The 53286-nt window shown below is 60.8% G+C and carries 72 protein-coding genes and 3 tRNA genes (1 of these 75 only partly in view); 56 read left to right on the top strand and 19 right to left on the bottom strand.

Annotated features, from left to right (window positions below; translation table 11 throughout):
* The 5 genes from VI26_RS17940 to VI26_RS25195 form a co-directional block, all read right to left on the bottom strand.
* The coding region (locus VI26_RS17940; RefSeq protein ID WP_048411130.1) for a YqaJ viral recombinase family protein at window positions 1–921 on the bottom strand (921 nt) is incomplete at its 3' end.
* Window positions 922–957: 36 nt separating this feature from the next.
* Window positions 958–1155, bottom strand: a complete 198-nt coding sequence (locus VI26_RS17945; RefSeq protein WP_048411131.1) for a hypothetical protein — start codon at window positions 1153–1155, stop codon at window positions 958–960.
* A complete protein-coding gene (locus tag VI26_RS17950; protein ID WP_048411132.1) occupies window positions 1152–1403 on the bottom strand; it encodes a hypothetical protein in 252 nt (83 codons plus the stop codon). Before VI26_RS17950 ends, VI26_RS17945 begins: the two co-directional genes overlap by 4 nt.
* On the bottom strand, window positions 1403–1765 hold the full coding sequence (locus VI26_RS17955) for a hypothetical protein (RefSeq protein WP_156183940.1): 363 nt from the start codon (window positions 1763–1765) through the stop codon (window positions 1403–1405). The genes VI26_RS17950 and VI26_RS17955 overlap by 1 nt, the downstream gene beginning before the upstream one ends.
* A gap of 79 nt (window positions 1766–1844) precedes the next feature.
* A complete protein-coding gene (locus VI26_RS25195) occupies window positions 1845–1976 on the bottom strand; it encodes a hypothetical protein (protein ID WP_254894529.1) in 132 nt (43 codons plus the stop codon).
* Window positions 1977–2843: 867 nt separating this feature from the next.
* Here VI26_RS25195 and VI26_RS17960 point away from each other — a divergent pair.
* From VI26_RS17960 to VI26_RS23975, 4 genes are all read left to right on the top strand, one after another.
* On the top strand, window positions 2844–3248 hold the full coding sequence (locus VI26_RS17960) for a DUF4431 domain-containing protein (protein ID WP_082151142.1): 405 nt from the start codon (window positions 2844–2846) through the stop codon (window positions 3246–3248).
* 252 nt (window positions 3249–3500) lie between these two features.
* On the top strand, window positions 3501–3974 hold the full coding sequence (locus VI26_RS23355; protein WP_156183941.1) for a hypothetical protein: 474 nt from the start codon (window positions 3501–3503) through the stop codon (window positions 3972–3974).
* 101 nt (window positions 3975–4075) lie between these two features.
* Window positions 4076–4420 (top strand): helix-turn-helix domain-containing protein, encoded by a 345-nt coding sequence (locus VI26_RS25340; protein ID WP_043632719.1) that lies wholly within the window; start codon window positions 4076–4078, stop codon window positions 4418–4420.
* 122 nt (window positions 4421–4542) lie between these two features.
* Window positions 4543–4866 carry a helix-turn-helix domain-containing protein gene (locus VI26_RS23975; RefSeq protein WP_082151143.1) on the top strand — a complete coding sequence of 108 codons (324 nt, stop codon included), beginning with the start codon at window positions 4543–4545 and terminating at the stop codon, window positions 4864–4866.
* A gap of 341 nt (window positions 4867–5207) precedes the next feature.
* Here VI26_RS23975 and VI26_RS23360 read toward each other — a convergent pair whose 3' ends face one another.
* Window positions 5208–5666, bottom strand: coding sequence for a helix-turn-helix domain-containing protein (locus tag VI26_RS23360; protein WP_053074493.1), 459 nt, complete (start codon window positions 5664–5666; stop codon window positions 5208–5210).
* On the opposite strand from VI26_RS23360, the gene VI26_RS25345 reads away from it, so the two are divergent.
* The 3 genes from VI26_RS25345 to VI26_RS17985 all read left to right on the top strand — a co-directional run bounded on the left by VI26_RS25345 (window position 5653) and on the right by VI26_RS17985 (window position 6898).
* On the top strand, window positions 5653–5871 hold the full coding sequence (locus VI26_RS25345; RefSeq protein ID WP_082151152.1) for a Cro/CI family transcriptional regulator: 219 nt from the start codon (window positions 5653–5655) through the stop codon (window positions 5869–5871). The genes VI26_RS23360 and VI26_RS25345 overlap by 14 nt on opposite strands.
* 66 nt (window positions 5872–5937) lie before the next feature.
* Window positions 5938–6372 carry a phage regulatory CII family protein gene (locus VI26_RS17980; protein ID WP_048411136.1) on the top strand — a complete coding sequence of 145 codons (435 nt, stop codon included), beginning with the start codon at window positions 5938–5940 and terminating at the stop codon, window positions 6370–6372.
* Window positions 6365–6898, top strand: coding sequence for a DNA N-6-adenine-methyltransferase (locus VI26_RS17985; protein ID WP_082151144.1), 534 nt, complete (start codon window positions 6365–6367; stop codon window positions 6896–6898). Before VI26_RS17980 ends, VI26_RS17985 begins: the two co-directional genes overlap by 8 nt.
* Window positions 6899–7200: 302 nt before the next feature.
* On the opposite strand, the gene VI26_RS17990 is transcribed toward VI26_RS17985, so the two are convergent.
* Window positions 7201–7701, bottom strand: a complete 501-nt coding sequence (locus VI26_RS17990) for a hypothetical protein (RefSeq protein WP_048411216.1) — start codon at window positions 7699–7701, stop codon at window positions 7201–7203.
* A gap of 92 nt (window positions 7702–7793) precedes the next feature.
* Between VI26_RS17990 and VI26_RS24680 the strand changes: the two genes are divergently transcribed.
* From VI26_RS24680 to VI26_RS18100, 24 genes are all read left to right on the top strand, one after another.
* Window positions 7794–8642 (top strand): hypothetical protein, encoded by an 849-nt coding sequence (locus tag VI26_RS24680; protein WP_156183942.1) that lies wholly within the window; start codon window positions 7794–7796, stop codon window positions 8640–8642.
* The gene (locus tag VI26_RS18000; RefSeq protein WP_048411138.1) at window positions 8623–9204 is read left to right on the top strand and encodes a hypothetical protein; all 582 of its coding nucleotides are present in this window, start codon (window positions 8623–8625) and stop codon (window positions 9202–9204) included. The genes VI26_RS24680 and VI26_RS18000 overlap by 20 nt, the downstream gene beginning before the upstream one ends.
* Window positions 9201–9665 (top strand): RusA family crossover junction endodeoxyribonuclease, encoded by a 465-nt coding sequence (locus VI26_RS18005; protein ID WP_048411139.1) that lies wholly within the window; start codon window positions 9201–9203, stop codon window positions 9663–9665. The genes VI26_RS18000 and VI26_RS18005 overlap by 4 nt, the downstream gene beginning before the upstream one ends.
* A gap of 74 nt (window positions 9666–9739) precedes the next feature.
* Complete coding sequence (locus tag VI26_RS18010) at window positions 9740–10222, top strand: hypothetical protein (RefSeq protein WP_156183943.1); 483 nt, start codon at window positions 9740–9742, stop codon at window positions 10220–10222.
* Window positions 10223–10331: 109 nt separating this feature from the next.
* The gene (locus VI26_RS25200; RefSeq protein ID WP_255360822.1) at window positions 10332–10463 is read left to right on the top strand and encodes a hypothetical protein; all 132 of its coding nucleotides are present in this window, start codon (window positions 10332–10334) and stop codon (window positions 10461–10463) included.
* Window positions 10464–10465: 2 nt separating this feature from the next.
* Window positions 10466–10666, top strand: a complete 201-nt coding sequence (locus VI26_RS18015; RefSeq protein ID WP_048411141.1) for a hypothetical protein — start codon at window positions 10466–10468, stop codon at window positions 10664–10666.
* 2 nt (window positions 10667–10668) lie between these two features.
* The gene (locus tag VI26_RS24685; protein ID WP_156183944.1) at window positions 10669–10971 is read left to right on the top strand and encodes a hypothetical protein; all 303 of its coding nucleotides are present in this window, start codon (window positions 10669–10671) and stop codon (window positions 10969–10971) included.
* 19 nt (window positions 10972–10990) lie between these two features.
* Window positions 10991–11677 (top strand): hypothetical protein, encoded by a 687-nt coding sequence (locus VI26_RS18020; protein WP_048411142.1) that lies wholly within the window; start codon window positions 10991–10993, stop codon window positions 11675–11677.
* 92 nt (window positions 11678–11769) lie between these two features.
* Entirely contained in the window at window positions 11770–12360 is a 591-nt protein-coding gene (locus VI26_RS18025; protein ID WP_048411143.1) for a hypothetical protein, read from the top strand.
* Window positions 12299–14368 carry a phage terminase large subunit family protein gene (locus VI26_RS18030; protein ID WP_082151145.1) on the top strand — a complete coding sequence of 690 codons (2070 nt, stop codon included), beginning with the start codon at window positions 12299–12301 and terminating at the stop codon, window positions 14366–14368. Before VI26_RS18025 ends, VI26_RS18030 begins: the two co-directional genes overlap by 62 nt.
* Window positions 14369–14376: 8 nt before the next feature.
* On the top strand, window positions 14377–14631 hold the full coding sequence (gene gpW / locus VI26_RS25350; RefSeq protein ID WP_197081525.1) for a gpW family head-tail joining protein: 255 nt from the start codon (window positions 14377–14379) through the stop codon (window positions 14629–14631).
* A gap of 152 nt (window positions 14632–14783) precedes the next feature.
* Window positions 14784–16292, top strand: coding sequence for a phage portal protein (locus tag VI26_RS18040; protein WP_197081526.1), 1509 nt, complete (start codon window positions 14784–14786; stop codon window positions 16290–16292).
* A complete protein-coding gene (locus tag VI26_RS18045) occupies window positions 16289–17152 on the top strand; it encodes a S49 family peptidase (protein WP_048411147.1) in 864 nt (287 codons plus the stop codon). Before VI26_RS18040 ends, VI26_RS18045 begins: the two co-directional genes overlap by 4 nt.
* A 16-nt stretch (window positions 17153–17168) precedes the next feature.
* Window positions 17169–17843, top strand: coding sequence for a hypothetical protein (locus VI26_RS18050; protein ID WP_053074495.1), 675 nt, complete (start codon window positions 17169–17171; stop codon window positions 17841–17843).
* Between the two features lie 27 nt (window positions 17844–17870).
* Window positions 17871–18542 carry a head decoration protein gene (locus tag VI26_RS23365; RefSeq protein ID WP_053074496.1) on the top strand — a complete coding sequence of 224 codons (672 nt, stop codon included), beginning with the start codon at window positions 17871–17873 and terminating at the stop codon, window positions 18540–18542.
* 66 nt (window positions 18543–18608) lie between these two features.
* On the top strand, window positions 18609–19655 hold the full coding sequence (locus VI26_RS18060) for a major capsid protein (RefSeq protein ID WP_048411148.1): 1047 nt from the start codon (window positions 18609–18611) through the stop codon (window positions 19653–19655).
* A gap of 20 nt (window positions 19656–19675) precedes the next feature.
* Window positions 19676–19984, top strand: coding sequence for a hypothetical protein (locus VI26_RS18065; protein WP_156183945.1), 309 nt, complete (start codon window positions 19676–19678; stop codon window positions 19982–19984).
* A 1-nt stretch (window position 19985) separates the two neighbouring features.
* On the top strand, window positions 19986–20522 hold the full coding sequence (locus tag VI26_RS23370) for a hypothetical protein (protein WP_053074498.1): 537 nt from the start codon (window positions 19986–19988) through the stop codon (window positions 20520–20522).
* Between the two features lie 3 nt (window positions 20523–20525).
* On the top strand, window positions 20526–20717 hold the full coding sequence (locus VI26_RS18075; protein WP_048411150.1) for a DUF2635 domain-containing protein: 192 nt from the start codon (window positions 20526–20528) through the stop codon (window positions 20715–20717).
* Window positions 20714–22210: a phage tail sheath subtilisin-like domain-containing protein gene (locus VI26_RS18080; protein ID WP_048411151.1), complete on the top strand. Its 1497-nt coding sequence runs from the start codon at window positions 20714–20716 to the stop codon at window positions 22208–22210. The genes VI26_RS18075 and VI26_RS18080 overlap by 4 nt, the downstream gene beginning before the upstream one ends.
* Window positions 22211–22267: 57 nt before the next feature.
* Complete coding sequence (locus tag VI26_RS18085; RefSeq protein WP_048411152.1) at window positions 22268–22639, top strand: phage tail tube protein; 372 nt, start codon at window positions 22268–22270, stop codon at window positions 22637–22639.
* Window positions 22636–22914 (top strand): phage tail assembly protein, encoded by a 279-nt coding sequence (locus tag VI26_RS18090; RefSeq protein ID WP_197081527.1) that lies wholly within the window; start codon window positions 22636–22638, stop codon window positions 22912–22914. Before VI26_RS18085 ends, VI26_RS18090 begins: the two co-directional genes overlap by 4 nt.
* 144 nt (window positions 22915–23058) lie before the next feature.
* A complete protein-coding gene (locus VI26_RS23375) occupies window positions 23059–25203 on the top strand; it encodes a hypothetical protein (RefSeq protein ID WP_053074499.1) in 2145 nt (714 codons plus the stop codon).
* Window positions 25200–26642 carry a DNA circularization protein gene (locus VI26_RS18100; protein WP_048411154.1) on the top strand — a complete coding sequence of 481 codons (1443 nt, stop codon included), beginning with the start codon at window positions 25200–25202 and terminating at the stop codon, window positions 26640–26642. The genes VI26_RS23375 and VI26_RS18100 overlap by 4 nt, the downstream gene beginning before the upstream one ends.
* Here the strand turns inward: VI26_RS18100 and VI26_RS18105 are convergent.
* Entirely contained in the window at window positions 26623–26928 is a 306-nt protein-coding gene (locus tag VI26_RS18105) for a hypothetical protein (protein ID WP_156183946.1), read from the bottom strand. The two genes, VI26_RS18100 and VI26_RS18105, sit on opposite strands and share 20 nt — an antisense overlap.
* Before the next feature lie 32 nt (window positions 26929–26960).
* Here VI26_RS18105 and VI26_RS18110 point away from each other — a divergent pair, with 32 nt between their 5' ends.
* From VI26_RS18110 to VI26_RS23380, 12 genes are all read left to right on the top strand, one after another.
* Window positions 26961–28046 (top strand): phage baseplate assembly protein, encoded by a 1086-nt coding sequence (locus tag VI26_RS18110; protein WP_048411156.1) that lies wholly within the window; start codon window positions 26961–26963, stop codon window positions 28044–28046.
* Window positions 28043–28651 (top strand): phage baseplate assembly protein V, encoded by a 609-nt coding sequence (locus VI26_RS18115; protein WP_048411157.1) that lies wholly within the window; start codon window positions 28043–28045, stop codon window positions 28649–28651. The genes VI26_RS18110 and VI26_RS18115 overlap by 4 nt, the downstream gene beginning before the upstream one ends.
* A 2-nt stretch (window positions 28652–28653) precedes the next feature.
* Window positions 28654–29088, top strand: a complete 435-nt coding sequence (locus VI26_RS18120; RefSeq protein ID WP_048411158.1) for a phage GP46 family protein — start codon at window positions 28654–28656, stop codon at window positions 29086–29088.
* A complete protein-coding gene (locus tag VI26_RS18125) occupies window positions 29088–30224 on the top strand; it encodes a baseplate J/gp47 family protein (protein WP_048411159.1) in 1137 nt (378 codons plus the stop codon). Before VI26_RS18120 ends, VI26_RS18125 begins: the two co-directional genes overlap by 1 nt.
* 6 nt (window positions 30225–30230) lie before the next feature.
* On the top strand, window positions 30231–30830 hold the full coding sequence (locus tag VI26_RS18130) for a YmfQ family protein (protein WP_048411160.1): 600 nt from the start codon (window positions 30231–30233) through the stop codon (window positions 30828–30830).
* Window positions 30831–30837: 7 nt separating this feature from the next.
* Window positions 30838–32121, top strand: a complete 1284-nt coding sequence (locus VI26_RS24690; RefSeq protein WP_156183947.1) for a hypothetical protein — start codon at window positions 30838–30840, stop codon at window positions 32119–32121.
* A gap of 10 nt (window positions 32122–32131) precedes the next feature.
* Window positions 32132–32722, top strand: coding sequence for a hypothetical protein (locus tag VI26_RS24695; RefSeq protein WP_156183948.1), 591 nt, complete (start codon window positions 32132–32134; stop codon window positions 32720–32722).
* Between the two features lie 66 nt (window positions 32723–32788).
* The gene (locus tag VI26_RS18140) at window positions 32789–33037 is read left to right on the top strand and encodes a hypothetical protein (RefSeq protein WP_048411161.1); all 249 of its coding nucleotides are present in this window, start codon (window positions 32789–32791) and stop codon (window positions 33035–33037) included.
* Entirely contained in the window at window positions 33034–33648 is a 615-nt protein-coding gene (locus VI26_RS18145) for a glycoside hydrolase family 19 protein (protein WP_048411162.1), read from the top strand. Before VI26_RS18140 ends, VI26_RS18145 begins: the two co-directional genes overlap by 4 nt.
* Window positions 33649–33705: 57 nt before the next feature.
* Window positions 33706–34428: a hypothetical protein gene (locus VI26_RS18150; protein WP_197081528.1), complete on the top strand. Its 723-nt coding sequence runs from the start codon at window positions 33706–33708 to the stop codon at window positions 34426–34428.
* On the top strand, window positions 34400–34618 hold the full coding sequence (locus VI26_RS18155; RefSeq protein WP_048411163.1) for a hypothetical protein: 219 nt from the start codon (window positions 34400–34402) through the stop codon (window positions 34616–34618). Before VI26_RS18150 ends, VI26_RS18155 begins: the two co-directional genes overlap by 29 nt.
* A 2-nt stretch (window positions 34619–34620) precedes the next feature.
* Window positions 34621–35142, top strand: a complete 522-nt coding sequence (locus VI26_RS23380; RefSeq protein WP_053074502.1) for a hypothetical protein — start codon at window positions 34621–34623, stop codon at window positions 35140–35142.
* On the opposite strand, the gene VI26_RS24700 is transcribed toward VI26_RS23380, so the two are convergent.
* From VI26_RS24700 to VI26_RS18165, 3 genes are all read right to left on the bottom strand, one after another.
* Window positions 35120–36121, bottom strand: coding sequence for a hypothetical protein (locus tag VI26_RS24700; RefSeq protein WP_156183949.1), 1002 nt, complete (start codon window positions 36119–36121; stop codon window positions 35120–35122). The two genes, VI26_RS23380 and VI26_RS24700, sit on opposite strands and share 23 nt — an antisense overlap.
* A complete protein-coding gene (locus tag VI26_RS25205) occupies window positions 36118–36246 on the bottom strand; it encodes a hypothetical protein (protein ID WP_255360823.1) in 129 nt (42 codons plus the stop codon). Before VI26_RS25205 ends, VI26_RS24700 begins: the two co-directional genes overlap by 4 nt.
* Window positions 36247–36344: 98 nt before the next feature.
* Complete coding sequence (locus VI26_RS18165; protein WP_048411164.1) at window positions 36345–36809, bottom strand: hypothetical protein; 465 nt, start codon at window positions 36807–36809, stop codon at window positions 36345–36347.
* Window positions 36810–36945: 136 nt separating this feature from the next.
* On the opposite strand from VI26_RS18165, the gene VI26_RS18170 reads away from it, so the two are divergent.
* From VI26_RS18170 to VI26_RS18205, 8 genes are all read left to right on the top strand, one after another.
* Window positions 36946–37278, top strand: coding sequence for a hypothetical protein (locus VI26_RS18170; RefSeq protein ID WP_048411165.1), 333 nt, complete (start codon window positions 36946–36948; stop codon window positions 37276–37278).
* A 343-nt stretch (window positions 37279–37621) separates the two neighbouring features.
* Window positions 37622–38401 (top strand): TetR/AcrR family transcriptional regulator, encoded by a 780-nt coding sequence (locus tag VI26_RS18175; RefSeq protein WP_053074503.1) that lies wholly within the window; start codon window positions 37622–37624, stop codon window positions 38399–38401.
* Window positions 38398–39336, top strand: a complete 939-nt coding sequence (locus VI26_RS18180; RefSeq protein WP_048411166.1) for an NADP-dependent oxidoreductase — start codon at window positions 38398–38400, stop codon at window positions 39334–39336. Before VI26_RS18175 ends, VI26_RS18180 begins: the two co-directional genes overlap by 4 nt.
* Window positions 39329–40849, top strand: coding sequence for an MFS transporter (locus VI26_RS18185; protein WP_082151147.1), 1521 nt, complete (start codon window positions 39329–39331; stop codon window positions 40847–40849). The genes VI26_RS18180 and VI26_RS18185 overlap by 8 nt, the downstream gene beginning before the upstream one ends.
* Window positions 40850–41070: 221 nt before the next feature.
* Window positions 41071–42381, top strand: coding sequence for an MFS transporter (locus VI26_RS18190; protein WP_048411168.1), 1311 nt, complete (start codon window positions 41071–41073; stop codon window positions 42379–42381).
* A 137-nt stretch (window positions 42382–42518) separates the two neighbouring features.
* On the top strand, window positions 42519–42836 hold the full coding sequence (locus VI26_RS18195; RefSeq protein WP_019103538.1) for a YqjD family protein: 318 nt from the start codon (window positions 42519–42521) through the stop codon (window positions 42834–42836).
* A 3-nt stretch (window positions 42837–42839) separates the two neighbouring features.
* A complete protein-coding gene (locus tag VI26_RS18200) occupies window positions 42840–43229 on the top strand; it encodes a phage holin family protein (protein WP_048411169.1) in 390 nt (129 codons plus the stop codon).
* Entirely contained in the window at window positions 43226–43507 is a 282-nt protein-coding gene (locus VI26_RS18205; protein WP_048411170.1) for a hypothetical protein, read from the top strand. The genes VI26_RS18200 and VI26_RS18205 overlap by 4 nt, the downstream gene beginning before the upstream one ends.
* On the opposite strand, the gene VI26_RS18210 is transcribed toward VI26_RS18205, so the two are convergent.
* The gene (locus VI26_RS18210) at window positions 43508–44488 is read right to left on the bottom strand and encodes a hypothetical protein (RefSeq protein ID WP_048411171.1); all 981 of its coding nucleotides are present in this window, start codon (window positions 44486–44488) and stop codon (window positions 43508–43510) included.
* Window positions 44489–44606: 118 nt separating this feature from the next.
* Here VI26_RS18210 and tadA point away from each other — a divergent pair, with 118 nt between their 5' ends.
* Genes tadA through VI26_RS18225 form a run of 3 tightly spaced genes read left to right on the top strand, consistent with a single transcriptional unit; the run spans window position 44607 to window position 46409 of the window.
* A complete protein-coding gene (gene tadA, locus VI26_RS23985; RefSeq protein WP_082151148.1) occupies window positions 44607–45332 on the top strand; it encodes a tRNA adenosine(34) deaminase TadA in 726 nt (241 codons plus the stop codon).
* Window positions 45333–45336: 4 nt separating this feature from the next.
* Window positions 45337–45996, top strand: a complete 660-nt coding sequence (locus tag VI26_RS18220; protein WP_048411172.1) for a L,D-transpeptidase — start codon at window positions 45337–45339, stop codon at window positions 45994–45996.
* Window positions 45996–46409, top strand: coding sequence for a DUF2721 domain-containing protein (locus tag VI26_RS18225; protein WP_048411173.1), 414 nt, complete (start codon window positions 45996–45998; stop codon window positions 46407–46409). Before VI26_RS18220 ends, VI26_RS18225 begins: the two co-directional genes overlap by 1 nt.
* Window positions 46410–46462: 53 nt before the next feature.
* On the opposite strand, the gene VI26_RS18230 is transcribed toward VI26_RS18225, so the two are convergent.
* The 4 genes from VI26_RS18230 to VI26_RS18245 all read right to left on the bottom strand — a co-directional run bounded on the left by VI26_RS18230 (window position 46463) and on the right by VI26_RS18245 (window position 47994).
* Complete coding sequence (locus VI26_RS18230) at window positions 46463–47212, bottom strand: class I SAM-dependent methyltransferase (RefSeq protein ID WP_048411174.1); 750 nt, start codon at window positions 47210–47212, stop codon at window positions 46463–46465.
* 316 nt (window positions 47213–47528) lie between these two features.
* Window positions 47529–47604: transfer RNA gene (locus VI26_RS18235), tRNA-Thr, on the bottom strand.
* Window positions 47605–47758: 154 nt separating this feature from the next.
* Window positions 47759–47835, bottom strand: a tRNA-Pro gene (locus tag VI26_RS18240).
* An 82-nt stretch (window positions 47836–47917) separates the two neighbouring features.
* Window positions 47918–47994, bottom strand: a tRNA-Pro gene (locus VI26_RS18245).
* 94 nt (window positions 47995–48088) lie between these two features.
* Between VI26_RS18245 and VI26_RS18250 the strand changes: the two genes are divergently transcribed.
* Both VI26_RS18250 and VI26_RS18255 read left to right on the top strand, forming a co-directional pair.
* Window positions 48089–49075: a recombination-associated protein RdgC gene (locus VI26_RS18250; protein WP_048411175.1), complete on the top strand. Its 987-nt coding sequence runs from the start codon at window positions 48089–48091 to the stop codon at window positions 49073–49075.
* Window positions 49076–49668: 593 nt separating this feature from the next.
* A complete protein-coding gene (locus VI26_RS18255; protein WP_048411176.1) occupies window positions 49669–50448 on the top strand; it encodes a class III extradiol ring-cleavage dioxygenase in 780 nt (259 codons plus the stop codon).
* Here the strand turns inward: VI26_RS18255 and VI26_RS18260 are convergent.
* From VI26_RS18260 to VI26_RS18270, 3 genes are all read right to left on the bottom strand, one after another.
* Window positions 50445–50630, bottom strand: a complete 186-nt coding sequence (locus VI26_RS18260) for a hypothetical protein (protein WP_048411177.1) — start codon at window positions 50628–50630, stop codon at window positions 50445–50447. The two genes, VI26_RS18255 and VI26_RS18260, sit on opposite strands and share 4 nt — an antisense overlap.
* Before the next feature lie 61 nt (window positions 50631–50691).
* Window positions 50692–51696 (bottom strand): porphobilinogen synthase, encoded by a 1005-nt coding sequence (gene hemB / locus VI26_RS18265; protein WP_048411178.1) that lies wholly within the window; start codon window positions 51694–51696, stop codon window positions 50692–50694.
* Window positions 51697–51848: 152 nt separating this feature from the next.
* On the bottom strand, window positions 51849–53286 hold the 3' portion of the coding sequence (locus tag VI26_RS18270; protein WP_048411179.1) for a sodium:alanine symporter family protein. Its footprint extends 62 nt past the window's final position; 1438 of the gene's 1500 nt are visible here — the last part of the coding sequence; its start codon lies beyond the right edge, outside the window — the gene reads right to left on this strand; the stop codon is at window positions 51849–51851.

Raw genomic sequence — 53286 nt, forward strand, 5'->3', positions numbered from 1 at the left:
CTTCTTGTGGCGGAAATCGATATAGGTCACGGCGTCAACTGTGTAAGAACCGCGGGAGATGGCCTTGCGGGTGAACTGCGAGCCGTCCGGCAGCTTGCCGACGGCAGCCTCTCCCATCTGAGCCAATAAGTGGTTCTTGGCGCCGGTGGCCACGGCCTCGTACAGTTTTTTCTGCTCGTTCGCCTCGTCCATGACTGCTTTCCAGTGAGCGGCGCTGTCCGGCAGGACTATTTCCTCACCGTTCGTCCCCGGGTAGAGCTTGGCCAGCAGGTCGGGCGTGGTCGCGTGATCACAATCCAGTTCCGGCGCCTTGCCTGTTTGGACGCGGTCCCAGAAAGCCGCCTCGTGTTCAACCATGTTGGCGATCAGGTCGTCATCGCGCTTGATCTGGTAAATCCGAAAATCCGGGCCCGACATCAGCACCGCCAGGTCGCACAGCTCGGCGCCGGTCACTGCCATGTAGTGCTGGCACTGCGCCAGATAATGGATGGGAACTTGGTCGGTCCCTGATGGCCCCCAAGCTTCGGAATCGATGAAGCGGCTCAGCGTGGTTTTGCACTCCAGAATGTGGCGCGTGCGGATCTGGCCCTTGTGCTGTGGCCGCTTATCCCCTTCCCATACCAGACGGTCCAGATTACCGAGCATCCACGGATGTTCCGGATGGCGAAGCATCGTCGAGCAGCGCTCAACCCTGCGCCCGGTTTCCTCGCTGTAGAGCTGGGCGACATAGTCTTCCAGTCCGTTGCCGATCCGGACGGCCAGCTTGTCGCTCAGGTCGTCAGCCTCGATCTCACCGCGCTTCTCCTTGTAGAGCTGCAGCGGCTGCTTGTAGCGGTTCACACCCAGCACCGTGCCGGCGTCGCTGCCGCCGATGCCGGTGTTGCGCAGTGCGAGCCATTCTTCGCGCGAGATTGCAGTCATGGTTACTCCTCGCCCTGTGGGCGTGAAAAAGGCCGCTTAGGCGGCCTTGTCGTTGTCGTTGATTGGGTCTTCGCCGGCGAGCTCACGCTCCAGCTGGCGCTGCCAGTAGTCGTCGCGCCTGCGGCGGTGTTCCGGGGTTTCTGGCTTGCTGCGCACCTTGGGGACAAGCTCGCTGGCTCTGGCGCCCTGGGCGATCTTGATGAAGTCGCGCAGCTCGGTGTTGTGTCCGATCATTCAGAACCACCTTCGGTCACGAGTGGCTGGGCCCTGATGTGTTCCCATTTATTGACTACCGGCCAACAGTTTTTGTGGCGGTATACAACAAAGAGCTCGTCCTTCCAGAGAACTTCGACCTCCAAGTAGGTGTAGCCTTTTTCGTTGTCGCAGTTCGGGCCAGAGATCAAGCAGACCTCACCAGCATTTGGCCGGTAGGTGCAGCCATCGCCCTTGCGATGGGATAGCATTTTGACTAAGTCGACCATCACGCAGCCTCCCGTTCATCGTCTGCCCGGCTGTCAAGCTGGTCGCGCGCCGCAGCGGTGTTGAAAGTGCGCACCGCAGCGACCAGCGGCTGCAGCTGCTCACCCATTGGGCAGCAGTCAAACACTTTGCGCAGCAGGTCTTGCCCCAGGAACAGGTACAAGGCTTCCAGCGCTTCCGGGCGGCCGCTCTCATACATCTCTTGGAAAAACCGCTCGCCCATCGCACGGCAGCAATCGGGATCGGCAAGCATTAGGTCGGTTTCGTGCTCGACGGCCAGGTGGTCCATCTCTTCCGCCGCCATCGCGGCGCCGTGCCGGTTCAGGTCGGCAAGCACTTTGCAAGACAGGTTTTGCAGGCTCATGGTGATCAACTCCAAAAAGGTTGCAGCGCCAGCAGCAGCACGATGGCCACGCTGATGGCGATGGTTTGAAGGGCATAGCTCATCGCGCCCTCACGACTTGGTGAACCGGTGTACCGCGGCGGCTGAACCACATGAAGCGCAAACACTCGCCGTTGGCGCGCAACTGCTGCGCCTGGGCGTCGCTGAGCCAGCCGATCATGAAGTGAGGCATGCTGTGACCTCCAAAAAGAAGCCGCCCGGCTGGGGTGAGTGCGGGCGGCCAAGGTACTGCGGGGGAAACTGGTGGGGCCACACTGGCCCCGGAAGCCGTTCTTGTGCAGGCCGCTCTCACCTGTTTGCTGCATCACACATTGAAGCGGGCCGGGCGCTACTCCGGCGATCCTCAAAGGCCGACATCGCCTTTCTCTCTGCGGGCAGTCGTGGCGCTGCGTTTCCCGCCGATTATCTTTACAACGCCCCTATGCGGGGCGAAAACCACGTCTCCGGTTTTTCAGGTCAGCTCGGAGCGCTGTTGCTGTGCGTGTCTGCTTTCCACGCCGCCGCTTCAATGTGCCGCCTCGTTTAGAAGCGGCGATTCACTCCACACCACCCTCACCTCATCTGCGATTTAAGGCCCTTGCCATCGTCCGGGTTTAGCCTCTGCCTCCCGGATCGCGCATTGGTTTGAGTGGTACTTTGTGTTTGGCGATGCGCCACCATGAATGCTCGTTGTGATGGGTTTGCGCTTTTGCTCGTGCTGACGCCCTCGCCGGGCGCTATCCCCACATCCACGTCAGCATGTTGAAACTGGATCGTTGTGCCGTTAGGAGCGCTCACGCGCTTGCACCCGGTCTGATGACTCTCCACACACACTGGCCTTACTGTCGTCTTGCAGGCACCGTTTCGGGATTGCTCCCGGTGGGCGGTTGAACTGGGTTGTTAAGGATCGGTGCCCGGTGTGCTGGGCTGGTGAGACAAATGTAAACCATAGTTTCCACAAACGTCAACTTGAGTTTCATTTTTTGTTAACTCCAGTTTGCATTTATGACACACAGCCTGCAGGGTAAAATGCCAACGTCACAGCGCATTGGTGCCGCACATGAAAGTCGCTTTAGTAGGCCTCACACTTGCTTTGTCCGTTACCTCGGCCATGGCTTTTGACGTTCAATACGGGAAGATGACAGGTCTAGTTGGAACGCTCGTAGATCAGAAGGGGATGGACTGCTGCACGAATGGGAAAGAGAAGATGATTACCTTTCCAGCACTTAAGCTTGATATGCCGATCAATGTGTCCCCTGCGAATAATCAAGATCCAGACATGGATGAAATGCCAGAACAAGGGATAAAACTCATGCAACTGGTTCTGAAAGACAGGGATCAATGGCAAGCATTTAAGCGGTGGAAAGGTAAAAGGGCCAGGGTACAGTGCGCTCTATTTCACGCAACCACCGGGCATCATCTGACCCCTGTTCTATGCGACGTGTCCGATATCAGAGCGCCTTGAGCAAGAGACACTAAATGCCAAAAGAGAAAATTAGTTGTCCGCACTGCGACAGCGAACTTGTAGTTACCAAAAACGCAAATGGACTACCGGCGATATGGGCCGCCCCTAGCGCAACCATCAGCACTTTCCAAGCCGAGGGACAAGCGACGATCACGGTTGTAAATGCGAGCTTTTCACCAAGCTACACCTATCACATTTACAAGTGCTCCAGCTGCAGCTACATGGAGATGCGAGACTATCTGGAAGCCAAAAATGCCAGTTCATGATATTGGTGAGGCCCGTGGCAAACGAGAACAAGCCCCTCAAACCCTTGAAGGCGGCGGCGGGCCGCCTCATAATGACCACATGAGCACCGCACCTACACGTGAAGAGTTCGAAGCCAAACTGGAGACCATCGAGACCAAGATGGATGCCAGGGTGCAGCGCATCGAGGACAAGATGGATGGGTTCTTGTCGGCAAGCAAAGAGACCCAAGACTCCATCAAGAGCCTAAAAACGACGATCATTGTTACCGCCCTCTCGACGGTGCTTGCAATTGTTCTTGGGGTTGCTGCCTTCAATTCAACAGTATTGAGCAACATGGTTACCTCATTCGAGTCCGGAAAGAACACCGCGCAGGCCATCGACAAGGCCCAGAACGACCTACAGAAACGGGAGGAGCGCCTGGACGTGATCGACAAGAAGCTGGATAAGTTGATAGCGGCGCCACCGCAGCCCCAGAAGTAACCCAGCAAGCCCGCTGCGCGCGGGCTTTTTCACGAGCAATACGATAGCCTGCAATCGAACTTCGAAAGCATTGTATCGCCCCGGTCGTCGAAAATGCCTTGATGAACGGACGAGGCAAACGCATCAGGGAAGAGCGCATCGCGCGAGGCTGGTCTCAAGAGGTGCTCAGCAGGAAAGCCGGCGTGACCCGCGGCACTGTATCAGCACTTGAGAATGGCATGAGCAAAGGCACCACTCACTTGCTACCCCTATCAAAGGCCCTGAACGTGAGCCCTCAATGGCTTGAAACTGGGAAAGAGCCCAAGCGGCCCATACCAGAACCTGGCGCCGCTTACATCTCTGCGGACAGCCTTGAAGATCTTGCAGATCAACTTCTTGCCCGCGGCCCAGAAGAAGCCGGTCGCCTCCTGACCCTACTCCTGCAGAAACAAGCGGATCGTCGCTGATCCTGGCCGCGACGACCTGGACTGTTGCGCATACGCGTCACTCGTTCTGCAACAAAAGTGTGCGCTAGCACTACCTGGCACTGCTATTGTTAAAACTAAGTAAAAACGCTTAACATGCGCACGTGCCAGAAGAGACGTTCCACACCCGACTACGAGCTGCAATAGAGGCTCGTGGCACAACAGTCACAGCCGTAGCCGCTCATCTCAGCATCAGCAGGTTTACTGTAAATCGCTGGTTAAAATCCCAAATGCCTGATGCTGAACAGATATCCAGACTCGCCGCATACCTGAACGTCAGCGTGGATCACTTGCTGCGCGGCTCAGAAATCGACCACGACCACATGATGCGTTGTCAGATTTTGTTTGCAATGTCTACTGACCTACAGACCAGCCAGGTCAACGCCATGATCACTCTTGCCGAAGGTCTTCTTGCTACAAAAATGTAGCAAATATATACAGAGCAAAATCTGTTCACATTTCGCGTTTTGCATTCTCTCGTCGCACACTACTCCCACAGCCCAGTTCATGGGCGGCCGATAACGAATAACGAACGGAGTGGAAATGACTTGTGGAAGCGCGGCAGCACCTTGTATTCATGCTCAGAATTGCCATCACTACAGGGCAACCCCCCTATACAGCAACACAGATCGGGCGTTCGTAAGCCTCAGGATTGACAAGGCAGGAAAGCTAAAACTCAAGTATGGAGGTGAGGCAAAGGCACTTCTTAGCAAACTGAACGAACTTTTCAGGGCAATGGAATAAAAAAAGGCGACCACATGGTCGCCTTTTAGTTTGGCAATTTCTGGCTGTTTTCGGCAAGCAACCTGATCGCTTGCAACACTTCATCAGGCCCCTTCTCCTTCACCTGGCGCACCAACTCTTCCAGCGAGTTTGCTACCACGTACCCTCCACTACCAGCTTCCGGCTGCATCTCACCTTTTCCGGATGCAAGCCAATCCGCGCTGACTTGAAGTGCCTTAGCGACTTTGTAGAGGTTTTCACCATCAATCCCAGCCGTCGGGTTGTTCATCCACTTGTAAGCAGCGGGCCGTGACACTCCAACCTGGTTAGCAAGCCAGTTTGGTGTTTTTTTACTCCCAGTCTTCTCGCTTAGGACGTCTAACGCCTTGCGAATCCGGGTTCCAAGATTGTTTTCCATGATAACCAAGGTTAGCGGATATTTTGCAAACCCAGGATTGCATTGACTGTAAACCATAGTTATCATCACCAGTATGAGAACCGCCATTGTTGTTTCGTACTTTGGACCTGGCCGCGGCACAAAGTCCCGAATCGCCAGATCACTAGGCGTCTCCACTGCTGCAGTTGCCAAGTGGGGCGAGACCGTTCCCGATGGCAGCGCATACCAGTTAATCAGACGCTTCCCTGAGCTGGACCAGATTGATAAGGAAGACTGGGCAAAGTCGAACTCGCCCGCGCCAGCTGTTGAGTGAAGTATGTCAATGATCTTTTCTCTAGAAAATGATCATTTTTTTCGAATTAACTTTTGGAGACGATAGATGAGCGATCGCCTCAACTGGGCCATCCGCGACACGGTCGACGCGTACAAGGGCACTCAGGAAGAGCTGGCCATGATCTGCAACGTCAATCCGAACACGTTCCGCAACAAGATCAAGCCGGACAAGGCTCAGCCAGGATCGGGGCAGTTCAATGCAGAAGAGTTGGAGCGGCTGATAAGCGTCACCCGCGACGCCCGAACCCTGCAAGTGCTGGCCGACCAGATTGACCACGACGTGGTGCCCAAGAAGTGTGATGGCAGCACCCCAGAAGAGATGGTGATCCAGCAGCTGTACTGCATGGTGAAAGGCAGCAATGCCGAGCATGACTTGCGCCGCTGGTGGCGTCGTGTTGAGCACAAACCCCAGGAGCTGCGCAAAACGATCTCAGCCATGGCCTGCATGCTGCTGAAGCTGTCCGAGATGTGTGATGACTGACACCTCGATCCACTTCCGCAGCGCGCGTGACGACTGGGAAACGCCACAGGACCTGTTCGACGCCCTGCACGCCGAGTTCCAGTTCACCGTGGATGTGTGCGCCACAGCGGAAACGGCGAAGTGCGCCCAGTACTACACGAAGGCCGACAACGGCCTCGAAAAAGACTGGAGCGATGAGGTGGTCTGGATGAATCCGCCGTTTGGCCACGTCACCAAACGCTGGATGGACAAGGCCCGACTGAGCAGCCTTCGCGGCGCCACGGTCGTCTGCCTGGTTCCGGCTCGTTTGTCGGTGCTGTGGTGGCACAGAAACGTGTTTCTGGCTTCCGAGGTGCGCTGCCTGCGCCCTCGCCTGCAGTTCGTAGGCGCAGCACAGAAGGCACCGTTTGACGCGGTGCTGGTGATCTTCAGGCCTGGGGACACCCAAGCCAAGTTTATTGGTTATGACCTGCCTGGCGCGCGAAAGCTGAAGCCGGCAACGGTGGAGGCAGTAGCCGGCCGGCGCCGGAAGAAATTGGGGAAGTAAGTCGCCCGCGGCGTCGCGGGAAAAACAAAACCCCCGGTCATTGCGGTTGCAGCCGCTCACGGGGGTTATGCAGATAACTGGAGTGATTATGCAGACCAATTCTGAAGAATTCAACCTGAACATTACTTCGCCGGCGTGGGAGCAGCCCTTGCCGATTGAATGTTGGCTGGAGCCGAAGGGAAACGGCGAGACTCGCCTCCTGTTGGCCGTGCAACACCCGGTCAAGGAGAAGGTGAATCTCGCTCTACACGACTCCGCCGGCAACAACATCGGCTGGCTGGTACTGGCGCCCTATGCGGAGCTCAGAAACCGAGCTGTGCTCGAAGTAGTGGAAGTGCGGCCGGCAGGTTGTCCAGCCCCAGGTCTATCAAACGCGTGGTCAGGTGCTTTAGGCCTTCTGCGGGGAGGTCTTTCAAATGGCCTATGAGCGTCTTTTTCTCTTCTGGAGAGATGTCGGCAGTAGCCAGCTTCACCTCCAGCAAATCTCGGATGGTGTCAGCATGCAATTTGACGTTGACCACGCCAAGGATCGCGCTGAGCCCACCATCATCAGAGAGGAAGTCCAGTCCTGCGTGCGTAATTTGCAGCTGGCCAATGTTAATAACAAAACTGCCATCCATACACATGCTGCAAAATCCAGGCTGGATGAGCCCATGCATTTCAAGATACTTGGCATTAGCAACAAAAACGTCCTCGCTCATCTCCTCCTCAATTTGCGCAAAGTCTTCTCTGCTAAGCAGGCCTGGGAAAGTGCCTGCCAGCATTTCGAGAATTTTGCGTTGATAACGCCTATCGAGCTTCATGACATCCCTTTCGGTGCTGTTCGTTGTGAGAGACAACAGCATATACCGATCTGGGATGTCACCCAATCCGACTTTCGGCAAGGCGGCACGCTATGAGCAACCAATGGCTCAGGCTCTGGCACGACATGCCAAACGACCCCAAATGGCGGACGATCAGCCGCATCTCAGGGCAACCAATTGCCCTTGTGCAAGCCGTCTATCTGCATTTGCTGGTCGATGCGTCACGCAATGTCACGCGAGGTCACGTGACTGTCACGGCAGAAGATTTATCCAGCGCTCTCGACGTGACAGAGGACGCAATCAAGGCCATTCAAGACGCGATGCAAGGCCGCGTTTTGGACGGAAATAAGCTCTCCGGATGGGATGGGCGTCAACCAAAACGCGAAGATCCTGGCAACGAAGAAACCGGCGCAAAGTCAGCAACAGAGCGGAAGAGAGAACAGCGCCAGCGTCAGAGAGAAGCCAAAGAGCGTTTAGGGTCACAACCAGAGTCACGGCAATGTCACGACGAGTCACGCAATGTCCCGCTAGATAAAGATAAAGATACAGATAAACCCACCTCACTACGTTCGGTGGGTGAGAGCTCGCGCGACACCGGCGATGGCCTCACCGTCCCTGACGACTTTCAACCGGCACGGGTTGACGTGGCGAAAGCACAATCGTCAGGCCTGGATCTGGCGACCGAAGTCGATCGCTTCGTTGCCCACTACCAAGCCCGACGCGAGACCCGTGCCGACCTGCAAGCCTGGCAGGCTCAATTCCGCAAGTGGATGCTCGACCAGCAGCAGTTCAACGCCGACCGGCAGCGTGTAACTGACGCCAAGGTCCGAGCCGCAAACCGTCCAGGCGCTGATGCTGGCCGCGCCGCCGCAGCCGACGCAATCGGCGTTGGCGATCAATACTTCACCACCGGAGGCAGCTATGAAGCGATCCCATCTTGACCGCGCCACGGTGCGGGAGATTTTCCGCGTTCTCCGCGGCAGTTTCGGAAGCGTGTTCCTCGAAAAATTCAGAACGGGGAAGTTGGTCGAAGGCGGCCCGAATGACGGCCACGACGTCGGCGTACTGGAGGCGATGGACGTGTGGGCTCACAAGCTGCGGAACCTGTCCGCTGCTGACGTCAAGCACGGCCTGGAGGTCACGTTCAAGCACCCACCATCCTGCGACGAGTTTTTAACGGCCTGCTGCTCCCGCGATATCCGCCCACCAGCGCCGGAGTACAACCAGGCCCAGCTTGAGGCGCCGAAGATGACCCGCGAAGAGGCCGAAGTGCAGATCGCTCAGGTCAAGCGGGCAGCGCGAGGCATGCGCTTCCCGAGTGACAACGTGCGCAAGCTGGAATGGGCATACGCCATCGCCGACGAGACCGCGCGAGGCGTCTACAAGGGCGGGATGCATGGCAAGCGTATGGCGGCCGAAGCGATCAAAGACTCGCGCAAGCCAGTCCCCGAGTCCCTTGTGCCGTTCCTGACGAAAACCAACCCCATGGAGGACGCGGCATGACCGTCCGCCAAATCACACTGATCCTGCCCTACCCGATCAGCGCGAACCGCTACTGGCGCTCGTTCGTGCCGCGTGGCCAGAAACGCGCCGTGGTGGTGGTCAGCGAAGAGGCCAAAGCCTACAAGTCCGCTGTCCAGATGATCGCCTACAGAGCCGGCGTCATTCGCCCGATCGGCGGCCGGGTTCAGGTTGACATCCAGCTGTTCGCAAAGCGCCCGCAAGACTGGGCCAGGCGAGCCGCCAAAGACCCCGAGGGCTGGTGGGATAGTGTCCAGTGCATCGACTTGGACAACGCCCGCAAGGTGCTGAACGACGCGCTGAAGGGTATTGCTTTCGGCGACGACAAGCTGATCAAGCGCGACAGCGGCGAAGTGATGGAGCCGGACGGCCCGGCCCGCGTGGTGGTGACCATCACGCAGATGGCAAAGCCGCAGACACAGGGCGCGCTGTTCGCCGCCTGAATAACAACACACTTTGGATCGGGGACAATATGCAATTCAGCACAGTCAGGAGCTTGGTGGGATGGGCGTTTCAGATGTCCGAGGCAATCCCGGTGAAGGTCCAGAAGTTCGCCGAGGCGGCGCCGCGCGAGTTCGGCGCGCTGACCCCGGACGAGTTGAAAATGCTGGCGGTGGACATCCTCGCGAAGGTGGCCAGGCTGCCGGCGCGCGAACAGCAGGTGCTGGCTGCATACTTCACGGCGGACACCAGGGCAGTCAACGAGGCCGCCAAGCTGTTGCCGGGTGGTTGGCCCACCGCTCTACGTCGTGAGCTCGCCCGCGGCTGGGCGAATGATCAAGTGCTGGCGCGCGACCAACGGGACATCGCCGAGACCTTCATGCTGTCCGAGGCAACGACAACGCGACGCAAGCAGGAGGCGTTCGGCACCCTCTCCCGCCACTTCAACCAGGCCCTGGATGTGCTCGAGATCCAGTTGCTTGATTTGGTGCGACATGCAAATCGCTTCAACGCCAAGCGCCACGCGGCTTTCCACAAAAGTACTTGCGCTGCCGCGTGAAATTTTCTACACTGTTTTGCAGCAGCCCGAACTACGTCCAGTTCGGGCTTTTTGCATTCCAGGCCTACGCTTTCGCGTGGGCCTTTTGCGTTTCTGGAGGCCCACTGCGATGACCTGGTATCTGCAAAGCGATGGCATTCGTCAGATGATTGACGATCACATCCATCCTGGCTTCTGGAAAATCGATAGCTGCACCGCAGATACGTGGAAGCAAGCCAAGGCATTGCTGCTGGGGAAATAGCCATGCACATGGAACACACCCGCGCAGTCCTCGACGCCTGCCATCTGCGCGAAGGCCAGCACGTGCTAATGGCATCCGGCCGGGCGGCGCGCGTCGCCGAAATCGGGCCCAAGACGATCCGCTTCGACTACCTGGAGCGCAACCAGCCGGACGACTACATCGTTGTCCCGCGGTACAAGGTGCCCGAATTGGTAAGGGTATGACCATGCAAACAGGTCGTTGGAGATTTCGCCGCAACTGGCGCGGCAAGATGATTCTGCAAATCGAGGTGGCGGACTGGTCAATTGTTCGAACGATCTGGGGATGGCAAAGGCGCTGGAACTTCCGGTGGCGCGATGCGACGGTGGAAGAGTTTGGAGCCCTACTGACCACTCAAGGCCATCTCGCTGAGGAGTTTGCTACCAACCCTTCGTTTGCTCCTCCGCCGCGGCAGATGCCGGTCGGTGTTAATCCTTTTCCGACGGGGCCAAGGCCGAACCCGCCGAAGGCGCCCCCACGTAAAAAGTAACGATCCAGAGAGGGGCGTCATGTCTGCGCCATTTATCTCCGTCCGCTCCAACGTCCAGCAACTGCGGCGCAAACTATCCATGACCGCGCGCGACCAGCTTCCATTCGCCACCGCCCAAGCGCTTACTGCTGTAGCGAAGATTGTCCAGACCGGAGAGACGGAGCAACTCCGCAACAAGCTGAAGAACCCCTCGCCGTTCACGCGCAACAGCGTGGGCATGCGCGGTGCGCGCAAGAGCAATCAGGAGGCGATGGTCTTTATCAAGGACCAGGCCGCGCGCTACCTCGCTCCCTACGAGACGGGTGGCGAGCACGTCCTCAACGGGCGCGCGCTTCTGAACCCGAAGGACATCAAGAAGAACGCATACGGACAACTGTCGCGCGGCACGCTGGCAAGGCTCAAGGCCAGGCCGGACATCTTCATCGGCAAGGTGAAGACCAAGCGCGGCATCGTGAATGGAGTGTGGCAGCGGCCAGTTGATCCGCGTCGCGTGACGCTGCTGACCGGCAAGCGCAAGAAGCTGCGCGGATTGAACGAGGTGATGGACGACAAGCGCGGCCATCTCAAGCTGCTGATCCGGTTCGGCGATGCACTGCCGGTGGAGACTCATCTGGGTTACCACGAGCTGGCCGCGGCCTTGGTCAACCGGCACTTCAATCGCGAGATGGGGCGCGCGCTGGCCAAGGCCCTGGCATCAGGCCGGTAGTTCCAATGGGTCCTTCCTAGAGGGTAGAGTTCCACGGGCATTGCGCGCCGCGATTCCTCCCCAGCTATAGGTCCTGAAAGGTGTTCGCACCCATGTCTGAACTGATATCGCTCAGAGAATTTGCGCGTCGTGAAAATTGCTCCGACACACTGGTGCGCCGCGCCGTAAAACAAGGCCGGCTGGTGCTTTCGGACGGTGGGAAGCTTGATTCAAGACTGGTCGGCACTGCATGGCGAGAGGCCAATGCAAAGGGTGCAAACACTGCGAACACAAGTGCGAACAGTTCGCAGGGTGTTCGCAGTTCGCAGTTCGCACCGGATGACGGCGCGAATCTATCGATTGAGGACACTGCGCGCAGCATGATTGCCAGTGGCGCGGCGCCGGATCGCGACTATGCCGAGGCATTGCGCGTCAAGGAAAACTATCTCGCCCTGCTCCGCCAGTTGGAATACGAACAGAAGTCCGGACTGTTGATTGAACTGGGTCTGGCCAAAGGGGTGCTTTTTGAATGCGCCAGGGCGGCGCGCGACGCATGGCTTAACTGGCCGGCCCGCGTCGGGCCTCTTGTTGCCGCCGACCTCGGACTGGAGGCCGACCGCGTAACAGAGGTATTGACCGAGCATGTCCACAAGCACATTCAACAGCTCGGCGAACCCGAGGGGGACTTCAGCGCAGAAAGCTGACGCACTGCGTGCGTCCTTTCAGCATGGCTGGACCCCCCCTCCACGGATCAGCGTTCCTGAGTGGGCGGACAGGTATCGCAAACTGGCAAAAGAAGCCGGCAGCACATCAGGCAACTGGGAAACGGCGACTGTAGAGGTCGCCCGCGGCCCTATGCTTGCGGTTACAGAACCAGGCGTCCACGTGATCACAACGATGTGCTGCACGCAGTTGATGAAAACGGCGCTGATCGAGAATGTTTTTGGCTACTTTGCCCACCTCGATCCTTGCCCCATCCTGCTGTTGCAGCCCAAAGAGGAGTCTGCGGAGCAGTTCTCCAAGGAACGCATAAGCCCGCTGATCCGTGTCACGCCGGCTCTACGCGAACTAATTGGAAGCGGGAAAACCCGAAGCGCAGACGAAACCCTGCTTTACAAGTCCTTCCCTGGCGGGTTCCTGGCCCTGGCTGGCGCCGGTAGTCCTGACAACCTGGCGCGGCGCCCTATCCGTGTCCTGCTGGCCGACGAGGTGGACAAGTACCCGGTCACTCGCGAGGGCGACCCTATCGCGCTGGCGGAAGAGAGGACGGCAACATTCGACGTCAACTGGCTCTCCGTCCGTGCGTGCTCTCCCACTCTGGAAGATGAGAGCCGGATTGCCGATAGTTATGCTGAGTCGGATCAACGAAAAGCCTCGGTCGAATGCCCACACTGTGCCGCCCGCGTTTTCCTGGACTTCTTCAAACACGTCAACTGGGACAAACCTGACGGAAAGCACGCTCCGAAAACCGCGCGTATTTATTGCGACTGCTGTGGCGCCGGCTGGTCAGAGGGGGAACGCCTGCGCGCACTTCAAACAGTGCGCTGGCACCAGACTCGACCATTTGAATGCTGCGGTCAGCGCCACTCTCCGCTGGATCTATATGAGCAGGCAAAACAGCAGGAAGGACCGGTTACTTCGGTCTGGGATTGGTGGGCAAGCGAGCGTCACGCCGTCTACCGCGCCAAGTGCCCTGAATGCGGCAGTTGGGGGGTAGACAACGCTCATGCGGGCTACCAGGCCAGCAAGCTGTTCAGCCCTTGGCAGAAAGATAAGCCATCTGACATTGCCGCGAAGTACTTGGCCGCAAAAGGCGATCCTGACAGAGAGCAGGCCTGGTGGAATACGCAGATGGGGCTGCCGCATCGACCTCACTCCGGCAAAGAAGTAAGACTGGAAGCGCTGGTAGCGCGCGGCGAAGTCTGGCCAGCTGCAGTTCCGGAAGGTGTCGCGGCCATCACGATTGGCGTGGACGTCCAAGACTATCGCTTGGAGATGGAGGTTGTCGGCTGGGGACGTAACGAAGAGTCCTGGTCCATCGACTACCACGTGATCGATGGGGAAATGAGTGAGCCCGAAACCCAGAAGCAACTGGATGAGTATCTGAAACAGATATGGCATCGCAACGATGGTCGTGGGTTTGGCGCGATGGCTACCTGTATCGACTCAGGCGGTCATCACACCCAAGCAGTATACGAGTTTGCAAAAGCTCGTCTCGGACGCAAGGTCTGGGCTATCAAAGGTGAATCTGCGCGTAGCGGGCAAAGAAACCCTGTATGGCCAACCAAACGCCCACGCTCGCGAACCAAGGCATCTTTCCGCCCCATTATCTTGGGAGTAAACGCCGCCAAGGACACCATCAGAAATCGACTTCAACTCGATGCGCCAGGCCCCGGCTACATGCATTTCCCTGCTGATCGAGACATCAACTACTTCGCCCAGTTAACGGCTGAGCGAATTGTGGTGAAAGAAGTCGGAGGCGCTCGTTACCGGGTTTGGGAGCAGCCATCCAATAAGGCCAACGAGGCGAGCGATTGCCGCGTCTACGCGTATGGCGCCTTGTGTGGCTTGCTGCACTTCGGCTTAAAGCTCAATCAGCTTTCAACATCAACCGCTTCGAAAGTGGAGCAGCCCGTCAGTCATAACCCTGCTGCTGCGGAGGTAAAGCCGTTGACCTCTAAGCCTCGATCACTCGTCCGCCGCATGGCATAGGAGCCAAAGTGTTTACGCCTCAAATCAATAATTTCACCGGCATTTCCCAGGCACAGCTGCAGCAGTGGCTGACTGAGGCACAAGTAGCGCTTCACCGCCTTAGCACAGGCTCCATGGGTGAGTCGTATTCATACACACAGGGCGATGGAACCAAATCCGTAACCTACACCCGCGCCAACTTGGCCCAGCTGCAGCAGCACATCAACTCATTGATGTATGCGCTGGGAATGAGGAGGCGCAGGCCCATCCGACCGGTATTCTAATGGACAACCAATTCACTCTACTGGGATCGGATGGCCGCCCGCTCCCTCCGGCGCGCTCCTCTGTTAACGAGTCAACCATCAGGACTGAGGGGTTGCCTCTGGCAGGGACATCGGCATTCCCATACGACGCGTCCAGTTGGACGACGCAGGAGATGGGCGACTGGCTGCCTTGGATTCGCTCGCCGGATGCGGAAATCAACCAATTCCGCGATCGGATGGTTGCACGCAGTCGCGACTTGGTGCGAAACGATGGGCTGGCCCAGGGTGCCGTCACTCGTATCCTGGACAACACCGTTGGTGTGTCGATGCGCCTTTCGGCCATGCCAGATTACCGCGCCCTGGCCACACTGACCGGAATCACGGCTTTCGATGCGGAATGGGCCAATGAGTTTCAACGGGCTACTGAAGCAATGTGGCGAGGTTTTGCCGATGATATCGGTCGCTACAACGACCTATCGCGTCAATTAACTGTATCGCAACAGTTACGGTTGGGATTGCGCCACAAACTGGTGGACGGGGATAGCCTGATTGTTAACTACTGGAAGCCGGATCGGGTATATCCAGGCGGTGCACGCTATGCCACTTGTTACTTGGTAGTGGACCCGGACCGCCTGTCCAATCCTTTCCAGATGGTGGATACCAAATACCTACGAAACGGAGTTGAGATAGACGACGATGGCGTGCCTATTGCCTATCACCTCCGAAAAGCCCACCAGAACGACTGGTACAACGCAATCGAGTCCAACGAGTGGGAGCGGATCGAGCGAGAAGACCAAGATGGTTGGATGCGCGTGATTCACGATTTTGAGCGGGATCGAGCCGGACAGAACCGTGGCATAGGCATTTTTACGTCGGTGCTGAGCCGCTTCAAGATGCTGGCGCGCTACTACGGCGTTGAATTGCAGGCGGCCACCATCGCATCATCGTTTGGCACTTACATCACCAGCCCGTTCGATGCAGCACAAGTCGAGGAAGCGATCAACGGCACCGATGAGCTTTCGGCTTACCAGGATCTCCGCGCGGAATTCCATGCGGCGCGGCCGGTAATGCTCAATGGCGCGCGCATCCCCACATTGGCGCCTGGTGAATCCATTGAAACCGTAGCGTCCGCGCACCCTCACAGTGGGTTCGGCGAGTTTGTCCGAGCCATGCAACTGACGTTTGCCGCCGCCTCCGGTGTTTCAGCGGAGCAGATCACGCAGGACTGGTCACGCACCAACTACTCATCCGCACGCGCGGCACTACTGGAAAGCTGGAAAACACTGGAGCGCCGTCGCGCCGAGTTCAAGATCGGCACGGCATCACCCATGTACGCCACTTGGCTGCACGAGGCGATGGACAACGGCGATCTTCCGCTGCCGCGCAACGCGCCTGATTTTCTGGAGTTCCGCACGCAGTATGCGCGGTGCGACTGGCTCAGCGTAGGCCGCGGCTGGGTGGATCCGGTCAAAGAGCCGCAGGGCTCTGTCCTAAAAATGGACGCTGCTCTTTCTTCATTGAAGAAGGAATGCTCTGAACAAGGACTCGACTACGAGGAAGTCATCGACCAACGCGCCCTAGAGGCCAAGAAGTTCAAGGACGCAGGACTCCCCGCGCCGAAGTGGTATGGCGCCGATGCCACAGAGGCCTCAACCCCAGAAGAAAGAGCGACCCCGCAATGATCAACTACCCTCACCTGGCCCAGCGGCTTTTCAACGTGCCGCTGGCCATTACCCCGCAAAAAGCCGAGGTGGTCATGGCTGCGCTGGCCGACCGGTTTGGCCTGGCGCGCCTATTTCATGCGGATGGTCGCGTTGTTGCGCTGGAAAGCTGGGATGGCGATATCGGTTCACCGGCTGAGAACAAGCCATACCAAGTGGTTGCCGGCGTAGCGGTCATCCCGGTCAGCGGCACGCTGGTGCAGAAATTGGGCACCATGTCTCCGTTTTCCGGCATGACGGGCTACGACGGCATTCGCGCCAACCTCAGCCTGGCGCTGGCGGATGACTCAGTGCATGGCATCGTGTTCGATATCGACTCGCCTGGCGGCGAAGTGGCGGGTTGCTTTGACCTGGCCGACGCCATCTACGCCGCACGTGGCGAGAAGCCTATCTGGTCGATTCTGACTGAAAACGCCTATAGCGCCGCTTACGCGCTGGCCAGCGCCACTGACCGAATCATCGTCCCGCGCACTGGAGGCACCGGAAGCGTGGGCGTGATTTGCATGCATGTCGATATGTCAAAGGCGCTCGGATCCGCCGGGGTCAACGTCACCATCATTCACTACGGCGATAAGAAGGCAAACGGCAGTGATGTAAGGCCGCTCTCATCCGAGGCCCTGGCTGATATTCAGTCGGATGTTGACGAGATGGGGGAGCTTTTTGTCGAGACCGTCGCCCGCAACCGGGGGATTCCCACCCGCGCAGTACGAAGCACCCAGGCTGGCACCTTCATGGGTTCTGCTGGCGTCAAAGTCGGCTTTGCTGACGCCGTCATGGCGCCGGACGCCGCATTCCGTGCCTTGCTGGCCAAGCTGGGCTAAACATCTGGAGGTATTTATGTCTTTTCTTTCCCGCCTGTCGGGCAGCCTTTCCTTTGCCCACCTTGCCGGCGTGTCCGGTGCCCGTGGACGTCGCGCCGAGGGCGAAGACCATGACGACGAAGAGCGCAAAGGCGGCCGCCGCGCAGAAGATGACGATCTGGACGACGATGACCGCAAGAGTAGCCGCCGCGCCGAAGAAGGTCAGGACGATGACGAAGACGACCGCAAACGCAGTCGCCGTGCAGAGGGCGACGACCGGGACGACGAGGATGACCGCGACAGCGACAAAGGCAAGCGCGGCAAGAGGGCCAAGCGTGGCGAAGAACCGGACGCGGACGAAGATGATGATCGCGATAGCGATCCGGATGCCGAGGATGATGAGGACGAGATGCGTGGCAAAAGTGCTATCGCCAGAGCTCGTCGTCGTGAACGCGCCCGCTGCGCCGCTATTTTCGGCTGCAAAAATGCCGCTCGCAACCCGGTGCTGGCCGCCAACCTGGCATTCAACAGCTCGATGACCCGCCGCGAAGCGCTGGCTGTGCTGCGCGATACGCCGGCAGGCGTTCCGGCTGGCAATGCAGGACGAGCCGCGCGTAACCCGCAGCTAGGCGCCTCCGATGGTGCGCCCCCTAGCCGCAAGGCCGTGCAAGACAGCGCATGGGACCGCGCCTTCGCCAAGGCCCGTCGCTAACCCAACCATTCGAAAGGATATAGACACATGGGTAACCCTACTGTCGCCCCACTGCAAGAGTGGTGGCATAACGGCGGATTCATGGTTTCGGAAGCGCCCGGGCATCAATCGCGCGACCAGATTCTGCTGACCGGAGGCCAGTTGGTATTGGCCGGCACGGTATTGGGCCAGATATCGACCAGCAATTCTTCCCCGGCCGCAACTGCTGCCGCGGGAGCGACCAACGTCGGCAATGGCACGCTCACCATCGGCACCCAGCCCCAGGCCGGGTTCACTCCTGCAGGTGTATTCACCGTTACCCTGACGGCGCCGACGGTGTTCAGCGTTACCGGCCCGAACAACTTCAACAACGTCGACCAGCCGGTCGGCACCGCTTTCGACGCCGATGGCATGGTCTTTACCGTGGCCGCGGGCAGTAAAGCGTTTGCTGCAGGTGATTCGTTCAGCATCACCGTCACGTCGCCAGGAACCACCGGCCAGTGGCGGCCGCTGAATCCGACGGCATCGGATGGCTCCCAAGTGGCCGCAGGCGTACTGTTCGCTACCAAGGATGTGACCGCTGGCCCCAAGCCTGCCCTGGGGGTTGTTCGCATGGCGGAAGTGAACGGCTCCGAGTTGATTTGGCCGACGGGTATCACGCCGACCCAGCAGGCCGCTGCGGTTTCTCAACTGGCTCAAGCCCACCTCCTCGTTCGCTGATACCAATACCCCCAAATTTGAAAAGCCGCCCACTGGGCGGTTTTTAAATTTCCGAAAGGCTGATCCATGTCCGGCAATATCCTCGACATCTTTCACCAGGATGCGTTCTCGGCCATCACGCTGACCGATGCTGTACAACGCAACCCCTTCCAACCTAGCGGCCTGGGCGAACTCGACATTTTCGATCCCAATCCGATCCGCACCAAAGCGCTGGCCGTTGAAGAGCGCCAAGGTAAACTGGTGCTGATCCCGTTCAGCGAGCGCGGTGCCGAAGGCACCCAGCGCACCACCGAGAAGCGCAAGATGCGCTACTTCGATGTGCCGCGCCTGATGCACGATGACACCGTCTATGCCGAGGAGCTGCAAGGCATCCGTGAATTCGGCCAAGAATCGGTGCTGATGCAAGTAGAGACTGAGGTGGCACGCCGGCTGTCCGGCCCCACCGGCCTGCTGGCATCGGTGGAATACACCAAGGAATATCTGCGGCTGGCCGCTGTACAGGGCCTGTGTCTGAACCCCGGCGACGGCAGCATTCTGTACAACTGGTTCGACGAGTTCGGCATCAATCAGGCACCGGAAGTGGCGTTCAATCTCGCTGCTGCGGCTGCCAATACCCTGCGTCCGATCTGCAACGGCATCACCCGCGCCATGGCGCGCGCCGCCCAAGGCTCGTTCACCTCCAACACCCGCGTTCACGCCCTCTGCGGCGATGGTTTTTATGACCTGTTCTCCAACCACCCGGACGTGATCCGCACCTTCTTGAACTGGAGCGACGCTGCTGAGTTGCGCAACAACGGCCAAGGGGGCGCATTCGATTCGTTCGAGTTTGGCGGCATCCGCTGGTGGAACTACCGCGGATCGGACGACAACGCCACGATCAAGATCCCCGACGACAAGGTCAAATTCTTCCCGGTAGGTGCTCCCGGCATCTTCCGTGAAGCCAATGCGCCCGGCGAAACGGTGGACTGGGTGAACACTCCTGGCAAACCGGTGTACGTGCTGCCGATCTTCGACCAGCAGCGCCGCATGTGGTGGAAAATGGAGACCTACTCCTACCCGCTGTTCATCTGCACCCGCCCTGAGGTTCTGATGTCCGGCCGCGCCGAGGGCTGATCGTGATCGACTGGGACGCCATGGTCCTCTCCCCTCTGCAAGGTGTTTTTGGCGAGCCGGTGACGTACACCACCGTTACCGGCCAGTCACTCAGCATCACCGGGGTGTTCGATGAGGCCTACCACGCGGTCGACGGCTTGGGCGACGCGATCTACACCTCCACCGCCCAGCCGGTGCTGGGCATCCGCGCGGCTGAGCTGCCGTTTCCGCCGCAACAGGGCGACCAAATCACCGTCCAGCGGGACAATGCTACCTACTCGGTGGCTGACGTTCATCCCGATGGGCACGGCGCCATCAAGTTGTTGCTGACCTTTGTGTCCGGAGGCTGACATGCTTTACCGTACTCAATTGCGCGATGCGGTGGTAGCGGCTTTGCAGGCGGCGAACACCCTGGCGGGGCAGAAGGTTTATGCCCCGCGTGACCTACCGGTTACCCCGCCAGGCATGCCTCTGATCCTGGTGCAGACCCCTATGGAGCGAAAACAGGGCCGTGGCCCTGTTGGCGCGCCGCAGTTTCTGACCACGGCAACGGTGGCGGTCAACGCCCGGGTGGCGGCAGCCAATGCCGGCCAGGTAGAGAGCCTGCTGGACACGCTGTGTGATCAGATTGAAAACGCGGTACTGACTAACTCCGCCGTGTTGCGCATGGTTCAGCAAGTGCTGGCGGTGGAAACCGAGATCGAGGTTAGCGCCCAGCAGCGAGACCACCTGGGCGAAGCCTGGATGCGTTTCGACTTCGAGTATCCCGAGCTGTTTGCCTTGCCCGTTACCCAGCCGCTCACCGACATCAATGGCACAGCCATCGCCACCACCGGAAATGGAGTGACTCCGCCGGTCGAATTTGATTTCCCCATTCCTCAGGAGTGATCCATGTACGTCAAACCCAAGGACGGTTTCGCCATCCGCGACCCCGACCTGCTTGACCTGTTGCCGGCCGCCGGCCGGGAGGTGCCCGACACCGACTACTGGCAGCGCCGGCTGCGTGATGGCGATGTCGTGCAAGCGGCGCCGGAGGTTCCGGCCCAGTCCGCCACATCCGTCAAGAAAGGCGGTGACAAATGACCATCCCATTCAAGAACATTCCGCAGCAAATCCGGGTGCCGCTGTTCTATGCCGAACTGGACAATAGCCGCGCCAACACGGCGCAGGCCAACCAGCGCGCGCTGATCATTGGCCAGGTGACCGCGGCCGCCATCACGGCCGGCACGGTACCCAATGTCCCGGTGATCAGCCAGGGCGTGACCGATGCCCAAACAGTGGGTGGCCCCAACTCCATGCTGGCGCTGATGACCGCCTGGTATCGCAAGAACGACCAGTTTGGCGAAGTCTGGTATCTTCCGCTGGCCGATGACAGCAATGCCACCGCAGCCAGCGGCAGCATCACCATAGCCAGCGCGCCCACCGCCGGCGGCACGCTCTATCTGTACGTTGCCGGCATCCGTTACGCCATCCCGGTGCTGCCCACCCAAACGCCGGCGCAAATCGCAGCATTCATCGCCACCACTCTGTCCGCGGACGCGGGTTGTCCGGTGCAAGCCACCAACACGGCAAACAGCGCGCTGGTGACGATCACCGCAGTCAACAAGGGACCGTGCGGCAATGACATCGACCTGCGGCTGAACTACCTCGGCCCGATTGGCGGCGAAACCATGCCGGTGGGCCTCGGCGTGCAGATCACGGCCCTGACCGGCGGGGCCACCGCGCCCAGTCTGTCGGCGGCCTTGGCCAACCTGGGCGACCAGCCGTTCGACTTCATCGTCTGCCCGTACAACGACACCACCAGTCTGTCGGCCCTGCAGCAGTTCATGAACGATCAAACCGGTCGCTGGAGCTACGCCAAGCAGCTGTACGGTCACGTGTTCACCGCTCTGCGCGGCACGCTGGGCGCGCTGACCACCTTCGGCGTCACCCGCAACAATCAGCATGAAACCGTGATGGGCTTCAACGACAGCCCGACGCCGAACTGGCTGTTGGCGGCCGCGCTGGGCGGAGCCGTGGCGGTGAGTACGCGCGCCGACCCGGCCCAGCCCTTGCAAACAGTGCCGCTGGCCGGCGTTCTGGCGCCGCCGGTTCAAAGCCGTTTCCAACTGACCGACCGCAACACCTTGCTGTACGACGGCATCAGCACCTTCACGGTGGCCCAGGATGGCACGGTCGCCATCGAGAACCTGATCACCACCTACCAGAAGAATGCGTTCGGCAACCCCGACAACAGCTACCTGGAAGTGGAAACGCTGCATACCCTGGCCTACGTGATGCGATTCCTGCGCACCATGGTCACCAGCAAGTATGCCCGGGTAAAGCTGGCCGCCGACGGGACCCGCTACGCCCCAGGCTCCAACATCGTGACGCCCTCCATCATCAAGGGCGAACTGGTGGCCGCGTACCGGCAGTTGGAGTCGCAAGGGCTGGTGCAGAACGGCGACGCCTTCAAGTCCGGCTTGGTTGTGCAGTTGGACCCCAGCAACCCGGGCCGCGTCAATGTGCTGTTCCCGCCGACGCTGATCAACCAGCTGCGCATCTTCGCGCTGCTCAACCAATTCCGGCTGCTGTAAGCCGCCACGCAATGGAGCGCTGCCTTTGGGCAGCGTTTCGCATTTCTGGGAGCAAACATGGCAGTAGACAACACTTACCTGCTAGCCGGCACCTGCCAGTTGAGCGTCAATGGCACCTCGTATCTGGTGGCCGGCGACTTCGGCTACAGCCCGGCCAAAGTCAAACGTGAAACGCTGACCGGCAAGGACGGCGTGCACGGCTACAAGGAAGAGCCAGTGCCCGGCTATATCAAGGCCAAACTGCGCGACAGCGGTGGCCTGACCGTCGCTCAACTCAACCAGATGACCAACGTCACCGTCACCCTGCAGCTGGCCAACGGTAAAAACATCGTGGGACGCAACATGTGGACGGTGGAATTCCCTGAAGTCGATTCGGTGGAAGGCACCATCGATGTGAAATGGGAAAGCGCCAGCGTCGAGGAGGCATGATGGTGGACGAAAACAAACCTGAAGTGCCGGATGAGCTGACGTTGACGCTGCGCAAGCCGATTGATTTCGGCGGCGAACAGATTCACGTTCTGGAGTTGCGCGAGCCGACGCTGGACGAGTTGGAGAAATTCTCCAAGGAGTACCAGAAGAACGGCCATATCGCGGGCAGCAAGTTTCTGATCTCGCTGGTCAGCGGCCACCCGGTGGCTGCCATTGGCCGTATCGGCGCGCGCGATTACAAGGCCGCCGAGGAGTACCTGGCAAATTTTGTCTGATCGCCCCAGAAGGCGCCTTGCCATCCAACTGGATGGATATCGTGGCTGAGGTCACCCGGTTTTACAGCTGGGGGCCTCATGATGCCTGGGGCCTAACCTGGTCGCGCCTGAACTGGTGGCGATCGCAAATGCTGAGGATGTGTGATGGCGGGAACTGACAATCAATTTCGGATCCGCATCACCGCGGACGACCAGGCCGGCCCGATTATCCAGAAGCTGGAAGGCCGGCTTGGAAAGTTCGCCGCCAAAATGGCGCTTGGCAAGAAGGTCGACGACCTGTCCAAATCCCAGCTTGAGCAGCGCGTCACCCAGCGCTTTGAGGGCTTGGCCAAGAAAATTCAGTCCGTTGGCAGCGCGCTGGGCAATACCGCCAGCAACCTGTCGGCGCCGGTGTCGGCCATCGCCGGCGGCGCCATTGTTGCCGGCATCACCGCCTCCGCCAGCAGCTGGGCCAGCTATGGCAACTCCGTGCTGCGAACCGCGCAAATGACCGGGGTGGGCACCGATGAGCTGCAAAAGCTGCGTGGCGCCGCCAAGCTGGCCGGCATCGAAGCCGAGCAATTGGACGGTGGCATTGGATCGCTGGGCACCACGCTCAATGATGCGGCCAATGGCCGCAATATGGCCGCGCTGGCCATGCTCAACCGCCTGGGCATCACAATCCGCCGCACCAAGGATGGTGCGATCGATACCTCCGCCGCGCTGAAGGACTTGTCGCAGGTGATGGCAAACGACAAGATGTCGCCGCAAACCAAGGCGATGATCGCCGGCCAATTCGGCGTTCAAGGCTTGATGCCGATGCTGATGGATGGGCGCAAGAAGTTGGAAGACGACATGCGCAAAACCGAGCAGATGGGCGCCGTCCAATCGCCGGAGAAGCTGAAAGAGGCAGACGCGGCCAAGCGCAGCGAACGTGAAGCCGGCCTGGGGCATCAGCGCGCCAGCAACTGGCTGGGCGATTATGTGGGCCCGATCTACGGCAAGATTATGGAGGGCGCAGCCAAGATGCTATCGGAGCATCCCGGCATGACGCTGACCGGCGTGGCCGGCGTGGGACTCGGCGGCGCATGGGCGGTCAAGAAGGTGATGTCCAGCCTAGGTGAACGGCTGATCGAGTCCGTGGCCACCAACCTCGGCAAGGCGGTCGCCGGCGAAGCTACCGCCGCGGCAAGCCAATCCGCGGCCAAGGCCGGCCTGGACAAAATCACCCGCGCGACGCTGCCCTTCTTTGGCGAGCTCGCGAGCCGCATCTCTCTGGGCCTGAGCTTGCTGTTGCAATCCGACGAGCTGAACGTCGGTGAAAACGCGATGGTGCAGGCCAATCAAAAGCGCTATGGCATTGGCTCGAGAAGCTGGCATGGGCTGGACCTGCAAAGCAAGGAATTCGCTGACCTGAAGGCCGATGCGAAAAAGGCATACCAGCCCACGCTTGAGTTCGGAGATGAGAAAGCGCTTGAGTATATGAAGCGTTACATCAAAGAGAACCCGAATGCCAAGCCAGCAGGATGGACGGAAGATGAGGAGGCCCCCGCCACGCCCGGCCAGAAGCTGAAGCAGGCGGCGCAGCCGGCACTCCCGCAGAAGGCGCAGAGCACAAAAGCCATGCCGCGCGGGATCCGCAACAACAACCCAGGCAACCTGCAGTTTGTTGGCCAGGCCGGCGCAGTTAAAGAAGGCGGCGCTGGCGGCCGGTTTGCCGTGTTCGATTCACCGCAAGCCGGGCTAGATGCCATGGCGAAGCAGCTCAAGCGCTACTCCAACTCTGGGCTTAATTCTGTCAGTGACATTGTGCAGAAATGGGCCCCAAGTTCCGAGAACAACACAGCGGCCTATGTGTCGGCAGTGGCTAAGCGCATGGGGGTTGGCGGTAGTCAGGCGCTGGACATGAGCCGGCCTGAGGTGATTCGATCGTTGATGGATGCCATGATCGTTCACGAGAATGGCAACAATCCATATTCCCAGAAGATGCTGGAAGCCTCTGCCGCGTCGGCTGCGACATACTCAGGAAGGTCCGGAAGCGGAAAGGCGGTCAAGCCCTTGGCCTCTCCTGTAGCGGCCGCCTCCTCGGCCGCCACGAGCAATGCCGCGGTAGTGGAGCCTTCGCAGAAAATGCTGCTTGAGCAGCTGAAGTCGCTGCAAGACGCAGTCACCAAACTTTCCGACATGAAGGTGCAAGTGGCTGTCAGCGGCCTTCCGGCCGGCGCGCGCGCCACAGCAACGGGAGGTCCTGCGGTGGCGAGCAATACCCCGCGATACAGCTACCCGATGCCGGAGATGATAACGCCATGAGTTTCCAAGACGTCCTGAACACTGTCAGCCGAGCCGCCGGCGCGCTGGATGGCGTTGTCTCCGCTGCCGGCCAGTTGACCAATGCGCTGGGGCTGGGTGGCCAGTCCTACTGGGACCAACTGCGCCCGGCCAGCTATCGCGGCATTCCGTTTGCGGTGCTAGCCTCCGATGGGGAGTTCGGTCGCCGGCTGGCCGAGCACGAGTATCCCAACCGCGACGTGCTGTGGGTCGAGGATATGGGCCGGCGCGGCCGGCGCATCAATATGATCGGCTTCCTGGTTGGCGACGATGTCATCAGCCAGATGCAGCAGATGATCGCCGCCGCCGAGCAGGAGGGGCGCGGCGAGCTGGTTCACCCGACGCTGGGCACGCTCTATGTCAGCCTAGGCCCGATGCGTGTGTCCGAGCGCTGGGACCAGGGCCGCTATATCGAGTTGTCGATGCAGTTCATCGAGGCCGGCGACCGGGAGTTCCCGGGAGAGCAACAGGACACCGCCAGCTGGCTGCGCGACCTGGCGGACCAGGCCGGCCTATCAGTTGAGGCTGATTTCGTTGCCGGGCTGATCAACCAAGTGAAGCAAGGCGTCGCCGTGGTGCAAGCCGTGGTCAATGTCGCCGCGCAATGGGTCACTCGGATCAATCAGGTGGTCAATGCCGCCAAGAGCATTTACAACTCGGTTGCTGGCATTGCGGGCCAGTTGCAGCGGATGGATAGCTTTGCCAATCGCTACGGTGATCCGCGCGGGGTGGCTGCGCCCAGCAGCCCAACCCCCTCGCCCACCCGCCGCGCAGTCGCTGCCAGTGCCGTGCAGCGTCAAACCGTCTCGGTGGCCGCTGGCGCCGTGGCAACAGCCGCTGGCCGACTGGGTGCTCAGGCATCCGCCATCCAGCCGTTGCCGACCGCGGTAACGCAATCGGTTCAGGCTCTATGTGCGTCCTGCATCAGCCCCATGGACGCAATCAATGTGCTGACCGCCCTGCATCAGATGCCGATGCCGCAAAACGTCGACACCTCGCCAATGGGGAAAGCCATGACCACGGCCCAGCAACTGACTGTGACCATGATGCGCCGCGCGTCGGTCATTGGCGTATGCCGATCGGTCGCCGACTATCAGCCGGTCAGCTATGACGACGCGGCGGCATTGCGGGCGCGGGTTGCTCTGCTAGTGGAAAACGAGGCGGTAGCAGCTGCGGATGCGGGGGATATGGCCAGCTATCTGGCGTTGCGCAATTTACGCACTGCGGTGGTGGCGGATTTGACGGCAAGAGGCGGGTCGTTGGCGCGAATCACGCAAGTGGCGATCCCGCAGCCGATGCCATCGATGGTGCTGGCCCAGCGGCTGTATCGTGACCCAGCGCGCGCAACGGAACTGGCGAAACAAGCCGGCGCCATCCATCCGCTGTTCATGCCGACGCAGTTCAACGCGCTGGCTCAATAGAGGCTGGGTCCGGCATGGGGTAGGTGATGTTCTTGTACTTCTCGGCTTGCTGCTTTGACCACTTCTCGCGCATCTGCGGCGTGATCCCCTCCTCGCTCCATCTTTGCCCTTTGGGGACCACCTTCTTCTGGCAGTAGAACGTTGAGGGGTGGCCAATATTGTTGTTGTGGATCACCCAGCGAGGGCCGGCCTGCTGACATTCGGCCTCGGTCTTATAGAGGCCCTGCGGCACCACGCCGCCTTGCCAGCCGTCGGCCATCACCATTACCAACAAAAATCCAATCATTGCGGCCTCCGTCATGACATCGAGTTGAGAGTATGGACGATCTTACCCTGGTTACCAATGGACAACGCATATCGGGATGGACATCGATCACCGTCGTCCGCGGAATTGAGCGGTTTCCATCAGGCTTCAATATCAGCATGACCGAGCGCTTTCCCGGGGAGTTTGGGAAATTGCTGCTCTATCCCGGTGATCCGGTGCAGGTGCTGCTGGGCACCGATGTGGTGGTGACTGGGTATGTGGATGATTTTACACCCACGCTGAATGCGTCGACTCACTCCATCGCCGTGAGCGGGCGCGGCAAATGCCAGGACCTGGTGGACTGCAGCCATTTCTACCAGGGCTGCCAGATGACCAACATCACCCCGCTGGCGATGGCCATCAAGCTGGCCACACCATACGGTATCGATGTGACATCCGACGTGGGCGCCGGCGCGGCGGTCCCGGTGTGGCAACTGCAATGGGGCGAGACCCCATACAACATCCTGGAGCCGGTGGCGCGCAACAGTCAGATGCTGGTTTACGAAAACCCTGACGGTTCACTGCGTCTATCGCAAGCCATGCGGCAGGCCGCCGGCCAGCGTTATCCCGTTGTCGCCGAGGGCGTAAACATTGAGTCCATCACTATGCGCTGGTCCATGGCGCAGCGGTTCAGCCAATACATTGGCCGCAGCCTGCCAATGGACACGATGAGCGATGCCGGCACGGGGCCGGATGTGATTGCGATCGTCACGGATCCAGGCGTGCCGCGCCTACGCGTGCGCAGCATCATTGCCGAAACCGGGGACACTACCGACTACCAGATCACAAAAGCGAGGACCAACTGGGAAGCAGCGCGCCGCGCCGGCCGAAGCCTGCAAGCAACGGTGACTGTGGATAGTTGGCGCGACGATGCCGGCAATCTGTGGCAGCCCAACACAATAGTGACGTTGACCGCGCCGACGGTGCATGTGCCACGCGTCAACTGGCTGGTATCGGATGTGACTTATCGGCGTGACGCCACCGGCACGCACGCTGATTTGGTGCTGATGCCGCCGGAGGCTTTTTCGGTACAGCCGGTGAACCTGTTCCCTACTCAGCGCGATGTTGTCGCCGGCGTAGCCAATGGAGGCAAGCCATGATTCAGCAAATTGAGCGCCTGGCACGCCGTGTCTGGATGTTGCTGGGGCGCGGCCGCATGTCGGCGCCGGCCAACGACGCAGGACCCATCCAAATCTTGCAAGTGCAGCTTGGCAAAGACGAAACACGAGACCATCTGCGCCGCGCGGCTGAGTTCGGGTTTACCAGTCACCCCCCGGTAGGCACGGACGCCATCGTCCTGTTTCCGCAAGGGGACCTCAACAACGGCGTGGTAGTGGCTACCAATCATCAGGGCAGCCGGATGAAGGGGCTGCAACCGGGCGAAGTAGCGATCTTCGATAACCAGGGGCAGTCGGTCTATTTGACCCGGGCCGGCATCGTGATTAATGGCGCCGGCCTGCCGCTGACCGTGAATAACACGCCGACAGTGACGGTCAATGCGGCAACCAAGGTCCAGCTGAACACACCCGAACTGGATGTCAGTGGGCAGATCAAGGCTGGCGGCGACATCACCGACAACGCCGGCAGCAATGCGCACTCCATGGCGCAGATGCGCGCCATCTACAACGGCCACAACCACCCGGTGCAAAACGTTCAGTCCGGCAGTTCGACCATCACGACCAACGCGCCCAACCAACAGGAATAGGCATGGATATCTCCACAATCTGGGTGGCCGGCACGCATGGCGACTGGGCCCAAGCGGGGCCAGGACTGCTATCAGGCAATGACCTGCAGTCCGCCATCCTGATCAGCCTGTTCACTGATCGCATTGCGGGTCCGGATGACGCTGTACCTGATGGCAGTGGCGACCCGAGAGGCTGGTGCTTGGACGATGCGAAGCCGATCGGTTCTCGGCTTTGGCTGCTGCAACGCGCCAAACAAACCCGAGAGACAGCCAACCGCGCGCGCGACTATATCGTCGAGGCCCTGCAATGGCTGATTGATGACGGAGTGGTGGCCAAATTCGATATCACTGTGCAGTGGGTTGCGGCCTCCACGCTGGGCGCCCAGGTAGTGGCCTACAACAGCTCAGGCGCGCGGACTCCGCTGCAATATAAGTGGGCCTGGAACGGAGTGAACTGATGCCCTATGCAAAACCAACACTGACTGCACTGCGCCAGCAGGTGGCGCAGGATATTGCCGCCACCGTGCCCGGAGGCGATGGCCTGTTACGGTTCAGCAACCTGGGTGTAATGTCCGCCGCGCAGGCAGCTATGGCCTATGGGCATTACGACTACATCGACTTCGTCGCAACGCAGGCCACGCCATGGACAGCTACTGGGGAGTTTTTGCAGGGCTGGGGGGCGATGAAAGGGGTTTACATCAAGCCGGCCGCCGTAGCCAGCGGCACCGCCACTTTCCCGGGGCAAGTCAACAAAACATTGCCGGCCGGCACACTGATCAATCGTGGCGATGGCCAGCAATATGCCGTCACCAGCGACGGCGCGGTCGGATCGAGTGGCACGGTAACCGTTCCAATCGCCGCCGTTGCTGACCCGGCTGGTTTGGTTGGCGCTGTAGGTAATACCCCTGCCGGCACTCTCCTCTCGCTGGCTCAGTCCGTCCCTGGCATTCAGGCTTCCGGCTCCGCCGCCACGGCGCTGACTGGCGGCGCGGATCTTGAAGATGACGAAGCGTATCGCGCCCGCGTCCTGGCCGCATACCAGTCAACCCCGCAGGGTGGCGCGCAAAATGACTACATCACTTGGGCCTTGTCTGTACCTGGAGTCACGCGAGCATGGTGCGCGCCGAATGGATTCGGCGCCGGCACGGTGGTGGTGTACGTCATGCTGGACGGCGCGGAATCCGCAAATGGTGGGTTTCCGGTGGGAAGTAATGGGGTATCCCAATTTGACCAGGGGCCGGGCGGCGCGCCGCGCGGCGTGGTGGCGACGGGGGATCAGCTCGTGGTGGCCAACGCCATCGCGCCATTGCAACCTGTGACTGCGCTGGTTTACGTGGTGGCACCCATTGCTCAGTCCGTGCCGTTCACCATCAAGGGGGTGCCGCTCGCGTCGCAAGCAGCCGTCAGCTTGGCGATAGCCGGAGTTTTCTTTCAGTACGGCAAGCCTGGTGGCACCATCCCGCTCCAGCTCCTCTGGTCCGCTATCGCCACGGTTTCCGGCGTAAGCGATTTTATCGTGGTCTCCCCGGCCGGCTCCGACATCGCCAGCCCAGTAGGCAATTTGCCTGTGTTGGGCACCATAACCTGGCAGTGAGGTTCTATGCCGCTACCCAATTACACCGCCCTGGATTACCAGGGCGCGCTGCAGCGCTTGCTGCCGCGCGGACGGGTGTGGCCGCGTGAGCCGGATGCCATGCAATCCAAAGTGGCGCTGGCGCTAGCTCAGGTGTACGGCCGCACTCATAGCCGAATCAACAATCTGCTGGTGGATGCGTTCCCCGCATCATCAACAGAGCTGCTGCCTGAGTGGGAAGCGGCGCTGGGCCTGCCGGATCCTGTACTGGGAATTGCAGCCACGATGACCGGGCGGCGCCAGCAGGTTGTCGCCAAGCTGACGGCGACAGGCGGCCAGACCGCCGCTTACTACCAGTCAGTGGCCGCTGGCTTGGGGTTTTCCATTGCCGTCACCAACTACGCGCCATTCCGGTGCGGGCAAAGCGGCAGCGGCCAGGCGGTTGGTTCGGTGGATTGGCACCATACTTGGTCCATCACCGCTGCCAGCAACACCATAAACCACTTCGCCGCCGGCGCCAGTGCATCAGGCGAACCGCTTTCTGTTTGGGGAAATGCCATTCTGCAGTCCATTCTGCAGCGCATTGCACCAGCTCACTCCATCCTGCAGTTCAGATACTCAACGTGAGGAAACCATGTTCCAGATCGACAACTCTACCGCGGCCACGACACTGCCTGCCATATCAAACCCGGGAACTCCGGGTTTTTTTACGGACGGCAATCCGGTAACAGGTCAGGCGCCGACCATTGTCCCTGCAGAGTGGTTCAACACTGTCATGATGGAGTTGTGTAATGCGGTAAGCGCAAGCGGACAAACCTTGACTAAAGGGAAACTGAATCAACTTGCGCTAGCAATTCAATCGCAAGGGGCCCCTTTTGCGATGGATACCGGCACAGCCAACAATTACGTTGTCAATTTCACGCCAGCATTTACCGCGCGCACCGAAGGCCAAGTAATCCGCTTCAAGGCCAAAACAGCAAACACGGGCGCCAGCACGCTGAATGACGGCATCGGAGCGGCGCCATTGGTGGGCGGGGCGCATTCTGCCCTGCAGGGCGGTGAGATTGTTGCCAATGGCGATTGCTGGGCTCAGTGGAATAGCTCTGTTGGCGGTTCGGGCTCTTACATCCTGCTGTTTTGCACTGGTGCACCGGAGCAAATCGCAAACGCAACGCAGAGCAAACACGCCCTGCCGCTCGCTCAAGCGAGCGGATTATTTGCCACAATAAACAACCCAACATTTAACGGACCAATAAATTCGCAAATTACGGAGGGCGGTAGTTCCGCATATCAATTGGTGTCTAGGTTCATGGGTACTGGTATTGCAGGAATATCCAGCCCAGGCGGGTACAGCTTATATTACAAATCTGGTGTTGGATCATCCAATAAATCAGGAGAATTATTATCCGTTAGGTCACTAGATACCGCTACAGGTGAGTCGCCTGATTTGATGACGTTTGGTGGAGATGGAACGATAACACTAGCAATGGCCCCGTCGTTTCCGGCCGGCACCCTACCAGGAAATCCCGTTATTAACAGTAGTGTTGCCACGTCCTCGACAGACCCGTCCGGCAGTTCGAACACAGCGAACCCAGCATCGACCAGCTGGGTAAGAAATGCGATGTCATCCATTGCAACAGCTGCCGGGTTTGCAGCGTCGTTTGGAGCAAATGGGTATATTAAATTCCCGACCTGGCTGGGTGGCTGGGTTGTGCAATGGGGGGCATTGAGCGTCACTACGACAATAACAAACTACAACTTCCCGACGGCATTTCCAAACGGGTGCTTAGTTGTGGTTGGCTCACCCACGCCCAATAGCTTGCAAACTATGGGGTTTTCACCATTATCGAAAACTCAATTTTCTGCGGCCACAACTCAATACAATCCCGGCGCCTATTATATTGCGTTCGGTTATTAAAGGAGCGGGCATGCTATTTTCTGTTTCAGCTCAAAAGACCGGTTCCGGATTTTATTTTGACAGCGATGAATCCGCACCGGCTGATTCATTTCCGGTATCGAACTCTGACTATGCCACTGCGATCAATTTGAATGACGGTTCTACTTACACGTTTTCTCCACCGGCAGGAAAAGCAAAGTTCGGGGTAATTTCGATTACCCCCGCAGTAGCGCTGACTAATGCGCAGCTACTGACTCAGGCGCAGGATACTCAGCTGAAAATTTTGCAGACAGCGTGTCAGTCCGCAATCACGTCAGGGTTCACGTCTACTGCGTTGGGTGCGTCGAATTTCTATGGTTCTCTGCAAACCGATCAGCTCAACTTGCAGACCATGTTTGCCGCAAGCCAGTCCAGCAGTCCGCCGGCGGCGTATTTCATCTACTGCAGCCTGGCACCGATGCAAAACCCTCCCCTGGTTCAGCACACCCAGGCGCAGATGCTGCAGGTGCTGGCAGATCTGAACGCATGGCGCACGGTGCAGCAGCAGAAATACGCGGCGTTGGTTCAGCAGGTGCAGGCAGCAAAAACGGTTACCGCCGTCCAGGCCGTTGTCTGGTCGTAGAGCAGGAAGAACAGCCCATCAATACGCCCGCCGCGTGCGGGCATTTTTGCGCCCATAGGAGGGCCAATGGACCCATGGCAAATGCTAACCAGCGTGCTGGCGATGTTCTCGGCGGCGCTCGGTTGGTGGCTTATCAGCCTGCACAACCGGCATGAAAAGCTGCGTGCCGACCACGAGGAACTGCGGGTGCGAGTGGCTGAGCGATACCTGCAGAAGGACGAGCTGCGCGAGCTGATCGACGACATGAAAAAGGACATCCACACGCTGATCCAGTCATTGCGGGACGAGCTGCGGAGCTACAGGGGGCAGAGATGAATTTGACCATCGCGATCATCACCGCGGGCACCGGCGCACCGGCTGCACGCGCTGCGGCATGGCTGCCGCATCTGCAGGCCGCATGCGAAGCGCACCAGATCAACACCCGGCAGCGGCTGGCCGCATTCCTGGCGACCATCGGCGTCGAGAGCGCCGCTCTATCCGCCGTGGTGGAAAACCTCAACTACAGCGCGAAGGGGTTGCTCGCCACCTGGCCCAAACGGTTCACCGCCGCAACAGCCACCGCTGCAGCCCGTCAGCCTCAGGTCATTGCGAACATCGTCTATTGCAACCGGATGGGCAATGGGGCTCCAGCCAGCAACGACGGCTGGCGCTACCGCGGGCGCGGTCTGATCCAGATCACTGGCAAAGATGGCTATACGGCCGCCGGCGCCGCTCTTGGCCTTGATCTGGCTGGACACCCAGAGTTGCTGGAACAGCCGGCGAACGCCGCAAAGTCAGCGGCTCACTGGTGGGAAGCCAACGGCTGCAACCAGTTGGCCGACACCGGCGACATGGCCGTGGTGACCCGCAAGGTCAACGGCGGCACGAATGGACTGGCCGAGCGAAAGGCCCTATACGCTGCCGCGCTGCGCGCCATCCCCGCCTGAGCATAACAAGCATCAAACGCCAGCCGCGAGCGGGCGTTGCTATTTCAGGAGCAGCAAATGGAAAAATGCAAACACGGCCTGGACATCGAAAAGCCATGCAGTTGCTGCGTGGGCGAGTCCATGCAGACGATGCCTGCTGTTGATCTCCACCAGCGCATGGTCGAGTTGGCCAAGGGCGTGCTGGCGCCGGCCAATGAGCATGAACACGTCGACACCCTGAGCGAGGACGTCTACTACCCGGATCACCCGCCGCGCACGGAATCGGCGACATTCCGGGCGACCAAGCGTGCCGGCCATGCCACTAAGCTGCCCTGCGCGATATCCGGCCACACCGAAGGAACCGAATACCACCACTTGGCCATCGAGTGGGCGTTTACCGGCGGCGTTGATTGGCGCGTGGTCAAAGGCGTTGCCACCGGAGAGATCGCACAGCTGCCGGTGCTGGATCTGGACACCGACCAGCCGACCGGCAAGACCTTCGCAGCCACGGATTCCCTGCTGTGGGCGCTGTGCAAGCTGGCCGAGATCCGCGGCTTCGACTGGCACGCATTCGACCCGGCCAAGCCGGAGCTGTTCGTAGACAGCATCCAGAACATGCTGGTGCTGCACAGCAAGTTCCACCGCCACAAGAACCACGGCATCCATGCGTTGAGCTTCCCTGTCTGGATCTTCCAGGCCTTCCCGCGCGTGCCAGGCTTCGTCTTCTCTGCTGACGAACTGCTTGCCGCGCATACCAACAAGGAGACGAGCCATGACGGCCCTTTTGAAAAAGCTGCTTGAAGCCATCACCGGCGACGACAACGTGACGCTGGAGCCAGCCTATTGCTGGGGCGCAGTGTTCGCGCTGGCCGGCCTGGGTCTGCAAATCTACTGCACCGTCACCGGCAAGACATTTGACCTGCAGGGCTACGGAATCGGCGCAGCGGCGATGCTGGCCGGCCTAGGTCTGGGCAAGAAGCTGGGGAGTTGAGCATGTGGTTACTGCTGCTGAGGAATTGGAAGCTGCTGGCCGGCCTGCTGCTGGCCGCTGGGCTGGCCGCCGCCGGCTGGCACTACCGCCAAGTGCTGGCCGAGCGCGATGTCGCAGCCCAGCGCGCGGAGATGGCGGAGCGGGTTGCGGCCGGCGAGAAGGCAGCCAGGGTGAAGGAGCAGGAAACCGCACGTAGCGACAACGCTGCCGCAGAGGCATATCAGGAGGGATTGGAAAATGGGAAAGTGGAACTTCAAGGGGCTGTTGCTCGTCTGCGCGCTCAGCTCCGGATGCGCGACCAACAGCTCGCCGCCGCCGGTAGCTATCTGCCCGACGCTTCCGCCGGCGCCGGTGGCCGTGATGGAGAAGCAAGCGCCGAATTTTCTGGAGCGCAGCGAGAAAAACTTGCAGCAGCTCTTGAGCGATTTGGGGTTGAGCAGTACTCAATCGCCGGCGACGCCAACAAAGCGGCCGGCCGGCTCAACGCCTGCCAGGTGATCCTCAACTCGGATCGCGCGCGGTAAGGCCGTGGCAAACCGCCAGCCAAATGTGATGCCTGACCGGCAGTGACAGCGGTTGCTGGGCTCTGCCGGGGGTAAACCATTTCTGCAGCCGGCTGACGGACCACAAGCATATTTCAGACAGAACTGCGTGGGTCAGGGGCCGGCCATAGACAGCCTGGTAATGGGATGACATCGCGCGGTAGAAGTCTGGTTGGGTCAGCGTCTTGACGTGGCCCCACTTCGGCACTCCCTGCCGATCCTTGGTCGCCGCAGCTTTTTTAGGTTTGCGGTAACGGGGAATCCCCATCTTGCGCCGTTTCCAGAAAACGGCAATGGCATCCACCCCCATTTGCTGAGCGATATCCGTATCTGGAACTTTGCCCAACAAATTTAGTACAGCTTGCGGCCATTCTATTGGGGTGTTCTGGCTTTGCCTGGCTGGAATGCCCAAATGCTTACGGCGATATTTGACCGCTGCATAGGGCACTCCAAGCCTCACTGAAATGTCCCTATCGCTGGCCGCGCCAAGCATAGCATCCATCTCGGGCGTCCAAACGGTTTGCGGCGCGCTGGCCGCGATTCCTAGTCGCATGCGTTGCGCTCTTACTGCTGCTTGCGACCGGCCCAGCATTTTCCCCAAACCGGCGTCCGGCATGGTTCCCAATAGAGCTATCTGCTCTTTTGTCCACGGACGATGATCTACTTGTATCGTGGCAGGAATCCCAAGACCGGCACGCTTTCTTCTGACGGCTTCTACGCTTATGCCTTTCCGTTTTGCAGCTACAGCATCAGGCACCTTTCCGAGCGCAGCCAATTCATCCTCCGTCCATTGCACAGGGCTAACCGGGCGGTGCCTATCACCCGACAGGCCTTCGCTATTGGCTTTTGCGCGGATGGCCGACGCCGAACGCTTCAATAGTGCCTGCAGTTCTTTCGCCGGCATGCGGCGGTAGTGCTTTTTGAGGAGGGCTATTTCAACTGACGTCCAGGCTTCCTTCATTCCTGTTCACCGTCTGGCGGCGTGGCCGCGTCGATCTGGCCGCTGAGCCAGTCCATGCCCAGTGCCCGAAGCTTGTCCCAACGCTCCGGGGTCAGACGGATGCTACCGGACTTTGCTGGATTCACCGAGGACTTGCGGCCGGCTCCGGGGCGCGCGCCACCATGATGGGGTACACCCGCTACATCGCTTGTTCCGCGATGGCTCCCAAGGGGATGACTGGATTTCATGCCGCTACCTCTTTCAAATCTTGCTCATGGCCCAGCATATCCACCATGTAGCTTGCGCCTTGTTCGTCGGACACGCGCACCGCGCGGAAGCCCAGCAGAGCGGCGGCGCGGGCGGTGGCGTGCTGGATGTCCCAAGAGGCGTCGCCCAGGTCCTCCGGTTCTACGTTGGATTCGATGTCGTAGATGGATTTGGACTCGTCGATCAGCGCCGTGGCGGCGTCTTCGTCGATGTCGTAGCGGGCGGCCACTTCAGCAACCAAGCTGTCCAGCTTGGCAGCGTCTTCGTGATAGAACAGCTCGCCAGCGCCGATGCATTCCGATTCGCCCAACTCGATGCAGTAAGCCTTGTAGCTGCCGGCGGTCATTGTGTAAACATGGCTGGAGAAGAACAGGAACGAGCCATAGCGACCGCTGCCATTGATGCTGGTGATAGTGCTAGGCGAAGTGTGAAACAGTTCCATTTTCTGCTCCGTGTGGCGTTTTGTTATTTGAATTATGTGTTACGTTATTCAAGTAGGCAAGAACTAAATCGCCAGGCCAGGATAAAAGTTGCATTGACGCCACTATGCTGGAATCTGGCCACAACCGGATTCCAGCATGCCCCCCGAAGAAATCCTTGAACGCGCCGCTGCGGCGTTCGACCACCTGGGCCGGAGCAAAACCTTAACCCTCGGTCAGGGCGCGCGGATTGTCGCGTCGTTCCGAGGCGTTGAGCCGCTGAGTGGCGACCTGTTCCCTGCCGACGCGCGGCAGCTTGAGTTGGCGACGTGGATGCTGATGCTGATCTGTGAGACGGATAGACTGCTGGAAAGGTATCGCGGCCTTGGATTGCCCGGGCAGCTGAAAATGGCAGAGGTGCCTTTGCTGCAGAACGCGGTCAAAGAAAGGTATCATGAGGTGATAGGTGGCAAGCCGGCGAAGCCATATTGATAGGTACATTTCCTTGGTGACGGTATATTTGACGGTATAGCTATTTTCAAACCCACCGATAACCATTGCCCAACAAGGATTACAGCCCATCAATTAACAATTGAGTGGGAGTGAGCCCTGCCAAGCGCTTGATTTAATCAAGCATCCCCAATGCCACTGACGATTGTTTTCACAGCGTCAGTGGCATTTCTTATTGCCTCCCCATCGTTCTCGCCCCACCCCGTGCGTCCAACCCCAGCCATCAATGCGCAAGCGCCGATCTCCCTGGATCGCTGAGCCACACAGCATGCGCAAAAACGAACACTGTTTTACATACGAACAACGTTTGTTATATGATGCGCCCATGGCCAAGAAAAAACCCCATCAGACGGAATCCCTGGACGCTTGGGCGGCGCAGCTGGCCGCCCTGGACGGCGATGACACGACAAGCCGCCGCCGCAAGCCCCCGATCACGCCGCAGCGCATCGTGCAAGCCGCATTGGCGCTGGTGGCCGCCGAAGGTTTCGATGCCTTGACGATGCGCAGAGTCGCCAGCGCGCTGGAGACCGGCCCCGCATCGTTGTACGCGCATGTGCGCGATAAAGCGGAATTGGACGATCTGTTGATCGGCGAGCTATGCGCGCGCGTGGAACTGCCAACGCCAAGTCCCGACGCATGGATGATGCAATTCAAGGCGATCTGTGCGCAGCTGCGCGATCTATACCTCGCCTACCCCGGCATCTCGCAGGCCGCCTTCTCCGACGCGCCGCGCAATCTGCACGCATTGCGGATCAATGAAGGACTGCTCGCGATTCTGCTGGCCGGCGGGGTGGCGGCTCAGCCGGCCGCATGGGCGATAGATGCCGCGATCTTGTATGTCGGCGCCTACAGCCTGGAAAGATCGCTGCGCCAAGCTGACAGCCAGGGTGTCGATGGCCAGCCCTGCGACCGGGACGGGATCGCCGCGCGGCTACGGATGCTGCCCGCAAGTCATTTCCCGCACACGGTAGCCCACTTACGGGAAATCGTCGCCGGAAATGGACACGAACGCTTCGACTTCACCTTGGACCTGCTGCTGCGCGGACTGACTCTGAACTCGCCGCAACCAGGCCAGGAGCTAGCCGCTGGGCCTGGAAAACCATGAAGGCACTGCGTTTCAGCGCATTTGGCGGCCCCGAGGTGCTGGAGATCGCCGAGCTGGCCGAGCCGCATCCCGGTCCCGGCCAGCTCAGGATCGCCGTGCGCGCCGCCGGCGTGAACGCCAGCGACTGGAAAAAGCGCCAGGGATTGATGGATCAACAGCTCCCTCAGACGCTGGGCTACGAGGCAGCCGGGATCGTCGACGAGCTCGGCGCCGGTGTCAGCGACGTGGCGCTTGGCGATCGCGTGTTCGGCTTCTGCCTGGATGGCGCGGCTCAAGCCGAATTGGCGGTGCTCACCCACTACGCCCCCATCCCCGCCACGCTTGAGTTCGCTGAGGCGGCCGCCTTGCCTGCCGCGATAGAAACCGCCGCCCGCGCGCTGGATCAACTCGGTGTCGCCGCAGGCGACACGCTGCTGATCAACGGAGCGTCCGGGAATATCGGCGCCGCCGCCGTGCAACTCGCCGTAGCGCGCGGAGCGCGTGTGATAGGCAGCGCCAGCCCAGCCAAACACGCCTTGCTGCATGCGATGGGCGCCGAAGCCGTTGCATACGGCGCAGGCATGATGGGGCGTATCCGGGCTTTGGCGCCGGCCGGAATCGATTTGGCGCTTGATGTCGCCGGCAACGGCATCCTGCCTGAGCTCATCGGCCTGACAGGAAGCCCACAACATATTGTGACCGTCGCCGACGTAGACGGCGCCGCGCAGCATGGCGTGCGTTTCAGCCGAGGAGACGATGGCCGCGCGCTCTACGCGCTCTCGCAGATCAGCGCGCGGATCGCCGCGGGGCGCTTCACACCGCCCGCCGTACAGACCTTCCCGCTCTCCCGCGCCGCCGCTGCGCACTGCGTGGGCGAGGCTGGCCGCGCCACCGGCAAGCTGGTTCTGCTCATCCACCCTCCCGGCGCCCCAAATAGGCACGCGCAAGATGAATGACAAACTGCCGCCGGACCCATGCTGCCGATTGGCGTCTGTCAGCACGGAACCACACGGGCACGCAGCGCAGCGGAGGCCGGACGCCTCCGGTCGATGGCTGGCGCTCGGTGTGTTGAGCCTGGCGCAATTGATGGACGTGTTGGACAACACCATCGTCAACATCGCTTTGCCGTCCGCGCAGCATGACCTGGGATTTTCCAGCGCCGATAGGCAATGGATAGTCACCGGCTACACCCTCGCGTTCGGAAGCCTCTTGCTTCTGGGAGGCCGGCTCTCCGACCTCTTCGGGCGCAGGCGGATGTTCCTGATCGGCGTGATCGGCCTGCTGCTCGCCTCAGCGATGGGCGGCGCCGCCGCCAGCTTCAACGCGCTGCTCCTGGCCCGTATCGGCCAGGGCACTTGCGCGGCGCTGCTCGCGCCGGCGGCCCTGTCCCTGCTGTCCGTGATTTTCTCGGACCAGGCGGAGGAACGTGGCCGCGCTTTCGCTGTTTTCGGCGCTGTTTCCGGCGTAGGCGGCGTACTGGGCCTGCTGCTGGGCGGCGTGCTCACCGAGACGCTGTCATGGCGCTGGAGCCTCTACGTCAACCTGATTTTCGGCGCGGTCGCGCTGCTGGGCGCGCTGGCCTTCCTGCCCCGCGACGATAGCCCGCAGCGCATGCCGCTGGACCTGTCTGGCGCCATCGCCGCGACGCTTGGCCTGCTTGGCATCGTATCCGGTCTCGGCAACGCCGCCGCCAATGGGTGGAGCGGCTTGGGCACCCTCGGCCCGCTCCTCGCCGGGCTGGGGCTGATGATCACTTTCGTGCTCATCGAACATCACGCCGAGCAGCCGATGTTGCCGCTGCGCATTGTTCTCGATCGAACCCGCGGCGGCGCCTATCTGACGCTGGGCGTCACCGGCATGGGCATGTTCGCTGTCTTCCTGTTTCTAAGTTACTACCTGCAAGACATCCTGAAGTTCGGCCCCATTCTGAGCGGCGCGGCCTTCCTGCCCATGATAGGCGCAGTGGTCGTCAGCTCCATCGTCTCCGGCGCGGCGCTGTTCCCGCGGATGGGCCCGCGCTGGCTGGCATCCGCCGGGTGCGGGCTGGCAGCTGTCGGCATGGCCATGTTCACCGCCACCGACGCAAACTCCAGCTATGCCGCGCACATTCTGCCGCCGCTGCTGGTGAGCGGCCTGGGCTTCGGAATGATCATCAGCCCGGTGCAGAATGCCGCGACCAGCGGCGTCCAGCATCAGGACGCGGGCGCCGCTTCCGCGCTGGTGAGCGCGGCTCAGCAGATCGGCGGAGCGATCGGAATCGCCGTATTCAATTCGCTGTCCTCGACCGCCATCGCCGCCCACACCGCGCGGCATGCCGCGAGCGCATCCCGCCCGGCAAGCATCATCGATGCGACGCTCGCGGGAAACCATCTCGTTTTTGGGGCCGCATGCGGCGTTTTCCTCTGCGGCGGCATCCTGGCCGCCTTACTGTTCCGCAGCGGCCCCATTGCGCCTCGCCCCCTGGCATGAGCTGAGACGGGGCGCGCCCGGCCATGGCCAACACTGTTTATGCCATCAAGATGCAACTGACTATCGCCACCGCAGCCGACACGCGCTAAACTGGCCGCATGTTTGCCATACCGCCATATTCGCATCGCCTTAATCAGGCGGCAGAAACCCAAGGCCGCGCCGCCGCCGGCGCGCATTAAGCCTCGCAGCCAGCACCCGCACCATCCCGAGCCCATCGTTCCATGACCGCCATGATCACGCCCGCCGCCACCGCTTTGTCCCGCTCCGACTACCGCACGCTCGGACTGGCCGCTTTGGGCGGCGCGCTCGAAATCTACGATTTCATCATCTTCGCCTTTTTCGCCGCCACGCTGAGCCAGTTGTTCTTCCCGCCGCAGATGCCGGAATGGCTGCGCCTGCTGCAAACCTTCGGCATCTTCGCCACCGGCTACCTCGCGCGGCCGCTGGGCGGCGTGCTGATGGCGCACTTCGCCGACCGTCTCGGCCGCAAGCGCATGTTCAGCCTCAGCATGCTGATGATGGCCGGCCCCTGTCTGCTGATCGGCCTGCTGCCCACCTATGCCCAGATCGGCTACCTGGCGCCGCTGCTGCTCTTGTGCCTGCGCCTGCTGCAGGGCGCCGCGGTGGGCGGCGAAGTGCCCAGCGCCTGGACCTTTGTCGCCGAACACGCGCCGGCGCGCCATCGCGGCTACGCGCTGGGCCTGCTGCAGGCCGGTCTGACCATGGGCTATCTGCTGGGCGCGCTGACCGCCACCTTGCTGGCCGAAACCTTCAGTCCCCAGCAAATGCAGGACTACGCCTGGCGTTTGCCCTTCCTGCTTGGCGGGCCCTTGGGGCTGTTCGGCGTCTGGCTGCGCCGCTGGCTGAATGAAACCCCGGTGTTCGTCACCATGCGCGCTCAGCGCGCGGAGCGCGCCTATCCGCTGCTCGAGGTGCTACGCGTGCATAGGCGCACCTTGCTGCCCGCGGCGGCGTTGACCTGCGTGCTGACCACCGCGGTCATCATTCCGGTCGTGGTCACGCCCACCCTGCTGCAACAGCATTTCGCCTGGCCGGCCAAGCAAGCGTTCGCGCTAGGCAGCCTGGGCATCGTGTTCCTGAACCTGGGCTGCGTGATCGCCGGCCGCGTCACCGACCGCATCGGCCCGGTGCGCAGCCTGGCCCTGTACAGCCTGCTGCTGCCGCTGGGCGTCGGCCTGCTCTACGCCAGCCTGATAGGCGGCTGGCGCTGGCCCGGTCTGGCCTACGCGCTGACCGGCCTGTGCTGCGGCATCGTCGGCGTGGTGCCTTCGGCGATGATCAGCCTGTTTCCCGCCGATATCCGCGTTTCCGGCATCGCCATCACCTACAATATCGCCTATTCGCTATGGGCCAGCGCCGCGCCCCTGCTGCTGATCGCCGCCACGCCGTGGAGCCCCTGGGTCTCGGTCTGGCTTGGCTTGGCCATGGGCGGCGTAGGCCTGTTCACCGCCAGCCGCTTCCGCGCGCCGAAAGCCCCGGCTTGGGAAAACGCCGCCTACGGCCGGGTTTGACCTGGCTCGCACCTGTCTTGATCAGCGTTTGACGTCAACGGCGCGGCCTGTTAGGTTCAACAGCAGCCAGCATGTTTGCTGCACCGCGGGCCCGCATCGCGCCGCGGATTTTCCATCATTTAAGCCAGGAGGTCTTTATGTCCAATGCCGCTGCAATCGCCAAGGAAAAAGAGCAATTACTGGATGACGTGCGCCAGGTTCTGGTCAGCACCGAGGAACTGATCGACGCTTCGCTGGATGACGGCAGCCAGAAGAGCAAGGAAATCCGCCAGCGCGTCAGCGAAAAGCTGAAAGTGGCCAAGGCCAAGCTGCTGGACGCCGAGCAAGTGGTCGTCGGCAAGGCCAAGGTTGCAGCCAAGGCGACCGATCAATACGTGCATGAAAATCCGTGGAAGTCCATCGGCATCGCCGCCGGCGTCGCCTTCCTGCTGGGCATGCTGGTCTCCCGCCGCTAAGGCATGCCGCAACGCCAAGCTCAAGCCCGCCCCGGCAGCCTGCGCTCCTTCGCCGGCGGCGTGGCTTCCTTGCTGCTGACCCGGGCGGAATTGCTGACGCTTGAAGCCCAGGAGCTCAAGGACGAGATCATCGCCAGCCTGTTCACCGGCATGCTGGCCCTGATACTGATCGCCGTCGGCCTGATGGCGGGTTTGTTGCTGATCTGGACTCTGACCCCGCCGGCCCAGCGCGCCTGGGCGCTGGGTGCCTGCGCACTGCTGTTCTGCGGCGCCGGCGCGCTGCTGGGTTTTCGCCTGCGCCAACGCCTGCGCGCCCAGCCCGCCGCCTTCTCCGTCACGCTGGACGAAGTCCGCAAGGACTGGGCGGCCCTGGGCGGAGGAGACGCGCCGTGAGCCCGCAAGACCGCGCCATCAAGAAACAGCTGCTGGTGATGAAGGGCGAGGCGCTCAGAGTCAAGCTGCGTCTGGAATTGGACAGCCTGCGCCGCCACCCCCTCGGCGCCGCGGGCGAAGGCCTGAAGGCCTGGGGACGGCAGCGCGGCATCGGCAAGGTGCTGACCATGCTGGGCAGCCTGCTGCCGCCGGGCGGGCGGCTGCAATCCTGGCTGGGAACCGGCGCGCGGCTATGGGCGCTGTGGCAGTTGGGCCGCCGGTTCTGGCGCAAAAGCTGATCAGGCCTGGACGTTCACATTCGCGCCGGCGTCCGCATCGACGTGGACCTGGACGTCCATTTCTCCGTTTTCCGAGATTTCCCCCGTCTCCAGCATCTTGTCGATGGAGGCCATGTCCTTCTCCATCTCCTTCATCATCTTCCTGAATTCCTGATCCGCCTGCAGCTGTCGCGTCTGCTGCTTGAGCCAATTTTGCAGCTGCTTCAGCTTCATCACGATGTCCTGGATCGTTCGATCTCCAGCCACCGGATTGCCGCCGGACAACGGATTGCCCCCGCCCGTGCGCGGCGTGGCGCCATCGTCGCGCGCGGCAGCTGCACTCTTGTCGCCATTGGCGGCGGCCGCGTCGCCACGTGCGCCGGCGGCGGCGGGCGCTCCTTCTTCCCCGCCTTTGGCCTGCTGCGGCTCATCCTCGGCCGCGGCGGCCTGGGCCTGAGCTTGGGCGGCCGCGCCGGAGGCGTCTCCGCCGCCGTCACTGGCAGCGGGCGCGGCGTCACCCGCCGCCGCAGCGCTCGCGGCAGCCACCGCATCGCCGCCCATGCCCACCGACATCATGGAATCGGCGGCATTCTGGGTCATGCTGGCCACCAATTGCTTCAGCTCTTTGACCGCGCGCGCCAGCTCCGCCGCCAGCGCTTTCAGGCTGGCCTTGTCGCGCCCCGCCATCTGCACCATCTGCAGCAGCATGTCCACCTTCTTCTTCAGCAGCGTCTTCTGCATATCGTCCACTTCGGGCGAACGCTTGGGCAGCGGTTTCAACGCCACCTTCAACTGCCGCATATAATTGCCCAGGGTTTGCTGCAGCGAGGACTGCAAGGCTTGCTTGGCCTGCAGGCTGTCATCCGCCTTGGGCTTGGCGCCGGCTACGGCTGCCACCGCGGCCTGGCTAGTATCCGTGGCGGCGGAACTGGCCGACGCGGAGGAGGGCCGCCGGTACAACTCGGCGGCATAATTTGGCGAGAAGGGCTTGATCACGGACATATAAGGCATTTCTTATGGGTATCCGTATTTATCGGCCATAATCGGTCTTTCTTTACGCTAAAATCGACATCATGCAAGATATGCCCGCTCCCACCCTTTTTTGCGCAGAATCCCCGACGTGACGCTAGCTTCTCCTCCGCTCCCCCCCGCCGCCATCGGCTGGCTGCAGGATATCGGCGTGACGGACGCCGACGGCCTGCGTCGACGCGGCGTCGTGCTCGCCTTCCTGCAATTGAAAAGCCGCGGCCACACCGCTACCCGCAAGCTGTTGTTCGCGCTGGAGGCCGCCTGCCGCGGCATACACTGGAACCAGCTCAGCGCCGATGACAAGGCACGGCTGCTGCAAGAACTGGCGGAACACCCCCCGGTCATCGCTCCGCCGCCGGACGCCGATATCGCCCGCTATCTGGCCCAGGCGCTGGACCTGGCCGCGTTGGCCGCGGCGGCGGATGAAATCCCCGTGGGCGCCGTCGTGGTTCGCAACGGTGAAATCATAGGTCGCGGCTACAATCAACCTATAAGCCGACGCGACCCCAGCGCCCACGCCGAAATCCTGGCCTTGCGCGACGCCGCCACCACACTGGGCAATTACCGCCTGGACGGCTGCGATCTGTATGTCACGCTGGAGCCCTGCCTGATGTGCAGCGGCGCCATCATGCACGCCCGCATCGCCCGGGTGATCTATGGCGCGGCCGACGCCAAGACCGGCGCGGCAGGCAGCGTGCTGGACGCGTTCGCCAATAGTCGGCTCAACCATCACGCCGCGGTATTCGGCGGCAGGATGGCGGACGATTGCGCGCAACCCTTGACGGCTTTCTTCCAACAACGCCGCCAGAAAGGCTGATGCCATGCCGCGCCTTTTACTCGCGCTATGCTTGTTGAGCGCCGCAGCCGGCGCTGCCGCTGACGACGACAAGGTCCTGCCGCAGGTCGACCCCATCGCCGTGGCCGCCTTCGCCGCCGGACAACAGATTGCCGCGCCCTTGCTGGAGACGCGCCCCAATGCGCGCCGCTACGGCGCGCCATGGATTCTGGTGGGAGTGAAGAGCCAGACCTTGAAGCTTTACGACGGCTGGGGCCGCCAACAGCGCGAATACGTGGTGTCCACCGCCCGCAAGGGCGTGGGCGAACTCAGTGGCAGCTATCAAACGCCGCGCGGCTGGCACCGGGTTTGCGAGCGCATCGGCGCCGGCGTGGAAGCCGACACCATTATTTTTCGCCGCAAGGTCACGCCCTGGAAATACACGCCGGAACTGCATGCCCAGTATCCGAACAAGGACTGGATCCTCACCCGCATCCTGTGGCTGTGCGGCGAAGAGCCGGGCAAGAACCAAGGCGGCGAGGTTGACAGCTATAATCGAGCCATTTATATCCATGGCGCCGGGGAACACGTGCCCTGGGGCAGCCCCAGCTCCCTCGGCTGCGTGCGGATGAAGAATCCGGACGTAATCGAATTGTTTGACGCCACCGACAATGGCATTGATGTCCTGATTGATGAGAACGCCTGATGCACTCCGCACTGAACCTGACCACGCCCGCGCTGTTGTTTCCCGCCATTTCCCTGCTGCTGCTGGCCTATACCAACCGCTTTCTCGGCCTCGCCAGCATCATCCGCAATCTGTACGAGGAGTACCGCGATAGCCAGGACCCCAAGATCCTGCGCCAGATCGGCAATTTGCGCACCCGCATCACCCTGATCAAATGGATGCAGTGCCTGGGCATCGCCAGCCTGTTTCTGTGCACGGTGGCCATGTTCCAGGTTTATACCGGCTGGCAAGCCTGGGGAGAGCTGACCTTCGGCATCAGTCTGCTGTGCATGATCTGCTCGCTGGCGGTTTCGCTGATCGAACTGCTGCGCTCTTCGGACGCGCTCAACATCCTGCTGTCCGATCTACAGGCGGAATACGACAAGCGGCGCTAACAGCCGATTCAATGTCCGCTACGCGTCAGCGATGCCGTGAAAGAGCCCTAATGCTAGGGACGCCGCGCCACCAGCAGGCTCAACGGCATGCTGACGCGGCGCGCCAGTCCGCTATCGCCCCAGGCGCGGGCGATGCGGCCGGAAGCGTCGTCGAGTACGTGCTCGCCCAAGGTTTGTTTACACAACTTACTGGCGGACAGGGTATTGAGAAAGCCCAGGAATTGCTCCAGCGTCCAATCGCAGTCAATCGCCAGTTCCGGCGTGTCCAGTAGCGGCAAGGGACAGCCAGCGGTCGTGTAGCCATCCCAAAGAATTTGGCAGCGACTGGACCAGAACGGCTCGACGATGGAAGTCAGAATCGCCGCGGCCCGATCCACCTCCGGCGACACCCGATACAGATGATAGCCCCAGGCGGCGAAAACGCCCCCGGGCTTGAGCACCCGGCCCACCTCCGGCCAGAACGACGGAAAATGGAACCAGTGCAGCGCTTGCGACACGGTGATCAGATCGAAGCTCGCATCGTCGAATGGCGTGACCTCGGCTGGGCATTCTCGGTAATACACTTGATTATGCGCTTCGGCCTGGCCTAATTGCGCCGAGCTGATATCGGTGGCGTCCACGCGCGCGAAACCGTCTCCCAATCGCACCGCCGTTTGACCATTGCCGGTTGCGCAATCCCACGCCCGCTCCTGCGCGGCGCACAAGGGCAGCAGCCACTGATACAGCGCTTCGGGATAGGCCGGCCGAAACCGGGCGTACAGGTCGGAATACAGGCTGAAAGTGGCGACGGAATTGGATAGCATATTCGCTCTCTACAATTGCTGTAGCTTTCAATTAGATGACAGTCGGCACTGCCATGTCCATTCGTCATAACAGACGTTCACAATATATTTCAGCCGGCCCGTATTCTCAAGCCGTCCGTTAGCGTCCGTGCGCAATACGGCCGCCAGAAAATGCTTATATCATATCAAGAGGGCGGTAACCAGCCCGCGAACGCTGGTGAATGCGAAGACAGTGGAGGATGCGAGGCAAGCGGGAATGGAAAATATCTGGAATAAGAATTAAGACACCATGCAAAAAGCCTGCTTTAGCGGGCTTTTTGACTTTGCCAGGAGAGGGTGGTGCCGGTAAGAGGAGTCGAACCCCCGACCTTCGCATTACGAATGCGCTGCTCTACCAACTGAGCTATACCGGCACATCACTTCCGCCTCGAAGCAGAGCGCGTAATAATAAACAGTTTCTTGCGCTTTGAAAAGGGCTGGAACGCATTTGCCGACAACGCGTTTAAATTCATTGCCGTCCAATGCAAAAACCCTGAATTCAAATAAATGAATTCAGGGTTTTAAATCTGGTCGGAGTGAGAGGATTCGAACCTCCGGCCTCTACGTCCCGAACGTAGCGCTCTACCAGGCTAAGCTACACTCCGCTTTTACTGCACTCAGCGCCTAGCGCCGAGGAGCAGAAATTTACTACATCCGATGTTTTCTGACAAGCTTTTTCTATTCAGCTGGTCGGAGTGAGAGGATTCGAACCTCCGGCCTCTACGTCCCGAACGTAGCGCTCTACCAGGCTAAGCTACACTCCGACGACCATCTGCAAACTCATCCGAAAACCACCCCGCTGCCGTCTTGGCTGCGGTACAATCTGTGGCATCAGAGGACGCGCATTATGGAACAAATATGTGGTTTAGGCAACTATCTTTTTACCGTTTGAATCAAGACGACGCTCCTAATAACGAGCAGCTCTCCGCCGCGCTGGAAAAGCGTCCATTCCAGCATTGCATGGGACTGGACTGGTTCAGCGAGGGCTGGGTGCCCGCCGCCGGCCATCTGGACGCGCCGGTCTACGCCGTGCGCGGCTGCCAGATGGTGTCGCTGCGCCGCGAGGACAAAGTGCTGCCGGCATCGGTGATTCGCGACTTCGTCGAACTCAAGGTAGCGGAAATCGAGGACAAGGAACTGCGCAAGGTCGGCCGCAAGGAAAAGCTGGCGCTGAAAGAACAGATCACCGATGACCTGCTGCCGCGCGCCTTCGTGCGCAGCAGCCGGATGAGCGCCTTTCTGGATACCCGCCGCGGCTGGCTGATGGTGGACTCGGCCGCCGCCAGCAAGGCGGAAGCGCTGGTATCCAAGCTGCGCGAAGCGCTGCCGCCCTTCCCCGCCGCGCTGCCACGCACCAAGATCGCGCCGCATACCGCGATGACGGACTGGCTGGCGGCCGGTGAAGCGCCGGCCGGCTTTGAGTTGGACTCCGATTGCGAACTCAAGGACAGCGGCGAAAACGGCGCGGTAGTGCGCTGCGCGCGCATAGACCTGACCGCGGATGAAATCCGCCAGCACATCGCCACCGGCAAGCAAGTGACCCGAGTCGGCCTGATCTGGCAGGAAAAGATCCGCTTCCAGCTGACCGATATGCTGCAGTTGAAGCGGCTGCAGTTCCTAGACCTGTTGCAGGACGAGGCCAGCCAGGCCGGCGACGACCGCGAAAGCCTGTTCGAAGCCACCTTCACCCTGATGAGCGAGGAATTGGGTGAACTGGTGGATGCGCTGGTTGCCGCGCTAGGTGGGCTGGAAGACTCGCCGAGCCCGACCGCTGCCGCGCCGCAGACGGCCGCGCCAGGCACCGTCCCTGCCACAGCTGAAGGCGCCGAAGTCCCCTGGGATTGATGCCTCCGCCCCGCTCGCGCGTTCTGCGCGGGCGGGCTAGCCGCCCGCCGCGGCATCCAGTCGTTCTAAAATAGCCCTACGCTAACATCACCAGAAAAACAATCAATTTAACAAATAGATAGCAGCCGTCGATACTGGGACCACCTCATCCAAGGACAAGCCCAATGAAAACGGAAAACTGGCAGGACTTCTGGCTGGAACTAAGCGCCGGCTTCGCCTGGCTGCAATAAAAGCGCTGGCAAGCATGCGCGGCAAAGGGCAATATTCTTTGACATACAAACAGTAATGATTATCATTCAATAAAGGAGAGCATGATGACCATGTATCGACAACAGCTGAGGCGCCTGAAACGGCAGGCGCCGCCAAGCCAAAGCCAGCTACGGCGCGGCCTGGGCTTCGCCATTTTCATCGCCGGTTGCCTCATTCTGCTCGGAGTACTGCATTAGCCCTGCCATCACTTGGTTAAGTATGCCAGAGCAAGCCCAGCCCAACTATTTCCAATAAGTAAACAATAAAGCCAACAAACAGCGGTTTATCATGGAATACCGCTGTATTAAGCTGAAGCTATCCCTAGAATGATGAAAGCTTCAGCCATGACCGATCGCCTGCCCGCGCTGTTCATTTCGCACGGCGCCCCCACCCTGGTGCTGGAAGACAGCCCAAGCCGCCACTTTATCGCCCAGTTGGGAACGGAACTGCCGCGTCCGCGCGCCATCGTCATCGTTTCCGCGCACTGGGAAACCCGCGGCCTGGTGGTCAACCACAATCCACGCCCGGAAACCATTCACGACTTCTACGGCTTTCCCGAGGCCCTGTATCGCCTGAGCTACCCGGCGCGCACCGATGCCCAGCTCTGCGCGCGCCTGCATGAATTATTCGCCGCCGCAGGCTTGCCGGCGCAGAGCACCGAGCAACGCGGACTGGATCATGGCGCCTGGACGCCGCTGATGCTGATGTATCCGCAGGCCGACATTCCCATCGTCAACCTGTCGCTGCCGCATCAGGCATCGGCCGCTGAGCTGATGCGCATAGGCGAAGCGCTGCGTCCGCTGCGCGAGGAGGGCGTCCTGATCATCGCCTCCGGCAGCTACACCCACAATCTGCGCGCGCTGGCGCCGGAAGGCTCGGCACCGGCGCCGTGGGCGCTGGCGTTCCGCGACTGGCTGGACCAGCGGCTGCTGAATGGCGAACAGCAGGCGCTGGCCGACTGGCTGCAGCAAGCGCCTTATCCGCGCCACAACCACCCCAGCGACGAACACATCGCTCCGCTGTGGATCGCGCTGGGCGCCGGCGGTGCCGGTGCCACGGCCAGCAAGCTGCACGACGACTGGCGCATGGGCAATCTGTCCATGGCCTGCTGGCGCTTCGACTAGCCGCCCGCCGCCGGCGGCGCGTCGTCGTCCTGATTCTCATCGTCCCAGCCCAGCGGCTTGACGCCGGGCGGCAGATCCGGCGGCGGCTCGCGCCTGGCCAAGCGGATCAGAATGCCCAGCGCCGTCACCGCCGGCGCGGCGGCGATGAGGATCCAGAACAGCGTGGAATGCATCAAATCCATGTCCGCTCCAATGCAAAACGCCCCGGTCCAAGCCGGGGCGCGATGGCTTGAGCGCCGACGCTCAACGCTGGCGCAGCAAGCGCGCCGCGTCCAGCGCGAAGTAAGTCAGAATGCCGTCCGCGCCCGCGCGCTTGAACGCGATCAGGCTTTCCAGCATGCACTTTTCCTCGTTCAGCCAGCCGTTCTGGAACGCCGCCTTCAGCATCGCGTATTCGCCCGACACCTGGTAGGCGAAGGTTGGCACCCGGAACGTGTCCTTGACGCGGCGAATCACATCCAGATACGGCATGCCCGGCTTGATCATCACCGCATCGGCGCCCTCTTCCAGATCCTGCGCCACTTCCTGAATCGCTTCGTCCAGATTGGCGGGATCCATCTGGTAGTTGTTCTTGTCGGCCTTGCCCAGATTGCCGGACGAGCCCAGCGCGTCGCGGAACGGGCCGTAGAAACCCGACGAGTACTTGGCGGAATACGCCAGGATCTTGGTGTGGATATAGCCTTCTTCCTCGAAGGCCTGGCGAATCGCGCCGATGCGGCCGTCCATCATGTCGGACGGGCCGAACATGTCGACGCCGGCCTCGGCATGACAGAGGCCTTGCTTGATCAGGATTTCAGTGGTCTCGTCGTTGAGCACATAGCCGCTGTCGTCGATCACGCCGTCCTGGCCGTGAATGGTGTAGGGGTCCAGCGCGCCATCGGTCATCACGCCCAGTTCCGGAAAGCGCTTCTTCAGCTCTCGCACCACGGTAGGCACCAACCCTTCCGGGTTGTAGGCCTCTTGTGCGTCATTGTCCTTGCCCGACTCTATCACCGGGAATAGCGACAGCATCGGAATACCCAGTTCCAACGCCTGTTCGGCGGTGTAGAGCAGCTTGTCCAGGGTCTGGCGCGGCGCGCCCGGCATGGACGGCACTTCCACCACCCGGTTCTGCCCTTCCATCACGAATACCGGATAGATCAGGTCATTGGCGGTCAACACGTTTTCACGCATCAGGCGGCGGGAGAATTCATCTTTGCGCATGCGGCGCATGCGAGTGGCGGGGAAATAGCGATTGGCAAAAATCATGACAATTCCATTGAAAGGATTAGCCCGGCCATTGTACGCCTGTTGCCGCCAGCCCGCAGCGCACAGCCCGCGCCGAAACAGAGTGTTCTGTATTCGGCACGGCGGGCGGCGCCGGATCTTGCCGGCGCGCCCGCCTCCAGGCATGGCCAAACTCAGATCTGGCGCGGATCCGGCTTGCCGGGAACGGCCTGCGCAGCCTGCTCCACCGCCAGGTTTTCTTCCGCGCGCCGTCCTTCCCAGTAGGCGGCATTGACGATGCCTAGCTTTTCCGGATGGAACACCGGGTCCAGACCCCGCGCCTGCTGCGCTTCGTAGTCGCGCAGGCAGGCCAGCGCAGGCTTTTGCAGCAGGATGATGGCGATGATGTTGAGCCAGGCCATCAGGCCGACGCCAATATCGCCCAAGCCCCAGGCCAGGTCCGCGGTTTTGACCGTGCCATACACGGTCGCCGCCATCAGGGCGATCTTCAACACAAAGCTCAGCCACGGCTGATTCACCTTGCGGTTGATGTAGGCGATATTGGTTTCCGCGATGTAGTAATAGGCGACGATGGTGGTGAAGGCGAAGAAGAACAGCGCCAGCGCAACAAAGATGGAACCGAAGCCCGGCATGATGCTTTCCATCGCGATCTGCACATAGCCCGGCCCCGCCGCCACGCCGGCGATGCCGGTGTACATCGCCTGGCCTGCCGGGCCCTGCACATTGTACTGGCCGGTGATTAGCAGCATGAAGGCGGTGGCGGAACAAACGAACAAGGTGTCGATATAGACCGAGAACGCCTGTACCAGGCCCTGCTTGGCCGGATGCGACACCGCCGCGGCGCTGGACGCGTGCGGGCCGGTGCCCTGGCCCGCTTCATTCGAATACACGCCGCGCTTCACCCCCCACTGAATCGCCAGGCCGAGAATGGCGCCGAAACCGGCGTCCATGCCAAACGCGCTTTTCAGCACCAGCGCCATCACGCCGGGCAGTTGCTCGATATTCAGCGCGATGATCACGCAGGCGACGATGATGTAGCCCAGCGCCATGAACGGCACCACCGCGCCGGCGAACAGCGCGATGCGCTTGACCCCGCCGAAAATGATGAAGCCCAGGATGATGGCCAACACCGCCGCGGTGACGGTGGGCGCGATGCCGAAGGCATTGTCCAGCGAGGCGGCGATGGAATTGGCCTGCACCCCCGGCAGCAGCACCCCGGTGGCGATGATGGTGGTGATGGCGAACAGCCAGGCATACCATTTCTGGCCCAGGCCCTTTTCGATGTAGAAGGCCGGACCGCCGCGGTACTGGCCATCGATCTTTTCCTTGTAGACCTGACCCAGCGTCGATTCAACGAAAGCGGAGCTGGCGCCGAGGAAGGCCACCATCCACATCCAGAAAATGGCGCCGGGCCCGCCGAAGGTGATCGCGGTGGCGACGCCGGCGATATTGCCGGTGCCGACACGGCCGGCCAGCGTCATCGCCAGCGCCTGAAACGAGGACACGCCGCTGGCGGTGCTCTCGGTATTGAACATCAGCCGCAGCATTTCCTTGAAGTGGCGCAGTTGCAGAAACCGGGTGCGCACCGACAGGTAAAGCCCCACGCCCAGG

It is taken from the genome of Chromobacterium sp. LK1 (assembly GCF_001043555.1).
Lineage (GTDB): Bacteria > Pseudomonadota > Gammaproteobacteria > Burkholderiales > Chromobacteriaceae > Chromobacterium > Chromobacterium aquaticum.

Coding starts and splice junctions, on each gene's coding strand:
- VI26_RS17945 (WP_048411131.1), bottom strand. CDS start 1,155: ATGATCGGACACAACACCGAGCTGCGCGACTTCATCAAGATCGCCCAG.
- VI26_RS17950 (WP_048411132.1), bottom strand. CDS start 1,403: ATGGTCGACTTAGTCAAAATGCTATCCCATCGCAAGGGCGATGGCTGC.
- VI26_RS17955 (WP_156183940.1), bottom strand. CDS start 1,765: ATGAGCCTGCAAAACCTGTCTTGCAAAGTGCTTGCCGACCTGAACCGG.
- VI26_RS25195 (WP_254894529.1), bottom strand. CDS start 1,976: ATGCCTCACTTCATGATCGGCTGGCTCAGCGACGCCCAGGCGCAGCAG.
- VI26_RS17960 (WP_082151142.1), top strand. CDS start 2,844: ATGAAAGTCGCTTTAGTAGGCCTCACACTTGCTTTGTCCGTTACCTCG.
- VI26_RS23355 (WP_156183941.1), top strand. CDS start 3,501: ATGCCAGTTCATGATATTGGTGAGGCCCGTGGCAAACGAGAACAAGCC.
- VI26_RS25340 (WP_043632719.1), top strand. CDS start 4,076: ATGAACGGACGAGGCAAACGCATCAGGGAAGAGCGCATCGCGCGAGGC.
- VI26_RS25345 (WP_082151152.1), top strand. CDS start 5,653: ATGAGAACCGCCATTGTTGTTTCGTACTTTGGACCTGGCCGCGGCACA.
- VI26_RS23360 (WP_053074493.1), bottom strand. CDS start 5,666: ATGGCGGTTCTCATACTGGTGATGATAACTATGGTTTACAGTCAATGC.
- VI26_RS17980 (WP_048411136.1), top strand. CDS start 5,938: ATGAGCGATCGCCTCAACTGGGCCATCCGCGACACGGTCGACGCGTAC.
- VI26_RS17985 (WP_082151144.1), top strand. CDS start 6,365: ATGACTGACACCTCGATCCACTTCCGCAGCGCGCGTGACGACTGGGAA.
- VI26_RS17990 (WP_048411216.1), bottom strand. CDS start 7,701: ATGAAGCTCGATAGGCGTTATCAACGCAAAATTCTCGAAATGCTGGCA.
- VI26_RS24680 (WP_156183942.1), top strand. CDS start 7,794: ATGAGCAACCAATGGCTCAGGCTCTGGCACGACATGCCAAACGACCCC.
- VI26_RS18000 (WP_048411138.1), top strand. CDS start 8,623: ATGAAGCGATCCCATCTTGACCGCGCCACGGTGCGGGAGATTTTCCGC.
- VI26_RS18005 (WP_048411139.1), top strand. CDS start 9,201: ATGACCGTCCGCCAAATCACACTGATCCTGCCCTACCCGATCAGCGCG.
- VI26_RS18010 (WP_156183943.1), top strand. CDS start 9,740: ATGTCCGAGGCAATCCCGGTGAAGGTCCAGAAGTTCGCCGAGGCGGCG.
- VI26_RS25200 (WP_255360822.1), top strand. CDS start 10,332: ATGACCTGGTATCTGCAAAGCGATGGCATTCGTCAGATGATTGACGAT.
- VI26_RS18015 (WP_048411141.1), top strand. CDS start 10,466: ATGCACATGGAACACACCCGCGCAGTCCTCGACGCCTGCCATCTGCGC.
- VI26_RS24685 (WP_156183944.1), top strand. CDS start 10,669: ATGCAAACAGGTCGTTGGAGATTTCGCCGCAACTGGCGCGGCAAGATG.
- VI26_RS18020 (WP_048411142.1), top strand. CDS start 10,991: ATGTCTGCGCCATTTATCTCCGTCCGCTCCAACGTCCAGCAACTGCGG.
- VI26_RS18025 (WP_048411143.1), top strand. CDS start 11,770: ATGTCTGAACTGATATCGCTCAGAGAATTTGCGCGTCGTGAAAATTGC.
- VI26_RS18030 (WP_082151145.1), top strand. CDS start 12,299: ATGTCCACAAGCACATTCAACAGCTCGGCGAACCCGAGGGGGACTTCA.
- VI26_RS18040 (WP_197081526.1), top strand. CDS start 14,784: ATGGGCGACTGGCTGCCTTGGATTCGCTCGCCGGATGCGGAAATCAAC.
- VI26_RS18045 (WP_048411147.1), top strand. CDS start 16,289: ATGATCAACTACCCTCACCTGGCCCAGCGGCTTTTCAACGTGCCGCTG.
- VI26_RS18050 (WP_053074495.1), top strand. CDS start 17,169: ATGTCTTTTCTTTCCCGCCTGTCGGGCAGCCTTTCCTTTGCCCACCTT.
- VI26_RS23365 (WP_053074496.1), top strand. CDS start 17,871: ATGGGTAACCCTACTGTCGCCCCACTGCAAGAGTGGTGGCATAACGGC.
- VI26_RS18060 (WP_048411148.1), top strand. CDS start 18,609: ATGTCCGGCAATATCCTCGACATCTTTCACCAGGATGCGTTCTCGGCC.
- VI26_RS18065 (WP_156183945.1), top strand. CDS start 19,676: ATGGTCCTCTCCCCTCTGCAAGGTGTTTTTGGCGAGCCGGTGACGTAC.
- VI26_RS23370 (WP_053074498.1), top strand. CDS start 19,986: ATGCTTTACCGTACTCAATTGCGCGATGCGGTGGTAGCGGCTTTGCAG.
- VI26_RS18075 (WP_048411150.1), top strand. CDS start 20,526: ATGTACGTCAAACCCAAGGACGGTTTCGCCATCCGCGACCCCGACCTG.
- VI26_RS18080 (WP_048411151.1), top strand. CDS start 20,714: ATGACCATCCCATTCAAGAACATTCCGCAGCAAATCCGGGTGCCGCTG.
- VI26_RS18085 (WP_048411152.1), top strand. CDS start 22,268: ATGGCAGTAGACAACACTTACCTGCTAGCCGGCACCTGCCAGTTGAGC.
- VI26_RS18090 (WP_197081527.1), top strand. CDS start 22,636: ATGATGGTGGACGAAAACAAACCTGAAGTGCCGGATGAGCTGACGTTG.
- VI26_RS23375 (WP_053074499.1), top strand. CDS start 23,059: ATGGCGGGAACTGACAATCAATTTCGGATCCGCATCACCGCGGACGAC.
- VI26_RS18100 (WP_048411154.1), top strand. CDS start 25,200: ATGAGTTTCCAAGACGTCCTGAACACTGTCAGCCGAGCCGCCGGCGCG.
- VI26_RS18105 (WP_156183946.1), bottom strand. CDS start 26,928: ATGATTGGATTTTTGTTGGTAATGGTGATGGCCGACGGCTGGCAAGGC.
- VI26_RS18110 (WP_048411156.1), top strand. CDS start 26,961: ATGGACGATCTTACCCTGGTTACCAATGGACAACGCATATCGGGATGG.
- VI26_RS18115 (WP_048411157.1), top strand. CDS start 28,043: ATGATTCAGCAAATTGAGCGCCTGGCACGCCGTGTCTGGATGTTGCTG.
- VI26_RS18120 (WP_048411158.1), top strand. CDS start 28,654: ATGGATATCTCCACAATCTGGGTGGCCGGCACGCATGGCGACTGGGCC.
- VI26_RS18125 (WP_048411159.1), top strand. CDS start 29,088: ATGCCCTATGCAAAACCAACACTGACTGCACTGCGCCAGCAGGTGGCG.
- VI26_RS18130 (WP_048411160.1), top strand. CDS start 30,231: ATGCCGCTACCCAATTACACCGCCCTGGATTACCAGGGCGCGCTGCAG.
- VI26_RS24690 (WP_156183947.1), top strand. CDS start 30,838: ATGTTCCAGATCGACAACTCTACCGCGGCCACGACACTGCCTGCCATA.
- VI26_RS24695 (WP_156183948.1), top strand. CDS start 32,132: ATGCTATTTTCTGTTTCAGCTCAAAAGACCGGTTCCGGATTTTATTTT.
- VI26_RS18140 (WP_048411161.1), top strand. CDS start 32,789: ATGGACCCATGGCAAATGCTAACCAGCGTGCTGGCGATGTTCTCGGCG.
- VI26_RS18145 (WP_048411162.1), top strand. CDS start 33,034: ATGAATTTGACCATCGCGATCATCACCGCGGGCACCGGCGCACCGGCT.
- VI26_RS18150 (WP_197081528.1), top strand. CDS start 33,706: ATGGAAAAATGCAAACACGGCCTGGACATCGAAAAGCCATGCAGTTGC.
- VI26_RS18155 (WP_048411163.1), top strand. CDS start 34,400: ATGACGGCCCTTTTGAAAAAGCTGCTTGAAGCCATCACCGGCGACGAC.
- VI26_RS23380 (WP_053074502.1), top strand. CDS start 34,621: ATGTGGTTACTGCTGCTGAGGAATTGGAAGCTGCTGGCCGGCCTGCTG.
- VI26_RS24700 (WP_156183949.1), bottom strand. CDS start 36,121: ATGAAGGAAGCCTGGACGTCAGTTGAAATAGCCCTCCTCAAAAAGCAC.
- VI26_RS18165 (WP_048411164.1), bottom strand. CDS start 36,809: ATGGAACTGTTTCACACTTCGCCTAGCACTATCACCAGCATCAATGGC.
- VI26_RS18170 (WP_048411165.1), top strand. CDS start 36,946: ATGCCCCCCGAAGAAATCCTTGAACGCGCCGCTGCGGCGTTCGACCAC.
- VI26_RS18175 (WP_053074503.1), top strand. CDS start 37,622: ATGGCCAAGAAAAAACCCCATCAGACGGAATCCCTGGACGCTTGGGCG.
- VI26_RS18180 (WP_048411166.1), top strand. CDS start 38,398: ATGAAGGCACTGCGTTTCAGCGCATTTGGCGGCCCCGAGGTGCTGGAG.
- VI26_RS18185 (WP_082151147.1), top strand. CDS start 39,329: ATGAATGACAAACTGCCGCCGGACCCATGCTGCCGATTGGCGTCTGTC.
- VI26_RS18190 (WP_048411168.1), top strand. CDS start 41,071: ATGACCGCCATGATCACGCCCGCCGCCACCGCTTTGTCCCGCTCCGAC.
- VI26_RS18195 (WP_019103538.1), top strand. CDS start 42,519: ATGTCCAATGCCGCTGCAATCGCCAAGGAAAAAGAGCAATTACTGGAT.
- VI26_RS18200 (WP_048411169.1), top strand. CDS start 42,840: ATGCCGCAACGCCAAGCTCAAGCCCGCCCCGGCAGCCTGCGCTCCTTC.
- VI26_RS18210 (WP_048411171.1), bottom strand. CDS start 44,488: ATGTCCGTGATCAAGCCCTTCTCGCCAAATTATGCCGCCGAGTTGTAC.
- VI26_RS18220 (WP_048411172.1), top strand. CDS start 45,337: ATGCCGCGCCTTTTACTCGCGCTATGCTTGTTGAGCGCCGCAGCCGGC.
- VI26_RS18225 (WP_048411173.1), top strand. CDS start 45,996: ATGCACTCCGCACTGAACCTGACCACGCCCGCGCTGTTGTTTCCCGCC.
- VI26_RS18230 (WP_048411174.1), bottom strand. CDS start 47,212: ATGCTATCCAATTCCGTCGCCACTTTCAGCCTGTATTCCGACCTGTAC.
- VI26_RS18250 (WP_048411175.1), top strand. CDS start 48,089: ATGTGGTTTAGGCAACTATCTTTTTACCGTTTGAATCAAGACGACGCT.
- VI26_RS18255 (WP_048411176.1), top strand. CDS start 49,669: ATGACCGATCGCCTGCCCGCGCTGTTCATTTCGCACGGCGCCCCCACC.
- VI26_RS18260 (WP_048411177.1), bottom strand. CDS start 50,630: ATGGATTTGATGCATTCCACGCTGTTCTGGATCCTCATCGCCGCCGCG.
- hemB (WP_048411178.1), bottom strand. CDS start 51,696: ATGATTTTTGCCAATCGCTATTTCCCCGCCACTCGCATGCGCCGCATG.